The following is a 57,671-nucleotide window of genomic DNA, read 5'->3' as shown; positions in this document are numbered from 1 at the left end:
GTTCCAGGCGCCCCGGCCGATTCCCCGCCGGACGCCACCGGCCGAGCCCACCGCCGTGTCGGCCGGCGAGAACGCCGACATCGACTCTCCCTTCCTGGACCTCTTCGGCGGCGGGGGGCGACCCGGCTCGCCACGAGCCGTCACCGCCGGCCCGAGCACCCGCGAGCAGCCGACGATCCCGCATCAGCCGCCACCCAACGCCAGCCCGGCACCTGCCCGCGCGGTTCCCGAGCTGGAGCCACCGTGGACGCCCGCCGAGCCGCCCGGCAACGGCGGCCGACCCGTCGAGCATCGGCACGGCGGCGGCCACCCGGCCAGCGAGTCCCGAGTGCCGCACCAGGCCGGTGATCGACGACCGATGCTGCGTCCTCCGGACGATCCCGACCCGTCCACCGGCGACGGGTCGCCGTCGGCGACGACCGGCGCCGTCCGCCGACCCGTCAGCACCGCGCCGGGCGGCCGCCCCGCAGCGACGGCCCGACCGGCGGTTCAAGCGCCAGAGCCGACGGCCGCAGCCGGCCGGTCCACGGCTCCGCCGGAGCAGCCGGCCATGATCACATCTGCGGACCGGCCAGCTCTCGAACGCACGGCGCGCCGGGCCACCGACACGGATCGACCCCGGAGCACCGGCACTGCGGCCACCGGCAAGGAGGTCGCCGCACCCCGACAGCGCACGGCGAGCCGACCGGACCGACCGATCAAGCCGACCCGGGTTCGCGCCCCGAAAATCAAATTCGGGGATCGGGATCCGTCCGTCGAGCTGGCCATCACCGAGATCGCCGGCCACCTCACCTTCACGCCGAACACCGTCACCGCCTGGTACTGGCTGCCCGAGGTTCGCTGGGCGTTCCGGCCGGACGCCGAACGCGAGGCGCTGCTGTCGGCGATCTCCGAGCAGTACGCCGGCCTGGCCGGCTTCCGACTGCACCTGCGCCGCACCACCCGGCCGTTCCCCGCCGACGAGTGGGCGCGCACGATCGACACGCACACCTCGGCGCCGCTGCCCGACGTACCCGGCACCACCGGCTGGGCCGACCACCTGGTCGCCGCCCAACGCCACCTGATGGCGGTCAACCACGCCGAGGGCCAGACCTACCTGGGTGTCACCTTCGCCCGGCGGTCCCTCGGCGACTCACTCACCGAGCGGCTGCTGCGCACCTTCGGCCGGGGCACCGCCGACGGGGAACGCCGCAAGCTGGGCCGCACCGTGGAACAGTTCGACGAGGTGCTCGGCGCGTTCGGCATGCGCGGCCGGCGGGTCACCGCCCAGGAGCTGGAGTGGCTCCTCTACCGCTCGGTGGCGCTGTGCATGTCGCCGCCGAGCACCCTCTCCCCCGTCACCGACGGGCGCTGGGAGCGCGGCGACCTGCTCGCCATGACCGAGCAGGTGGAGCGCTACCGCACCCCGTACGGCTCGACGGTCAAGCTGGTCAACCGGATGACCGGCGAGGAGCGGCACGTGGCAGTGCTCGCGGTCGGCCGGATGGAGCCGCTGGAGATCCCGGAACGACACGAGCCCTGGCTGCACTTCCACGAGCGGCTGCCCTGGCCGATGGAAATCTCCACCCGCGTCGACATCCTCGGCTCCGGCGACTCCTTCCGCAATCTCGAACACCGGCTGCGGATGATCCGCTCGCAACAGCTCGACTACGCCGAACACGGCATCGACGCGCCCCCCGAGCTGGAACGACTGGCCAAGCGCGCCCTGGTGATCGGCGACGAGATGACCACCGGCCTGCCGGTCGACTCGGCCCGTGCGCACGGCTGGCACCGGATCGCGGTCGGCGGCCGGACCAGGGAGGAATGCCTGGAGCGAGCCCGCCGGCTCATCCAGCTCTACTCGCGGGAGCTACGCATCTCGCTGCAGCACCCGAAGAACCAGGACTGGCTGGCCCGCGAGTTCATCCCCGGCGAGCCGATCGCCAACACCGGCTACGTGCGTCGCATGCCGGTGCCGTTGCTCGCCGCCGCGCTCCCCCAGGCCGCCTCCAACGTGGGCGACCGGCGGGGAGACCTGATCGGCCGGACCGCCGGCACCTGCCGCCGCCCGGTCTTCCTCGACCTGCACTTCCCCATGGAGGTCCGGGAACGCTCAGGGCTCGCGGTCTTCGTCGCCGAACCGGGTGGTGGCAAGTCGACCCTGCTCGGCGCCCTGGGCTACCTGGCCGCCCGCCGAGGTGTCCAGGTGACCCTGCTCGACCCGTCCGGCCCGCTGGCCCGCCTCTGCGCGATGCCCGAGCTGCGGCCGTACTCCCGGGTGTTGAACCTGACCGGCTCGGAGCACGGCACGCTGGCGCCCTACTCGCTCATCCCGACGCCGCTGCGCTCCGAGTTCGGCACCGGGGCACCCGGTGACCGGGAGTTCGAGATCGCGGTCTCCAACGCCCGCGCCGAGCGGCGGATGCTCGTCCAGGACATCTGCATGATGCTCGTCCCGCCGCAGGTGGCCAGGGAGGCGTCGACCGCAACCCTCTTCCGGCACGCCGTCCGCCAGGTCCCCGCCGAGGAGACCTCCACCCTGGACGACGTGGTGAGCTGCCTCGGGCGGCTCGACGACGACGCCGGCAAGGAACTGGCCAACCTCCTACTGGACACCGCCGAGATGCCACTGGCCATGCTCTTCTTCGGCCGACCGCCGGAGGGGCTGCTCGGCGCCGACGCGGCACTCACCGTGATCACCATGGCCGGGCTACGGTTGCCCGACCTCAAGATCGAACGCGAGTACTGGTCAGCCGAGGAGGCACTGGCCCTCCCGATGCTGCACACCGCGCACCGGCTCGCCGTCCGACGCTGCTACGGCGGCTCGATGTCGTCCCGCAAACTCGTCGGCCTCGACGAGGCGCACTTCATGGAAGGCTGGCGGTCTGGGCGCTCCTTCCTGGTCCGACTCGCCCGCGACTCCCGCAAGTGGAACCTGGCAGCGCTGGTCGCCTCCCAGAACCCCCGCGACATCCTCGGCCTCGACGTGCAGAACCTCGTCTCCACCGTCTTCGTCGGCCGCATCGCCGAGGACGCCGAGATCGCCTCCGAAGCTCTGCGGCTGCTGCGGGTGCCGGTCAACGACGGGTACGAGGCCACCTTGGCCTCACTCTCCGCCGCCGACACCAGCTCGTCCAGCCGGCTCGGCTTCCGCGAGTTCGTGATGCGCGACGTCGACGGCCGGGTGCAGAAGGTCCGAGTCGACGTCTCGTACGTCGAAGGGCTGCTGGACCACCTCGACACGACGCCCGCAGCGATCGCCGCATCGGCCGGAGTCCTACCGAGCATCCCCCTGCCGGATCTGGAGGCGTGACATGGCTAGGGCCTGGGCAAGGACTGTGTCGTTCCTGCTCGCCCTTGGCGTACTGGCCGGGGCCACCCTCACCTGGCCGCTGATCGGCGCGGAGGCCGCAGCCGCGGCACCGCCCACCGCCCAGGCCCGCGCCGACCTCTGCACGACCGCCGAATGGCAGGCCGACTTCCGCGCCTGCGTAGCGAAGCTCAAGCAAGTCGGTGAGGGGGAGATCGAGTGTCGGAAGCCGCCCGTGCCGTCCGCGCCGGACTCGGGCCTCGCTGGCTGGTTCGCCTCCCGCCCGGACTCGTCCAAGCTGCCCGGACCCAAGGGCATCTACAGCGACTACGGCTACGGCGGTTACAGCTTCAACACTTATCGACCGGATGGTGGTTGTGCCTCCGCCGTCCTCCATCCCGACTACAAGTTCACCACCACCGTCGCCAACGGTGAGCTCATGATCGCCACCGCGGTCGTGGGCGCCTCGAACGCCCTGCGGGAACGGGCCTGGGACCCTCGCTCGATGTGGGATTGGGCCGACCCGCTGGTGGAGAAGGCCACCAAAGCCGTCTACCAGAAGGTATTCAGCGTCTTCGGGATTGTCACGCTCTGCGTGGTGGGCCTCTACCTGCTGTGGCGCTCCCGTCAGTCGGACATGAGCAATGCGATGACGACGGCCGGGTGGGCGTTACTGGTGATGGTGGCGGTCACCGCACTGGCGGCCTGGCCGGTCAAGTCGGCAAGCATTGCCGACGGCACCCTGATCACCTCACTCGGCGTCGTCCACGATGCGGTCGGTCCTTCGGCTCGGGATACCCCGGCGGATCGTTGCGCCGTCCCCAACCCAGACGCTTGTGTGGACAAGAGGCCGCCTGCCGTTCGGGCAAGCGACACTGCCACCGAGGCCATGCTCTACCGCAACTGGCTGCGTGGAGTGCTCGGCTCGGCGGATAGCGAGACTGCCCGCAAGTATGGCCCCGCCCTGTACGACGCTAAGGCGTTCTCCTGGGAGGAGGCCGAGAAACTGCGTGCCAACCCGGGAACCCGGGGAGCGACGATCAAGGCCAAGCAGCAGCAGTGGATGACGGTCGCGGAGCAGATTGAGACCGAAGACCCGGAGGCGTACGAGTTCCTGACGGGTTCCCGCGACATGGACCGAATCGGCTCTGGGTTCATCGCCGTGCTCGCGGCCGTGCTCTTCGCGATGTTCGACCTGACCGCGTCAGTGCTGGTACTGCTGGGCTTCCTGATCTTCCGGTGGGCGGTGATCGCGGCACCCATCCTAGGTACCATCGGCTTGCTCCGACCGGCCAGCGCCGGCCTGCGCCGGCTGGCTAACGCGGTCGTTGCCGCAGTGTTCAACATTGCCATCTTCGGCACCGGCGCCGCGATCTACCTCTTCGCTGTTGATTTGATCATGAGCACCCCCACCCTGCCGGGTTGGCTCCAAGTGGTGCTGGTCTGGCTCTGCGGGGTGGTCGGATGGCTGCTGCTGCGGCCGTACCGGCGGATCACTCAACTCGGCGGCAAGGACAGCAGCGAAGCGGTCAGCTCGGCTGGGTCCTGGCACCGCCGGTTCTTCCGTGACATGCGGACCGCAGCTCGGCTGGACGTGGCCGAGCCGGGCGGCACCGCCGAGCCGGTCGGCGGACGTCGACGGTCGCCCGACGCTACGCAGACCCGGCTACGTCCGGAGGCGCGGCGGGAGGACCCGGCCCCGGTGCCGGCAGCTGCGGCCGAGGGCAGGCGGGCAGACGCGGCGGCGGCGGAGGAGGGCAGGGGTCGGAACCGCCCGGTCGCCCCGCAGCCCCGACGCCGACAGCCAGCGACCTGGACCGAGCCGGATGTACCGGCCGAGAACCCGTCGTTCGTGGTCTACCGCCCGGGCTCCACCGAGCGAGCACCGGACCGCACCGGACCTCGGGTGCGCTCAGAGGCGAGGTGACGGTCATGCGACGGGCGTTGGAATTCCTCTTCACTCGGGCGCTGCGGTCCCGGCTGGGCGTTGCGCTGCTCATCGGGTTGGTGGTCGTCGGCGTACTCGGGGCGACCCGGCTGATCTCCACCCAGGGCGACTCAGCCGATGGATTGAGCAGCCGTCCGGATGGGCCGATCATCACAGTGGACCCGACGGCCGGCGAGGACGGTCTGCTCAACAGCGCGGCTCCGCCGTCACCCGTGACGTCGCCCGGCGCCCGCACGCCCGAACAGACCGCCGACCGCTTCGCCAGGGCCTGGCTGGGCCGTCCCGGGATGACCACCGAAGAGTGGCAGGCTGGTCTGCGGCCACTCTCCACGCCCGCGCTGAGGGAGAAGCTGACCGGCGCCGAGCCCGAGAGCGTGCCGGCCGAGAAGGTCACCGGTCCTCCAAGCATGCGAGAGCGGACCGAAACGTTCGTCGAGTTGCTGCTCCCCCTCGATGCCGGCGGGCTCCGCTTGGAACTGGTCACCTCCGATGATGGTTGGCTGGTCGACGTTCTGGACTGGGAGCGGCCGTGAGCGACGTTGGTAGCGCCAAAACCCGCCGCGGTCCCCTCCGGATCGGTGTGGTCGCCGCGGTGCTCACCGGGATGCTGCTTTTGCTCTGCTGCACCGGCGGCACTGCGGCGTTCTTCCTCACCGGGCTCGGAGGCGACGACGCCGAGAACGGCGACACAATGGCAGGCATGGAGTGCGGACCGGTCCGAGCGGTCAACATCGCGGGCAAGCTGCCGCGATTCGCCCAGTACGGCGACACCCAGGTCCGCAACGCCGCGATCATCATCAAGGTCGGCCAGGACATGGGGGTGCCCTCGCGAGGCTGGGTGGTGGCCCTCGCCACCGCGATGCAGGAGTCGGCCCTCCGCAACCTGGCGAACAGCGGGGTACCCGCGTCCCTGGCCCTGCCGCACGAGGGCGTCGGCGCGGACCACGACTCGCTGGGCCTGTTCCAGCAGCGGCCGGGGTGGGGCAGCGTCGCCGAGCGGTTGACCCCCGCGTACGCGGCCCGCAAGTTCTACGAGAAGCTCGTCAAGGTGGAGAGCTGGCAACGCCGACCACTGACCGCGGTCGCGCAGCGGGTGCAGGTCAGCGCATACCCGGACGCGTACGCCAAACACGAAGAGGTAGCCAGCCGGATCGTGGACGCGCTGGCCGGCGGCGCGGCGCGTACCGTCGAGATCAACGGCAAGGCGGTGTGCAACGCGGCCGAACGCGGTCAGATCGCCGCCTCCGGCTGGACCGCGCCGATCCCCGGCGGAGTCGGCTCCGGTTTCCGCACCGCCAGCCGACCCAGCCACAACGGAGTCGACATCGGCGCGGCCAAGGGCACCGAGATCCGCGCGGCAGCGACCGGTCGGGTTCTGGTCTCCATCTGCGACGAGGACAACCGCGACCGACAGGACTGCAACGTGGACGGATTCCCCGGCAAGGGGGGCTGCGGCTGGTTCGTCGACCTGCTGCACGCCGGTGGCTACATCACCCGGTACTGCCACATGGTGGTGCAGCCCTTCGTCAAGAAGGATCAGATCGTGACGGCCGGTCAGGTGATCGGCAAGGTCGGCAGCAGTGGCAACTCCTCCGGCCCGCACCTGCACTTCGAGGTGCACCTGCGTAACGACCGCAACGCGTCTGGCGCGGTGAACCCGGTCCCGTTCATGCGCGAGCGGGGTGCCCCGCTGCGCGCCGCTGAGTGAGGCCACCACGGGTATGACCGGACCGATGCCTGACCCGTTCGCCGACCAGCCCGACTGGGCACCGCAGCCGCCGAGACCGCTGACCATCGTCCCCGCGACGGAGCGGGTCGAGCTACGCGGTCGGCGGGTCCTGGTCGGGCTGCCCGGGATGGGTTGGCGCGGGGACCTGCGAGCGGACGACCGGGTGGTGCAGAGCGCCCGGACCTACGTGCCGGTGATCCCCGAGCACGAGTGGTACCGGGCCGAAGCCGACCAGGTCGAGGTGTTTGCGCCGCTGGTGCCGGTGGAGCGGGTCTGGGTGGAGACCGCCGGCGGCCGACCAGGGGTGGACGAAGCCCGGGACACGGGCGTCCGGTTGGTCTCGCTGGACGGCCCGGCACACCGGACTCCCACGCCGGTCTTCGAGGCGGACGCGGTCACCGGTCGACGGGTGGTGCATGTCGAGGGCGGTCTGGAGCACCGCGACCTTCGTGCGGTCACCGAGACCTACTCGGGCGCCGAGGGAGACATCTGCGTGCGCATCACGCCCGAGGTGGAGTGGTACCGCTGGGCCTGGCGCGGTCAATCGCCCACCACCTTGGAGGTTCCGGTACACCTGCTGTGGATTGAGTGAAGTCAATCAGCTCGCGCGCCGCCACACACTTGCCAGCCGTCGGCTAACCGAGTGTCGAACTGCCAGGGCTGACGGTCACTCTGGTTCATCCCGTCAATTCGAGCTGAGATAATCAATGTGACCTCAACCGCAGCGACCTCGCCCTGCTTCTGCACGGCCAAGGGCCCCCAACTAACAGTTATCGTGGTATCGAAACGCTGCTGCCGCTCGAGCAGATCAGTCCGCAGAGCGCGTATCGCCTCCAACTGAGACCCACTCTCGCAGGTGAAGAGGTCTGCTTTCACGTCATTGCGATCCACGAGGAACGCGCGCAGATAGTTGTCCACCACCACGTCGGGTGCGCTGCGGTCGGGCGTCGAGGCGCGGTTGTACCAAACCAAGGCGGTGGCGACTCCGCCGAGGCAGAGCAGGGCGAGCACGCCGGCGACGACCGTGAGCACTGTCCGCATCCGACGGCGTGGCGGCTGCGGTGCCGGCGTTGCCGGGGCGGGCGGCAGCTGCTCCGACGGTGTCCGCTGGGCCGGTACGCGGGAGACCTGGGAACCGGCGGGGGGCTGCACTGATTCCACCTCCTGAAGTTATCGGCTGGACGCTCCGGAGCCAATGCCTCAGATCCAGCGGATCGTGACGGACCCCTCCCCACCGGTGAGATCCACGACAACACCGGCGCAGCGCCGAGGCACCTCCCGGAGGAGGGCCGTCGGCTGGGATACCGTCTCTACTTGGGGAGGGGTTGCCAACCTCGGGTAGAGGGGGTGGACGCGGTGGCCGGTCCGAAGGCTCGCACGAACCGCGCCGCAGCCCTGCACCGTCGGGCGGCGGCCGTCGCGACCGCAGCTGCTGGGATTCTGGACGAGACGCGGCCGGCTCCGGCCGATCAGCGCCGTCAGTACGAGGTGGCCGACCGGCTACGTACGGCTGCGGCCTTGCTGGCTCCGGGCTGGTCGGGTGCGGCACTGGACTCGCTCACCGTGGATTCGCCGGCGGGTGATGGTCCGCCGCCGTTCGTTCGGGTCGGTACTGCGGCGCCGTTTGACGATGCTCGTTTCCCCGCGTTGGTGCCGCTTGTCGGCACGGGTCACCTCAGCGTGGACGCTGACGCGCGGGAGCCGCGGGTGGCGGGGTTGCTGCGGGCCGTACTTCTGCGGTTGTTGGGTGCGGCACCGGCGGGTGCGCTGCTGATTCGCGCGGTGGATGCCACCGGGGCCGTTCTGACGCCGTTCGGGGCGCTCGCGGATGCTGGCCTGTTGCCGCCGCCTGCGGTGGACGTGGCGGGGTTGCGCGTGGTGCTGACCGAGGCGGAGCAGTGGGTGACGCCGGGGGCGAGTGGGCGGCGTCGTCACGATCGGACGTTGTTGCTGGTGGTGGCCGCGCTGCCGGAGTCGACCGGCCCGACCGATCTGGCGCGCATCGAGACGTTGGCCGAGCAGGGGCCGGCTGCTGGGCTGCATCTGGTGGTGGCGGGTTGGCCGCCCGCCGGCCCGTACTCGGCCCGGGCACCGCTGCCGCACACCACTTCGCTGGCGCTCCGCAATGCGTACGCGCTGCTGGGCGATCCGCCGGGGGCGTCGTTCGCCGGGCCGGGCGCCGATCCGCCGGGTGGTTTGAACTCGCCGGTCTTCGTCGAGGCGGACCCGCCGGCCGAGCTGGTCGACGCGGTCTGTCGGCGGCTCGCCGAGCAGGTGGAGGCGGGTTCCCGGTTGGCGTTGGGTGCTCTGCTGCCACCGACGGGTGAGCGACTGTGGGAGTCGGACTCGGCCGACGGGCTGACCACTACCGTCGGCGATGCCGGGGGCCGGTCGGTGCCGCTGGGCTTCACCGAGCTGACCCCACACTGGCTGGTGAGTGGCCGGTCCGCTGCGGGCCGGGCGGCGTTCCTGACCACCGCGCTACTCGGCCTGGCCGCCCGGTACAGCCCAGACGACCTGGCGTTCTACCTGGCCGATCTCGGCGACGGCGAGTCCTTCGTGGAGTTTCTGCAGACCGAGCGGGATCGGTCGTGGGTGCCGCAGGTGCGCGCGGCCGCGATGGCCGCCGACCGGGAGTACGTCCGGGATCTGTTGGACGAGTTGACGGCCGAGGTCCAGCGCCGCACGGAGGCGGGTGCCCGGGCCGGGGGGCAACGCTTCGCGGAGCTGCGTCAACACCAGCCGCTGCCGCGGATCGTCTGTGTGGTGGACAATGTGCCGCTGCTCTTCGCCGAGCGGGACCGGCTGGCCGCCGAGGTGGCCGCCCAGTTGGACGGGTTGGCCCGGGCGGGTCGGGCGTACGGCGTACACCTGGTCTTGGCGGGTGCGGGCGAGTTGGGGTTGAGTGCGCGCGCGGATGCTGGTCATCGGGATTCGGTGCTCGGGCAGTTCCCGGTGCGGGTGGCGCTGCCGGGTGGCAGCCCGGTGTTGGAGCCGACGAACGACTCGGCGGCCGGTCTGCCGGTGGGCAGCGCTGTGGTGAACACGGCCGGCGGGCTCGGTGGCCCACGGGGTGCGATCCGGGGTCACGAACGGTTGATCCGCCACCCGGACCCGCAGGATCATCCGGAGGTCGTGGAGAAGCTGCGACACGAGTTGTGGGCGGCCCGTCCGGCCGGGTCGGTGCCGCCGGTGGTCTTCGCCGGTTACGCCCGGCCGCTGCTGGGCAACGATCCGCGTCACCGGGCGGCCCTGGCGGGGCAGGCGCACGGCCCGGCCGCCCTGCTGGGTCGGGCGGTCGACGTGGCCCGCTCGACCGTCGCTGTGCCGCTGGGGCCGGCGGCCGGGCGCAACCTCGCGGTGCTGGGCTCGGGCACCGCGGCGGGTGGGCTGTTGGCGACGGCGGCGCGGAGCACGTCGGCTCACCACGCACCGGGCGGCGCCCGTTTCCTGGTGGCGGCACCGGATCCGGGTGCCCGGGCACTGGCCGAGGCGTTGACGGCCGATTTGGCGACCCGGCATTCGGCTGAGTTGGTGGATCTGCCGACGCTGCTCGCTGACGCGGCCGACGACCTGCCGACGTATCTGGTGGTCTTTGGTCTGGACCGGCCGGGTCCCCGGGACCTGCCGGTGGACCGGCTGCGCTCTCTCCTGCGGGATGGGCCGCCGGCGGGGCGGCATCTGCTGGGCTGGTGGCGTGCGGTGCCGCCGTTCGCCGCGTTGTTCGAGCCGGCGGGCGAGGTCGACAAGTTCGCGGCGGTGGCCGTGCTGGACGTGCCGGTCGCGCAGCTCACAGCGGTCTTCGGTCGGCCGGTCGAGTGGCAGGTGCGCCCCGACCGCGCGGTGCTCTGGGACGGCCCGGACGAGCGGGGCACCGTCCTGGTGCCGTTCGCCGACGAGGCCGGCTGATCGGTGGCGCGCATGGAGGGTGTCGAGGTGGATCCGAACGCGACGGTGACCGGGCCGGGGCGGCAGCGGGCCGCCGCGGCGACCGGGGACGCCACATCGCGGGCTGTCGAGCCCGGCACGGCCTGGACGGAGTATCTTGCGGCCGCCCGCCAGCTGGACGGGGTACGCCGGAGCGCGGCTGCCGCAGCCGGTGAGCAGGCCCGGTCGGCGGAGGCCGCCCGGGAGGAGTTGACGGTGGTCCGTACCGGGCTGGCGACTCAGCAGGAACGGCTGCGCGAGTTGGGCGTACCGGCGATCTCCCTGGTGCCGTCGCCGCCGGAGCTGACCGAGGCGGCCCGGTCGATGGCGGGTGGTCCGGCGGCCGTGTTGGCGGCGCTGCGGACCGCGCGTGGTTGGGCCGAGGCGGCGGACGCGGCGCTGACCGCACGCCGCCGGATCCGGCCGGGGTCCTGGCCCGCGCGGGCGCGCAACCTCCTGGTGTACGGGCCGTTTGCGCTGCTGGTGCCGCTGATCCAGGTTGTGGTTCTGGCGGCGACGGGGGTGGGACCGGCCACCGTGGCGGCGTTGATCTGCGGGCTGCCGATGCCGGCGGTCGCGTTCGTCGCGGGCTGGATCGGCATCGGGCGGTTGTTCCGGGTCAGCCCCACCGAGCGGCTGGACCGCACTGTGCGTTTCGGCGCGTTGGTGTGCCTGGTGCCGGCGGTGCTGGCCACGGCCGGCCTGCTGTTGGCCCTGCTCGCCGGCTGACCCGCCGAGCCGAGAAGCCGCCCGGCCGGAACGACCCCGGGCGGGGTGCGGAACCGCAACGGCCGGCCGTCCCGGGTGGGTGTCGGCCGGCCGCGTTGCGTCGGGGGGGTCAGCGGGGGATGATCAACGCCATCGCCTCGGCCCGCGACTTGGAGTCCGTCTGCAGGACGCCGCGTACGGCCGACGTGATGGTCTTGGCACCGGATTTCTGGATGCCGCGCATCGCCATGCACATGTGCTCGCATTCGAGCACGACGACGACGCCGCGTGGTGCGAGCTTGCTCATCAGCAGGTCGGCGACCTGCGAGGTGAGCCGTTCCTGCACCTGCGGCCGACGGGCGAAGACCTCGACGAGTCGGGCCAGCTTGGACAGGCCGGTGATCCGCCCATCGGGGCCCGGGATGTAGCCGATGTGCGCGCTGCCCCGGAAGGGCAGCAGGTGGTGCTCGCAGAGGCTCATCACGTCGATGTCCCGGACGATGACCAGCTCTTCGTGGTTGGCCTCGAAGGTGGTGCTGAGCACCTGGGCCGGGTCGACCCGCAGGCCGGCGAAGAGTTCGGCGTACGCGCGGGCGACCCGGGCCGGGGTCTGCTGGAGTCCGTCGCGGTCCGGGTCCTCGCCGACCGCGATCAGGATCTCGCGCACGGCCTTCTCGATCCGGCCGAGGTCGACAGCGTCCTCGACGGGGCGGCCGGTCAGCTTGCCGCTGATCAACCGCGCGGCCACGTAGTCCAGCTCGTCGTCGTCGGGTTCGGTCGCGGAGACGGCCAGCTCCCGGTGTGGGGAGCTGGCCGTCGGGTCGTTGCTCAGTGCGTGCCGTCCGAGTTGTTGGACGGCGCGACGCCGCCGACCGACGCCTGCGCGCCGTCAGCCTGGGCCTGCGCCTTGAGCTTGTCCTTCTCCGCAGGGGTGAGCACTGGCGGCTCGGTGGAGGGCTGACGCTTGCCGAAGCCGTTGTACGGTGCCAGCGGCGGGCGCTTGACCACCCGGGAGCAGATCCGCGCCATGTCGGCCGTGGAGAGGGTCTCCTTCTCCATCAGCTCGAGCACGATGTTGTCCAGGACGTCCCGGTATTCCACCAGGATCTCCCAGGCCTCGTCGTGCGCCAGCTCGACAAGTGCCCGCATCTCGCCGTCGATCTCGGCGGCCACCGAGTCCGAGTAGTCCCGCTCGTGGCCCATGTTGCGGCCGAGGAACGGCTCGTCCCCGCTGGTGCCGTACTTGATCGCGCCGAGCTTGGAGCTCATGCCGTACTGGGTGATCATCGCGCGGGCCAGTTGGGTGGCCTTCTCGATGTCGTTGCCCGCACCGGTGGTGGGCTCGTGGAAGACCAGCTCCTCCGCCGCGCGACCGCCCAGGGCGTACGCCAGGGTGTCGATCATCTCGGCACGGGTCTGGGTGTACTTGTCCTCGGTCGGGAGCACCAGGGTGTGGCCCAGCGAGCGACCACGGGACAGGATCGTCACCTTGTGCACCGGCGCGGCGTGCGGCAGCGCCCAGGCGACCAACGCGTGGCCACCCTCGTGGTACGCGGTGATCTTCTTCTCGTTGTCGCTCATGACGCGGGTCCGTCGCTGCGGACCCGCGACCACCCGGTCGATCGACTCTTCCAGCGAGTCGTTGCTGATCGCCCGCTGCTCCTTACGAGCGGTGAGCAGCGCCGACTCGTTGATGACGTTGGCCAGGTCGGCACCACTGAAGCCCGGGGTGCGTCGCGCCACCGCGTCGAGGTCGACGTCGGGGGTGAACGGCTTGCCCTTGGCGTGCACCCGCAGGATGGCCTTGCGGCCCTCCATGTCGGGGGCGTCCACCGGGATCTGCCGGTCGAACCGGCCCGGGCGCAGCAGCGCCGGGTCGAGGATGTCCGGCCGGTTGGTGGCGGCGATCAGGATCACGCCGCCCTTGGTGTCGAAGCCGTCCATCTCGACGAGCAGCTGGTTGAGCGTCTGCTCGCGCTCGTCGTGACCGCCACCCATGCCAGCGCCACGGTGCCGGCCGACGGCGTCGATCTCGTCGACGAAGACGATCGCCGGGGCGTTCGTCTTGGCCTGCTCGAACAGGTCACGGACCCGGCTGGCGCCGACACCGACGAACATCTCCACGAAGTCGGAGCCGGAGATGGAGTAGAAGGGCACCCCGGCCTCGCCGGCGACCGCGCGGGCCAGCAGCGTCTTGCCGGTGCCGGGCGGGCCGAACAGCAGCACGCCCTTCGGGATCTTGGCGCCCAGGGCCTGGTACTTGGCCGGGTTCTGCAGGAAGTCCTTGATCTCGTACAGCTCCTCGACGGCCTCCTCGGCACCCGCGACGTCCGCGAAGGTCGTCTTCGGAGTGTCCTTGGTGATCATCTTCGCTTTGGACTTGCCGAAGTTGAGCACCCGGGAGCCGCCGCCCTGCATCTGCGACATGAAGAACAGCAGCAGGAGGACGAGCAGCGCGATCGGCAGCAGGTTGACCAGCAGGCTCACCCAGATGCTGTCCGACGAGACCTTGGCGTCGGCCGGGCCGGTGACCCGGTTGTTCGCCTTGGCGTCCAGCACCTCGTTCCAGATCTCGTCACCGACCTGGTACGGGAACTGGGCCTCGATCTTGTTGGTCTCGGTCTTACCGAACTTGGTCTTCTGGGCCAGGTCCAGCTGGAGCGTCTGCTCCTTGTCCTGGAAGACCACCTTGTTGATCTTGGCGGTGTGCAGTTGATCGAGCGCAACGGAAGTGTCCACGCGGTGGTAGCTGGGACCACTGGTGAACAGCTGACTGAGCACAACGGCGCCGAGGATGACCAGGATGATCCAGACCACCGGTCGGCGGAAGAAACGCGTACGTTCCATACTGTTGTCGAGCGCCGGGGCGCCCGCATCCTCCTGATCGACATCCTGACCGTCTGATGGTGTCGCCGCGTTGAGCGGCGGCCGGAGCCGCCGTGCGGGCCGGCCTCGACCCCGAGGCGCGAAAACTACCGCGCCGCGGTCATTCGACGGTACACCGTGTACGCGAGGCGTGAGCTTGCGAGCCCCGCAGTCGTGCACCATCAAAAGCCGGCGTGGCGGGGAGTCCGGCTCGGCCACCCGAGCGCCCGGTCACGCGATCGAGAGGGTCGAGCGCGGAGAAACCTCCGGGCCACCGTGCTACACGGTAACCGCATCAGCTGAGAGCGCGCTGAACGTCGGCTTGATGGATGCCGATGCAAGTCAGGCTCATGTCGACCGGCGGGCCGGTCCGACGGGTCGGGCCGGCGTCAGGAGCGGGCGTAGACCTCGGGCTTGAGCACCCCGACGTACGGCAGCTCCCGGTAGCGCTCAGCGAAGTCGAGGCCGTAACCGACCACGAACTCGGTGGGGATGTCGAAGCCGACGTACTTCACTCCGACCGGCACCTTCACCGCGTCCGGCTTGCGGAACAGGGCGACCACCTCGACGCTCGCCGCCGAGCGCGACTCGAGGTAGCGCAGCAGCCAGGAGAGCGTGAGCCCGGAGTCGACGATGTCCTCGACGACGACCACGTGCCGACCGGCGATGTCCCGATCCAGGTCCTTGAGGATGCGGACCACCCCGGAGGAGGTGGTGCCCTGGCCGTAGGACGAGATGGCCATGAAGTCGAGCTCCGCCGGCGGGCCGTTGCGGCCCAGCGCCCGGGCGAAGTCCGCCATGAACATCACCGCGCCCTTGAGTACGCACACCAGCAGCAGCCCGTCGCCCACGTGGGAGTAGTCGGCGGAGACCTGCTTGGCCAGCTCCGCCGTCTTCTCGCGGATCTGCGCCTCGGAGATGATCACGTGGTCGATGTCGGCGTCGTACCAGGAGCCATCAGCCATGACTCCTAGCCTGCCGTACGTCGGATGGCCTCCGTCGGCGGGGCCGCACCTTTTGGCGCGGTCCCGCCAAGGATTTTCTGCGCAAACAACGCTAATCACATCAGTTGGTACGTGACCGCCAGCGGCGGCCATCGTCGCTCGGCTTCCAGTCGGCCGAATCGTGGCTGTCGACGGTGAGGCCGGCCGCCGAGGCGGCGACGAGCAGGACAAGGAACAGGAGGAAAAGCAGGAACTCCATGGCGGCGCTCGCTTTCGCATGATTGCTGTCGGTTTCGCCGCCGGTGCGCACCGGACTGAGACCAGTCTGCGACCTGATGAAGCGACCGGACAGTGGCAGGAATGCCATTGGTCATCGATTTACTGCCACCTGTCGGGTTACCCTCGTCACATGCTGCGGTCCGTTGCCGTCCTCGCCCTCGACCAGGTCGCTCCCTTCGAGCTCGGCGTACTCGCCGAGGTGTTCGGCACCGACCGCACAGCCGACGGTTTTCCCGCCTACCGCTTCCAGGTGTGCAGTCCGGACGGCGAGCCAGTGCGTACCTCGTCCGGTTTCCACCTCACCCCACACGCCGACCTCGGCCCGGTCGACGAGGCCGACCTGGTGGCCATCCCCGCGCACAGCCAGGGCACCTCCGTCCCCGGCCCGGTGCTCGACGCGCTACGCCGGGCCGACGCCCGCGGCGCGCACCTGTTCAGCGTCTGCTCCGGAGCCTTCCTGCTTGGTGAGGCCGGGCTGCTCGACGACCGCGAGTGCACGACCCACTGGCGGTACGTGGACGAGCTGCAACGCCAGCACCCGCGCGCCCGGGTTCGCTGCAACTCGCTCTACGTCCAGGACGGTCGGCTGCTCACCAGCGCCGGCACGGCGGCCGGCATCGACGCCTGCCTGCACCTGATCCGCCAGGAGCACGGCTCGGCCACCGCGACCCGGCTGGCCCGGCGGATGGTGGTCCCGCCGCACCGCGACGGCGGTCAGTCCCAGTACGTCGAGGCGCCCATCCCGAAGGCCCCCGAAACCCCCACCCTGGAACCGGTGCTGGAGTGGCTGATGGGTCACCTGGACCGGACGATCACAGTGGAGGAGTTGGCCGCCCGCGCCGGCATGGCGCCCCGCACGTTCGCCCGTCGGTTCCGCGCCGAGACCGGCACCACCCCGCACGACTGGCTCACCAACCAGCGGGTGCTGCTCGCCCGGCGACTGCTGGAGGAGACTCCGTTGAGCGTGGAGGCGGTCGCCGACCAGTCCGGCTTCAGCGACGCGGCCGCGTTGCGCCACCACTTCAGCCGTCGGGTCGGCGCCACCCCGCACAGCTACCGGACCACCTTCCGGGACCGGGCGCACAGCAACTGAGACCGGCCGGTCAGGTCAGGCGGGGCCGCACCGAGGCCAGCCGGTCGTCGCGGCGGAGCACCCGGACACCGCCGGGCAGGTCGGCCGGGCCCTGACCGTGCCAATCGGTGACCAGGGCGTCCAGGGCGGCGACATGCCGATGCGACAGGGCACCGGGCAGCGCGCCCAGCTCGCGGGCCCAGGAGTGCAGCACCCGGCCGCGGACGGCGGGGACCAGGCCGCGCAGCGCCGGCACGGACAGCCCGCCGTCGGGGCACCGGGCCGCCGCCAGCGCCGTCCCCGCCAACTCGTCGAGCGCGGCGTTGTCGGCGGCCACCAGCCGGGCGGTACGCGCCAGGTTGTCCACCACGCCCGGCCCGAGCGCCCGCACCAGCGCCGGCAGCAGGTCGGCCCGCACCCGCGACCGGGCGTACGACGGGTCGGTGTTGTGCGGGTCCTGCCAGGGGCTCAGCCCGAGCACGGCGCAGGCGGCGCGCGTCTGCTCCCGACCGATCTCCAACAGCGGGCGCAGCAGCGGCACCCCGCCCAGATCGCGCCGGGCGGGCATCCCGGCCAGTCCTCGTGGGCCGGCGCCCCGGGCGAGCGCGAGCAGCACCGTCTCCGCCTGGTCGTCACGGGTGTGCCCGGTGAGCACCGCGACGGCGTTCTGCTGCCGGGCCGCCTCGGTCAGCGCCTGGTAGCGGGCCTCGCGGGCGGCCGCTTCCGGCCCGCCGGGACGCCCGGCCACCTCCACCCGGATCACCGTCGCCGACCCGAAACCGACCCCCCGCCCCCAGGTGGCCACCGCCTCGGCGCGCTCCGCGGAGCCGTCCTGCAAGCCGTGGTCGACGGTGACGAGCGCCGCGGCGCGGCCCAGCCGAGGCGCCACGAAGACGGTGGCCGCCGCGAGCGCGAGCGAGTCGGCGCCACCGGAGCAGGCCACCAGCACCGGACCGCCGGACGGCAGACCGGTCAGGGCGCGGCGGACCGCCACCCGGATCGCGGCCACCGGCGGAGCGAGCGCGGCCACCGGTGGGTGGTCAGCCAGCGGCCGGGATGGTGCCGGCCGGGCCGTGCACCCGGGCGACCCAGGCGTCCGGGTCACCCAGCTCCGACAGTCGCGGCAGGGTCAGCGGCGAGTTGAAGATCGAGTTGAACCCGTCCATGCCGACGCGTTCCACCACCCCGTGCACGAACTTGCGTCCCTCGGCGTACTGGCGCATCTTGACGTCCACCCCGAGCAGCCGGCGGATCGCCTTCTCCAGCGGGTTGCCCGCCTCGCGGCGTCGGTTGAACGACGCCCGGATCCGCTCCACGCTCGGGATCACCTGCGGGCCGACGCCGTCCATCACGAACTCGGCGTGCCCCTCCAGCAGGGTCATCAACGCGGTGAGCCGGTCCAGTACGGCCCGCTGTGCCGGGGTCTGCACGATGTCCAGCACGCTGGTGCGGCTCTCCGGGTCACGGACCGCCTCGGACAACGTGGCCACCCCGCGCCGCAACCGCTCGACCAGGTGTTCACTGCCGCTGGACGAGGCGTCGACGAACGCCTGCACCTCGCTGAGGAAATAGGCCCGCATCCACGGCACGGCCGTGAACTGGGTGCGGTGGGTGACCTCGTGCAGACACACCCAGAGCCGGAAGTCCCGAGGGTCGGCGCCGAGCTTGCGCTCCACCTCGACGATGTTCGGTGCGACGAGCAGCAGCTGGCCCGGGTCAGCCGAGAAGACCTCGTACTGGCCGAGCACCCGGCCGGAGAGGTAGGCCAGCACCGTCCCGGCCTGCACCCCGGTCAGCCGGGACCCGATCGCCTCGGTCAACGCGCCCGGTTGCTTGTCGCCGGAGAGCCGACTCACCAGAGGAGTGATCACCTCGCGGAGACCGGCGATGTTGGTCGCGGCCCAGTCGCGGCGATCGACCACCCGCACCGGCGGATGCGACACCTGCGCCCGCAACCCCGTGTAGTCGGCCACGTGCCCGGCCGCCTCGTCGGTCAGCCGACGCAGGTCGCCGACCACGTCGGTGGCTTCGGCGTACGACACGCGAGGGCCAGACTTGCTCAACGCCCCCGCCGTGGCGGCGGCCAGATCCCAGTCCACGAACTGCGCCATGGACCCACCGTACCCGCGCCGCGACACCCCGGCCCGGGCTCACGCCCTCGATCGACACCGATGGCGACGGCGTCACCCCGGACCGGCGACGGTCAGCCGCAGCCGCAACCGGCCAACGCGGCGGCGATCCGGTCCAGTGCCGGCTGGGCGGTGTCCCGGTCACCCGGCACCTTGTCGGTGAGCACCGCGAAGGTCAACAGCCGACCATCGGCGGTGGTGACCAGGCCCGCGATGGAGTGCACGCCGGTCAGGGTGCCGGTCTTGGCCCGGACGCTGCCCGCGCCCGCTGCGGTACCGGCGGCGGTGCGGTAGCGCTCGTTCAGGGTCCCGGACCAACCGCCCACCGGCAGGCCACCGAAGACGCCGGCCAACTCCGGGTGGTCCGGGCTGGCGGCCAACCGGACCAGATCGGTCAGCAGCGACGGGCTGATCCGGTTGAGACGGGACAGGCCGCTGCCGTCGGAGACGCTGATCTCCTCGGCGGGCAGGCCCAGCTCCGCCACCTCGGCGTCCATCGCGGCGGCGCCGCCGTCGAACGAGGCGGGCTGGCCACGGGCCAACGCGACCTGCCGGGCGAGCGCCTCGGCCACCAGGTTGTCGCTCTCGCTGATCATGACGTCGACCAGCCGGATCAGCGGCGGAGACTGCACCACGCCCAGCTCGGTACCCGGCGCCGGGCTGGCACCGGCCGCCGCCTGTGGCGGGGCGGTACCACGCTTCACGGCTTCGGTCGGCACCCCGAGCAACCGGGCGAACGCCTTGCCGGCGGCCAGGTCCGGCTCGGCGAACCGCGGGGCGGAGCCGTGCTCGACGCCCGGGTCGGTACGCGCGCCGTCGGTCATCAACGCGGTCACCGCGCCGCCCGAACCACCGGTGGGGATGTCGTCGTCCCAGCCAGGGCCGTAGACCGGGCCGGAGTAGACCGAGCCGTCGACGACGATGCTGGTCGGGGGTGTGCCGCCGAGGGCGGTACGCACCTGGGCGGCCAGGTCGTCGAGGCGCGCCGCACCCGGGTAGTAGCCCTTCTTGTTGATCGCGAGGGTCGGGTCGCCGCCCCCGACGATCACCACCTCGCCGGCCTTCGCGCCGGCCACCACACGAGTGGGAATCCGGTAGCCGGGCCCCCGGGCCGCCAGCACGGTCACCGCGGTCGCCAGCTTCGTCACCGAGGCGGGCACGGTGCCGTCGTCCGCCCCCTTGGCGAACAGCGTCTGACCGGTGATCACGTCGGCGACCGAGACGTTCACCCGGTCGCCCAGGGCGGCGACGCCGACCAGTGGATCGAGCACGGCACGGACCCCGTCCGGGGTGGGCACCGGTGCGTTCGAATCCGGACCACCCAGCACGTCCGACGGGGCGGGTTCCGGAGTCACGCCGACCGCGTTCGGCCCGGACCCGGCGTCGTCGCCCAGCAACCCGGCGACCGGGCCGGGACGGGTGATCACGACGCCGACGACGGCCAGCACCAGCAGGAGAACGACGGCCAGCACCACCGGCAACCGCCTCCGACGGCGGGGCGCGGCGGGCGCGGGCGCGGGCGCGGCATCGGCGGGTGCCGGCAACGCGGAGATCGGCGGGCCTACCGGGGGGATCCCGCCGGGGCCGGTCGGCCCGGAACCGAACGACGGGCTGAGCGGCGCAGGGCTCACCGGGACGGTGGCACTGCCGCGCGGCGGGCCGCTCACCGGTTGCTCACCGCCGGCCACCGGGAAGTGACCGGTGTTCGGAGCGGACGAAGCCGACCCGGTCGGCGGGCGCCAGGGCAGCGGCGGGGGCCGCTCGGGCACCGTCTCCGGTGCCGGGATCGGTGGTTCGGGAGCCCGTGGGAGGTGCGCCTCCGGCACCGGGACCCGCCCCTTGGCACTGCCGGAGCCGGATCGTCCGGTACCGTGCGCGGAGCCCTCGTCCGGGCGGTAGTGTGAATCTTCCCTCCCCACGACCCCCTCCTCCCCCAGCGAAAATCGGCTTGGGTGACACTACTTCGGTCCGAAGACTATGCGGCGGCCGGAGTCGGCGGGTGGGCATTCACCTGTCCGGAGGGCCGCCAGTGGTTCCGTTAGCCAGCGTGGGCAGACGAGGGAGTGTGCAGATGGATTTCGACGTGACGGTTGAGATCCCGAAAGGTCACCGGAACAAGTACGAGGTGGACCACAAGACCGGCCGGATCCGGCTGGACCGCACCCTTTTCACCTCGACTCAGTACCCGGCCGACTACGGGTTCATTGAGGGCACCCTGGGCTTGGATGGCGATCCGCTGGACGCTCTCGTGCTGGTGCCCGAGCCGACCTTCCCGGGCTGCCTGATCCGCTGCCGCACCATCGGCATGTTCCGGATGACGGACGAGAAGGGCGGGGACGACAAGGTGCTCTGCGTGCCCTACGAGGATCCTCGCCAGGAGCACCTGCGCGACATCCACCACCTCGGCGAGTTCGACCGGCTGGAGATCCAGCACTTCTTCGAGGTGTACAAGGACCTGGAGCCCGGCAAGTCGGTGGAGGGCGCGACCTGGGTCGGCCGCACCGAGGCCGAGGCCGAGGTCCACGCCTCCTACCAGCGGGCCAGGGACGCCGAGGCGCGCGGCGAATCCGCCCACTGACAACCGCTGACGCACCGGGCCCGGGGGCCGCTCAACCGAGCAGCCCCCGGGCTCTGTCGTACAGGTCGAGCACCGCGCAGGCGATCGGCACCACGGCGACCACCAGGGCCGTGTCGGTGAGATCCGCGATCCTCCCGAGGTACGGCGACACCGGCCGGCGGGCGTACCCGGTGCCGCCGGTGACCGCGACCAGGGCCAGTGCCGCCCCGCCCAGGACCAGCACCAACCGCCCGGTCTCGTCGGCCCGGCCGACCAGCACCGCGCCCAGCGCCGCGTAGCCGGACAGCCCGGCGAGCACCGTCGGCACCCGGTGTCGCAGCGCCACGAACAGCCGCGACCGCAGCAGCAGCACGGCCGAGGTGACCGCCACCAGCACCCGACCGGCAGTGCCACCGGCGACCACCAGTACGACCGCTGTGGCCACCACCAGCAGCGCGTGGCCGATCAGCATTCCGGTGAGCATCTCCTCGGTGCGGATCACCGCGGCGAGCACCCGGCCCCGGTCCGGCAGATCCCGGACCCGCTCCGGCTCCTCCGCGGAGGTGGCGGCCGGCAGGGTGATCGGCGGCAGCGGCAGCTTGCCCAGCCGGATGGCCAGCAGCGGGATCACGCCGACGGCGAAGACCAGTGCGCTGAGCAGCACCGCCGCCGTGCCGGCCGTGGTCATCAGCAGCCCACCGAGCGCGGCCCCCGCGCCGATCAGGCCGACCGTGACACCGGCCACGAAGACCCGCAGTCGACTGGCCACCCCGAGGAGACCGATCAACGCCACCAGCAGCAGCGCTACCGAGCCGGCCAACAGTTCGGGAGCGCCGACCCAGCGGGCCGGCCCGATCGGCCCGACCGGATCGCCGGAGCCGACGGCCAGGGCACCGGCCGTGAACGCGTAGGGCAGCGCGTAGCCGCCGAGCGTCGCCCCGGCGGCGCCGTCGCCGTTGGCGCGGGAGGCCACCGTGCCGGCCACTGTGAGCACCAGCGCCACAGCGACGGCCGCCAGCCAACCGGCCCGGTGCGTCGGGCCGCCGGCGAGCAGCGCGAGCAGTCCGACCGCGAGCGGTACGGCGGCCCCGGCCAGACCGGCCGCCCGGGTGGCGGTGGGCGACCAGGCGCCGCCGCGGCGCCGAGCACCGTCGGCGATCGCCTCGATGACGTCGTCGTACTCCAACTCGGGCCAGTGTGCGCGGGCCGGCACGAGGTGCAGCACCTCACCGTCGCGGACACCCTGCGGCAGCAGCGCCTGTGCGGTCACCAGCAGCGCCCCGTCGGTGCGGCGGAGCACCCAACCGCCGTGCTGCTCGCCGTCGTCGGCCAGCCCGACACCGGCGTGCCGGAGCACGTCGGGCAGCAGCTCGGCCAGGGGCACCTGCTCCGGCAGGGCCACGTCCACCCGTCGTTGCGGCGCGCTGATGGTGACGCGTGCCAGCCCGGTAGTCATCGACTGGTCTCCATATCGAGGGGGATCGGAGGCTGCGCGGACGACAGGACTTTACCTACCATGAGCCAGGCTCGGGTTACCCAGCGCTGTCAGGAGGCCGAGTGTCCACCGTCGTCATCAAGCGCCCACCGCGCCGACCAGCGCCGGAGATTCCCGCCGGTGAGCTGTCGGTAGACGCACCGCCGGAGATCCCCGTGGTGACCGGCGGGCGGTGGCAGCAGTTGCTCATGCTGCTGCCCATGCTCGGCGGCACCGTGGCGATGGCGATGATGTTCGGCCGGGGCGGCGGCGCCTACTCGTACGTGGTGGGCGGCATGTTCGGGCTCTCCTCGTTGGCGATGCTGGTGACGACCTGGGGCAGCGCCTCCGGCACACCGAAGAAGTCCGAGATGATGGCCGCCCGCAGGGAGTACCTGCGCCACCTGGCCACGCTGCGGCGGCGGGTCCGGCGGACCGCGGGCCAGCAACGGGCCGGGCTCTACTACCGGCACCCGGATCCGGGCCGGCTCTGGTCGACGGTGGACAGCCACCGGGTCTGGGAGCGGCGCCCCGCCGACCCCGATTTCGCCGTGGTGCGGGTCGCCGTCGGGCCGCAGACACTGGCCACCCCACTCGTCCCACCGGTCACCCGGCCGCTGGAGGAGCTCGAGCCGATGACCGCCGGCGCGCTGCGCCGCTTCCTGGACGCGTACTCCGTGGTGCCGGACCTGCCGGTGGCGCTGTCGCTGCGCAGCTTCGCCCGGGTGCACGTACGCCCCGCCGGCCGCAGCCGGGCGACCACCCCGACCACGGGCGGGCCACCCACCGGCGACCCGGCGGCGCAGGCGCTGGTCCGGGCCGTGCTGACCCAGCTGGCGGTCTTCCACGCCCCCGACGAGCTGCTCGTCGCGGTCTGCGCCGGGCCGGAGCGCCGCGCCCGCTGGGAGTGGGTCAAGTGGCTCCCGCACGCCCACCACCCCGGCCGCACCGACGCGCTCGGCCCGGTACGCCTGGTCACCAGCTCCGCCGCCGAGTTGGAGTCGCTGCTTGCCGACGTGCTGGCCACCCGGTCCCGGTTCAGCCCGGCCGGCCCGGCCACCGACGGTCCGCACGTGGTGGTGGTCCTCGACGGCGGCGACCTGACCGGCGCCAGTGACCTGACCGGCGACGGCGGCATCGACGCGGTCACAGTGCTGGACCTGGACACCCCGCCGCCCCGACTGCTGGACCGGTACGCGCTGCTGCTGGAGTTGCACGGCCGGCGGCTGCACTCGCGGTCGTCCGACGGGCACGCCGAGGTGGGCACCGCCGACCAGTTGGACCTGGCCGACGCCGAGGCGGTCGCCCGACGGTTGGCGCCGCTGCGGCTCGCCGGCGCGGCCCGCGGACCGGACGCCCCCCTCCAGGCCGACCTGGGCCTCCCCGAGCTGCTCGGTCTCGGTGACCCGGAGAGCTTCACTGTGGAGCAGGCCTGGTTGCCGCGCTCGGCACGGGATCGACTGCGGGTGCCGATCGGGGTGGGCGCGGACGGCGGCGCCATCGAGCTGGACCTCAAGGAGTCCGCCCAGGACGGCATGGGTCCGCACGGCCTGCTCATCGGGGCGACCGGCTCCGGCAAGTCCGAGCTGCTCCGCACGCTGGTGCTGGGGCTCGCCGCCACGCACAGCTCCGAGCAGCTCAACTTCGTGCTCGTCGACTTCAAGGGTGGCGCGACCTTCACCTCCTTCGACCGGCTGCCGCACACCGCGGCCGTGATCACCAACCTGGCCGACGCGTTGCCCCTGGTCGATCGCATGGTGGACGCGATCAACGGGGAGTTGGTCCGCCGCCAGGAGTTGCTGCGGCGCGCCGGAAACTTCGCCAGCGTGCGCGACTACGAGCGGGCCCGGGCGGCCGGCAGTCCCCTCGCACCGCTGCCGTCGTTGCTGCTGATCTGCGACGAATTCTCGGAGCTGCTCTCCGCCAAGCCCGACTTCATCGACCTGTTCGTGCAGATCGGCCGGCTGGGCCGCTCGCTCGGCGTGCACCTGCTGCTCGCCAGCCAACGCCTGGAGGAGGGCCGCCTCCGCGGCTTGGACACCCACCTCTCGTACCGGATCGGGTTGCGCACCTTCTCGGCACTGGAGTCCCGGACGGTGCTCGGCGTGGCGGACGCGCACGAGCTGCCCCGCTCACCGGGCCACGGCTACCTGCGTGCCGGCACCGACCCGCTGGCCCGGTTCAAGGCCGCGTACGTCTCCGGTGCCGTCCGCCGTCGGGCCGCGCCGGGCGGCGTCGCCGCCGAGGGAGGCGCGCGGCTGCTCACCTTCACCACCCACGTCGTACCGGTGCCCGAGCCGACAGCCCCGGTAGTGCCCGTCGTGGCGGAGGAGGAGGGCGGTAGGACGCTGCTCGACCTGCTGGTGGACCGGCTCGTCGGGCAGGGCCCGCCGGCGCACCAGGTCTGGCTCCCGCCGCTCGGCCAGCCGCCGGCCCTGGACGAGCTGCTCGGTCCGGTCGAGGTGCACCCGAGACGCGGGCTGACAGTGGGCAACCCGGAGTTGCACGGGGCACTCGGCGTGCCGATGGCGGTGGTGGACAAGCCGTTGGAGCAACGCCGGGACCTGCTCTGGCTGGCGCTGGACGGCGCTGCCGGGCACGTCGCGGTGGTCGGTGCGCCGCAGAGCGGCAAGTCCACCGCTCTACGCACGCTGATCTGCGCGTTGGCGCTCACCCACACACCTGCCGAGGTGCAGGTCTACTGTCTCGACTTCGGCGGCGGTGGGCTGGCCGCGCTGCGCGACCTTCCACACGTCGGCGGGGTGACCGGCCGCGCCGACCCGACCGCCGTACGACGCACCGTCGGCGAGATGACCACACTGCTGGTCGATCGGGAACGCCGCTTCGCGGAGCTGGGCGTGGAGTCGATGGCCGCGTACCGGCAGCGCCGAGCGGCAGCGGGTACGGCCGGCCAGCCGGGCGCCGACCCGTACGGCGACGTGTTCCTGGTGATCGACGGGTGGAGCACCATCCGCGGGGAGTACGACGACCTGGAGCCACTCGTCACCGACCTCGCCACCCGGGGTCTGTCGTACGGGGTGCACGTGGTCGCCACCGGGCTGCGCTGGCTGGATTTCCGCCCGGCGATCCGGGACCTGTTCGGCTCCCGGCTGGAGCTGCGCCTCGGGGACCCGACCGACTCGCTGGTGGCCCGGCGCGCGGCCGCCAACGTGCCCGAGCGCTCCGGCCGAGGGGTGACCGCTGAGGGCCTGCACTTCCTCACCGCGCTGCCCCAGCTCGGTACCTCCGGCGGCGACACCGCCGACCTGGTCAAGAAGGCCGCCGACGGGTGGGCGGGCACTCCGGCGCCCCGGGTGCGGCTGCTTCCGCCGGTGCTGCCGTACGCCGAACTGGACCTCACCTCGACGACCGGGCTGCGGCTGCCGATCGGGATCGCGGAGGCGGACCTGCGCCCGGTGCTGCTCGACTTCGCCACCGAGCCACACTTCGTGGTCTTCGGGGACTCGGAGTGCGGCAAGTCGTCGTTCCTGCGCGCGCTGGCCACGTCGATCATCACCCGGTTCACTCCCGAGCAGGCCCGGGTGATCCTCGTCGACTACCGGCGCAGCCTGCTCGGCGCCATCGAGACGCCACACCTGATCGGGTACGGCACCGCGGCGGCACACACCGCCGACCTGGTCGAGTCGGCCGCCGGTTACCTGGAGCGGCGGGCTCCCGGGCCGGAGGTCACCCCGCAGCAGCTGCGGGACCGGTCCTGGTGGTCCGGGCCGGAGCTGTTCGTGCTGGTGGACGACTACGACCTGGTGGCGGCGGGGCCGGCGAACCCGTTGCGCGCGCTGGAGGAGCACCTGCCACACGCCCGGGACATCGGGCTGCACCTGGTGCTGGCCCGCCGATCCGGTGGGGCGAGCCGAGCCCAGTACGAGCCGATCGTGCAGCGCCTGCGGGAACTGTCCACCGCCGGCCTGGTGATGGCGGGCAGCCCTGAGGAGGGGGCACTCGTCGGGCCGGTGCGACCCGGACCGCTGCCGCCGGGGCGTGGTCGGCTGGTCACCCGGCGGGAGGGCGTACGCCTCGTTCAGCTGGCGCAACTGCCGCCGCAATGACCTGACTCGCCGGTTCTTCCCGTGACGGGTGGGGAAACCGGTAATCTCCGATCGTCATGGTTCCGTCGGGATGAATGGCTGGGGATGTGACTGGGGTGCGGTACAGCGGTCCGTCAGCGGCCCGACGAGCGACCAGCCGGGCGCTGCTCGGCGTGGCCGCGGCGCTTGCCGTCGTGGCCCCGACCGCTGCGGCCGTGCCCGTCGCCACGCCCACCAACGGTGGACAGCTCGCCGGCGCGCCGATGGCGTTCGCCCCCGGTGACGCCGTGGCCCGCACCGATCAGGTCCGCGACGAGCAGTGGCAGCTCGACGAGTTGCAGGCCGAGACGGCGTGGCGCAGCTCGACCGGCCGGGGCGTGACAGTGGCGGTGGTCGACTCCGGAGTGGACGGCAACCACCCCGACCTGGTCGGCCAGGTGCTGCCCGGCAAGGACCTGGTCGGCCCCGGTGGTGCGCCGGGCCCGGATCCGGTGGGTCACGGCACCACGGTCGCGGGCCTGATCGCCGGGCGCAACGACGACAAGCGGGGTGTGGTCGGCCTGGCACCGGACGCCCGGATCCTGCCGGTCCGTGTGCTGGACGAGGAGAACCGTTACGACGACGCGCTGATCGTCGCCCAGGGGGTCCGCTGGGCGGTCGACAACGGCGCCCGCGTGATCAACCTGTCGCTGGGCGGCAGCGGCGACAGCCCGGCCCTGGCCGCCGCCCTGGACTACGCGTTCGTCCGGGACGTGGTCGTGGTCGCCTGCACCGGCAACCTGGCCACCTCCACCAGCACCAAGGTCTGGTACCCGGCTCGGGAGCCGGGTGTGATCGCGGTGTCCGGTCTCGAACGCAGCAGCGACAACATGTGGTCCGGCTCGATCACCGGCCGGGCGACGGTGCTCACCGCTCCCGCCAGCGGGCTGGTCGGCGCCAAGCCTCCCGGCGGGTACTGGCGGGTGCAGGGCACCAGCTTCGCCGCGCCACTGGTCGCGGCGACCGCCGCGCTGGTCCGGTCCCGCTATCCGCAGATGCCCGCGGGTGAGGTGGTCAACCGGTTGTTGGTCACCGCCCGGGACCTGGGCCCCACCGGGCGGGACGACCGCTTCGGGTACGGGGCGGTCGACCCGGTGGCCGCGTTGACCGCTCAGGTGCCGCCGGTGACCGCCAACCCGCTGGACGACCAGACGTCGCCGGGCGTGACCGGTTTCGGTCCGGCGCCCGGCTCGGTCGACGACGATCCGGTGGCCGGTGCCGGTGCCGATCCACTCGGTCTCGCCGCATCCGGTCAGCAGAGCCGCTGGACGGCTCGGGCGGCAGGCGGTCAGGACACCTCCGCTCCGAAGCAACTGTGGACCACTGTCGTGTTCCTCGTCGCTCTGGTCGGCGGTGCGGGCCTGATGGTGCGCCGGCTGCGTCAGCGGACCCGTTGATCGGGGCCGACCGGCTCGGCCTGACCGGCTGCCCGGCCGGGTAGAACGGACCCATGAGTACGCACCGACCGCCCACCCTCGCCCCCACCGGCCAGCCGTCCTGGCGGCACCGCCGATTCGACAGGGACCACGCGCTGGGTCTGCGGCTCACTCTCGCCGCGACAGCGGCGTTTCTGGTGCTGGTGCCGTTCGCGCTGCTCACACTGCTGGTGCTCGGCGCCTGGGCACCACTGCGCCGGCTGGACACGGCGGTCACCGACGCGCTGCACGGCCACGCCCAGGATCACCCGGCCTGGGTCGTGCTGATGCGGGTCTGGACCGAGGTGTTCGCACCGATGCCACTGCGCGCCGTCGCCCTGCTCCTGGTGGTCTGGCTGCTGCGCAGGGGAGCCCGCCGGCTGGCCCTCTGGGCGTCCACCACCATGGTCGTCGGTGGGTTGGTCGGTCCGCTGCTCAAGTTGCTGGTCGGCCGGGACCGGCCGGAGTTGCTGGACCCGGTGGCCCGGGCCGCCGGTTACTCGTTCCCCTCCGGGCACGCGTTGAACGCCACACTGGCCGCCGGGGTGCTGCTGCTGGTGCTCCTGCCGTACGCCGGGCGGGGGGCGGCGCGGGTCGCGCTCTGGTTGGTGGCGGTCCTGCTCACAGTGGTGACCGGGCTGAGCAGGGTGACGCTCGGCGTGCACTTCACCAGCGACGTGGTGGGTGGATGGCTGCTCGGTGTGGCGGTGGTCGCGGCCACCACCGCCGCGTTCACCAGTTGGCGGGCACACACCGGTCTCCGGCCGGTCCGGCCGACCCGCGACGGCGTCGCTCCCGAAGTCGAGCGGCATCCGGAAGCGGCCTGAGGAATGACGACGAGGCCGGCCGGGTACTGGCCGACCCATGTCCGAGACCGTGGTCCAGATCGTCCGGCGGGTGCTGCTGCCGGTGTCCCTCCTGCTCGGGCTCATGGTGCTGCTCGGGATGCTGGTCACCCGGGTGTTCGCCCGGACCTGGCCGTTCACCGTGGAGGACGCGGTGAACCGGGAACTGGCCGCCGACCGCACTGGCGAGTGGAACAACGTCTCGCTGGTGTTCAGCACGCTGGCCAGCACGCAGATGATCGTCGTGGTCACCGTGCTGGTGGCGTTGGCGCTGCGGCTCTGGCTGAAGCGCTGGCGCGAGCCGCTGTTCCTGTGCGCGGCGGTGACCGCCCAGGCGCTGGTGTTCCTGCTGACCACGCTGGCGATCGACCGACGGCGGCCGGCGGTGGAGCACATGGACGTCTCGCCACCCACGTCGAGCTTTCCGTCCGGGCACACCTCGGCGGCAGTGGCGCTCTACGTCGGCATCGCCGTGCTGATGGCACTGCGGGCACGGAGCACCGGAGCGAGGGTCGCCTGGTGGACGCTGCTGTTGATGGTGCCGCTGGGCGTGGCGCTGACCCGGATGTACCGGGGAATGCACCACCCGAGCGACGTGGTGGCGTCTTTCCTCAACGGCGGCGCGTGCGTCGCGATCATGGCCCGTGCCGTGCTGGACCGAGGGCTGCGGTGGGGCCGGGCGAAGCTACCTACCGTCGGGCGTCGCGCCCTGCCGGCCCAGAACTGACCTGACCTCGCGGCGACGCTCAGGTGCACTCGCCGGTGGCGACCTGCCTGTTGCGTTCGGCCCCGGCCAACGCCACCGGGCGGGCCTCGGCCGCCGTCACCGCGAAGCCGGTGTTCGGGTCGTCGGACGCCGCCGCGAAGATCACACCGAGCACCAGGCCGTTGGCGGAGAGCAGCGGACCGCCCGAGTTGCCGCTGCGCACCAGCGCCCGGATCGTGTAGATCTCCCGGGTCACCTCGTTGGACGAGTAGATGTCCGGACCCTTGATCCGGTCGACGTCCCGGACCCGCGCCGACTGCGCGTTGTACGGGCCGTCGAGCGGGAAGCCGAGCACTATGGCGTCGGAGCCGCTGCCCGCGTTGCCGGCGGCGAACCGCAGGGACGGCCCGGGCAGCCCGGGCACGAGCAGCACCGCCAGATCCCGGTTCGGGTCGTAGACCACCACCTTGCCGTCGTACCGCTCGCCGCCCAACTCCACGGCGACCGAGCGGGTGCCGGCCACCACGTGCGCGTTGGTCATCACCCGGTCGTCCGCGTACACGAAGCCGGAACCCTCGATCCGGCGTGAGCAGCTGGGCGCGGAGCCGAGCACCTTGACGACCGACTGCTGACCGCCGACCACCACCTGCGAGCCGGCCAGTGCCGGGTCCGGCGGGTCGACCTGCCGGGCCCGGGTGGGCGCGAGGTCACCGAAGACGTCCGGGAACCCGTCGGTGTCGACGGTGTCCTCCAGCGCCGTGGACAGCTGGTGGGCCTGCTCCGGCAGGACCTGATTGACCACTGTGATCAACGCGCTGTTGCGGACCGAGGCGGCGAGCCAGGGCACCGAGGACGAGCCGAGCGGCACGGCGACGAGCCAGGCGAGCAGGAGCACCGCGAACAGCGAGACGAACGCCCCACCGACGTCGTCGGCCCGTCTGCCCACGTCGCTGGTGATCGTCTTGCGCAGGTGCGAGCCGAGCCAACCGGCGAGCGCCTGCCCGACCACGGCCAGCCCGAAGATGGCCACCAGCGAGATCAGCACGCGGGTGCCGGCGTCCACGAACTGTCTGGCGAACAGCGGCCCGAGCTGGAGACCCAGCAGTAGACCCAGGAAGAAGCCGGACAACGACGTGACGCCGATGACGAAGCCCTGGCGGTATCCGCTGATCGCGAACACGAGCATGAGCAGCAGCAGGACCAGATCCACGACGGACACGGGTCAAGCGTACGGGCAGTGTGCCCGCCGGATGACCATCGCTTGCGGATGGTGACCGTGCGGTCAGCGCAGGGCGTTCTCGTCGGCGTCGTCGGTGCCGGCGGACGGGGCCGGTGTCGCCCCGGTCGGCGGAAGCTCCACGACCCGGCCGCGCGACCACGGACGGGCCCAGCCGCCCATCTCGAGCAGGGTGGCGAGCACCCCGGCGGTGAAGCCCCAGACGAGCATCCCCCGCGCCGAGAACGCCGGCCCGATCCAGCCGCTCGGGTGGCGGACCCGCAGGCGGTTGGCCGGATCGACCAGCTCGCTGACCGGCAGGCGGGCGACGTGCGCCACCTCGGCCGGCTCCCGTGGGTGCACCGGGTGCGGGTCGTGCCACCAGGCCAGCACCGGCGTGACCACGAAGTCGCTGACCGGGATCCACAGCTTCGGCAGCTCGGCCAGCACTGTCACGCTGGAAGGGTCGAGGCCGACCTCCTCGTTCGCCTCGCGCAGGGCGGTGGCGCGGACGTCGGCGTCCTCCGGGTCGGCCGCACCTCCGGGAAAGGCGGGCTGGCCGGCGTGGTTGCGCAGGGTGGCGGCGCGTTGCAGGACCAGCACGTCGGGACCCGCGCCGGGCTGCTCGCCGAGCAGCACCAGCACGGCGCTCTCCCGACCGCCCTCGGCCGGGGTGGTCAGCCGGGTGAAGTCCTCGGCGCGGGCAGTGCCCAGCCGGGTCAGCAGCGGCTCGATCCACTCGGGGGGCCGACGGGTCACGCCGGCACCGCCAGACCGAGGTGCTGGCGGACCAGCTTGGCGAGCGTGGTGTCGTCGAGAGCGCCGCTCGCGTCGATGTGCCGGACCTGACCGTCGGCGTCGACGAAGAGGGTCAGCGGAATGGCGTTGCGCTTCAGCTCGCGCTGTAGCGCCTCGCCCTGGTCGACCAGCATCGGGAACCGGACGCCGAAGTCCTCCCCGATGGACTGGGCGCCGCTGCGGCTGTCCCGGCTGTTGACCCCGACCACCTGGAGCTGACCGGCGGCCCGCTCGCTGAGGCGCTGGAAGGCGGGCAGCTCCTTGCGGCACGGCGGGCACCAGGAGGCCCACACGTTGATCACCGCCGGCCCGGCCACCTCCCGCAGCACGACGGGGGCGCCGCCGGTGAAGCAGGAGAGCGTCAGCTCCGGCAGCGCCGACCGGCCAGCGGCGCGGGCCGTCGGGCCGGGCGTCCCGGAGGCCGTCGGGCCCGAGCCGGGCGACGCCGGAATCGCCGTTGCCGGGGTCGCCGTGCCGGAGCCGGGCGACGTGGCCGTGGGCGCCGTGCTCAGCCTGGCGCAGTCACGGAACGGGGATGGACGCTCGGCTGCGGCCGGCCGGGGAGCTGGCTCGTCGTCGGCCGTGCCGCTGGTGCAGCCGGCGACCGCCAGCAGCAGCGGCAGGACGGCGAGGGCGAGGCGGCGGTTCACGGCACCTCCGCCGTGATCGCCTGCGCCGGCACCAGCTCCGGGTCGACCCCGGCGGCCACCGCGAGGTCGCGCGCCCGAGGGCCCTTGAGCAGCTTGGCGGCGGCCGCCGGCTCGGTGGGGCCGGTGCCGTACGAAGGGCACAGCTTCGCGAGGGTGCAGGCGCCGCAGGCCGGCTTGCGGGCGTGGCAGACCCGTCGCCCGTGGAAGATGATCCGGTGCGAGAGCATGGTCCAGTCGCGCTTGTCGTACAGCGCGCCGATCGCGTGCTCGATCTTGACCGGGTCGGTCTCGGTGGTCAGCCGCCACCGGTGGACCAGCCGCTGGAAGTGCGTGTCGACGGTGATGCCCGGGACGTCGAAGGCGTTGCCCAGGATCACGTTGGCGGTCTTGCGGCCTATGCCGGGGAGCGTCACCAGGTCGACGAGCCGGCCCGGGACCGCGCCGTTGTACCGGTCGAGGAGGGCCTGACCGAGCTTGAGCAGTGAGTCGGTCTTGTTGCGGTAGAAACCGGTGGGCCGGATCAGCTCCTCCATCTCGCCCCGGTCGGCGCCGGCGTACGCGGCAGCGCTCGGGTAGCGGGCGAAGAGCTTCGGGGTGACCTCGTTGACCTTCTTGTCAGTGCATTGCGCGGACAGGATCGTGGCGACGGCCAGCTCCAGAGCGTTGGAGTGGTCCAGCTCACAATGCGCGTCGGGATGCGTCTCGGTCAGCACCCGGCCGATCTTGCGGGCACGGCGTTTGCGCCCGAGGTCGGTCTCGCTGGCACCGGGAGGGCTACTGGTCACGACGGTCAGCCTACGTCGCACCCCGGACGCTCCTCGTCGGGTCAGCCGCCGGTCGGCGGCGAGATCTTCCCCTGCCCGTCGAGGCGAGCGCCGCCCTTCGGGAAGTCGGCGCGGCTCAACTCGGTGACCAGGCCCAGGCCCCGGTCGTCCGGGTCCATCGTCGGCTTGCCGGCGGAGTTCATGTACGTGGAGGCGAACGAGCCGCCGGCCCAACTGCCGTCCGGCTTGAGCGACACCTTCAGCACCCCGCCCCAGCCGAGGCGGCCGGCGTTGCTCAGCGAGTTGCCGCCGCCGGCAAAGTTGCCAAGGCTGTACGCGATGAGGCGCCCCTGGTAGAACTCCATCCCTCGCAGCACGTGCGGGCCGTGCCCGACGATCAGGTCGGCGCCAGCGTCGATCATGGCGTGCGAGAACTTCACCGGGTCGCCCCGGTTCTCGCCGAGGAACATCTCGGTGCCCGGCTTCACCCGGGTCTTGTCGGCGCCCTCGCCACCCATGTGCACCTGCACCACGACCAGGTCGGCCATGGTGGCGGCCTTGGCGACAACCGCCTTCGCCTTGTCGATGTCGACGAGGCTGTTGGACCAGACGTACGACGAGAAGCCGGCGACGGCGACCTTGACGCCCTTGACGTCGACCACGGTGATCTCGTTCGGTGCGCCGGTGTGCTCCAGGTCGTACTTCTTCAGCGCCTTCTGGGTGTTCTCGTAGCCCTTGGGGCCGTAGTCGTACCCGTGGTTGTTGGCCTGGTTGAGCACGTCGAAGCCGGCTTCACGCAGGTGCGCGGCGTACTCCGGTGGGGCGCGGAACTGGAAGCAGCGGGTGGAGTTCGCCCCGCACTTACCGGTGCCGGTGTCGACAGTCAGCGGCTCCTCCAGGTTGCCCATCACCAGATCGGCCTTGAGCGCCTCGGTGACCGAGGTGAAGAAGCCCTTACCGCCGGCGGCGGGCAGCCGACTGGGCGCGTTGCCCATGATGATGTCGCCGGTGGCGGAGAGCGAGATCGCGCCACCCTGACCGGACGACGCCTGCCCGGTGGCCTTCGGGCCGGCCGTGGAGACCGGCGCGCCGGTGCCACCACCTCCCGCGCCGGGTTGCCAGACGGGCGCCTCACCACCGGGGTCGGCACAGCCGGCCACGAGGAGGGCGGCCAGCAGCGCGGCGAGGCCGAGGGCGACGCGGCGGCGCGGGCGGGACGCGAGGGGGGCGGGAGCATACATCGCCCGCGACCCTACCGGTCGTTAAACGCGCCGACGACAGCCGATCGGGTGGACTTTGCGCCAGTGAGCTGGTCGGACCACGGCACGACCGGCCGGGAACCACCGGCGAGCACCGCCGCGTGCACCGCTCGGGCGAGCGGCGCGCCCCAGGTGGAGCGCGGCCCGCCGTACGCGGCTTCCGGCCCGTCCAGCGGGCAGAGCACGGTGACCGCGTCGGTGGGCGTGCCGGTCCCCGGGACCCCCAGCTCGGTGATCGCCTGGGTCTTCGCCTCGGTCGCGGTGGCCACCGCGTTGACCAGCGCCGAGTCGGCGAGCCGGGCCGGCACGTACACCACGATGTTGACAGTGCCGACGCGTTGGGTGAGCGCGGCCGGCGTCGGAGCTGCCGCGGGCACCGGCGTACCGAGCCCGACCGTCGCCCAGGCCCGCACCCCGGCGTCGGTTCGCGCCACCACCTCGGCCACGTCGACACCGGTCAACAGGCCAATCCCAGGCCCGTCGAGGGCCAGCTCGGCGGCGAGCGAGGACAGGTGCGCCGCGGGGTCGTCCCGGTCGTACGACATCGCTACTGTCGCGTTCAAGACCCACCTCCGGACCCCGATGCCACCGCCCAGCGGGGCACTGCTGACCGCCCGAAGGGGCACGTCCGCGCGCCAGACGAGCAGCGGGACGCGCCGCCCGTCCTCGGCGCGGCTGGTCAGAGTCGGCTCGCTCAGCACGTCGGGCAGGTTACGCCCACCGACCAAGATTCCAGGGGCGACCTCTGATTCATGCTCACGTGCGCCTAGACTTGGCGGCGCGCGAGGGGATCAGCGGACGGCGGCCCCGGCCGACGGACGGCACGCGCAACCGGAGGTGCGCAATGGACGAGGTACTGGCCCGCAGCGGGATCTTCCAGGGTGTTGACCCGGAAGCTGCCGAGGCGCTTGCCAAGGAGATGGAGACGATCGAAGTCCGCAAGGGCGAGATCGTCTTCAATGAGGGCGAGCCCGGTGACAGCCTCTACATCCTGCTGTCCGGGAAGATCAAGGTTGGTCGCCGCGCAGCGGACGGCCGACAGAACCTGATCGCGGTGATGGGGCCGTCGGACATGGTCGGTGAGCTGTCGCTCTTCGACCCGGGTCCGCGTACGGCGACCGCCACCGCGGTGACCGACACCCGGCTGGTGCGGCTGCGTAAGCAGGCGCTGCGGCCGTGGCTCAACAACCGCCCGGAGATCGCCGAGCAGTTGCTCCGGGTGCTCGCCCGGCGGCTGCGCCGGACCAACGACTCGCTCGCCGACCTGATCTTCACGGACGTGCCGGGCCGGGTCGCCAAGAACCTGCTCCAGATGGCGGGCCGCTTCGGCACCCGCGACGGCGGCGTTCTGCGGGTGACCCACGACCTCACCCAGGAGGAGATCGCTCAGCTCGTCGGCGCCTCCCGGGAGACCGTCAACAAGGCGCTGGCGGACTTCGCCTCGCGCGGGTGGCTGCGGTTGGACGGCAAGAGCATCATCATCCTGGACCCGGAGCGCCTGGCCCGTCGCGCCCGCGTCTGAGCAGCACTTCGAACGTCCCCGCCTGCCGTCGTCGACGGTAGGCGGGGACGTTTGCCATCTGCCTGGCGCAGAATCGCTGGCCTCGGGGCGGTGCCGGCGGTGAGGGTGGGGCCATGGTGAACCGAGTTGCGGTGCTCTCCGACATCCATGGTGTCCTGCCGGCGCTGGAGGCCGTACTGGCCGAGCCGGACGTCACCGCTGCCGATTTGATCGTGCTCACCGGTGACATCGCCGCCGGTCCGCAACCGGTCGAGGTGCTGGACGTGCTCGCCGACCTGGGTGACCGGGTGTGCTGGGTCGGCGGCAATTGCGAACGCGAGCTGGTCGAGGCCCGGGCCGGTCGCCCGGCGTCGATCGAGGTGTCGAACTGGGCCGCCCTGCAGCTGCGCGACGACCAGGTGGCCCGGCTCGCCGCGCTGCCGGCGACGGTGACGCTGGAGATCGACGGCCTCGGGCCGACGCTGTTCTGCCACGCCACGCCCCGCGACGACGAGGAGGTCGTGCTCGTCGACTCCCGGATGGCCCGCTGGGCGGAGGTGTTCGACGGTCTGCCCGCCGAGGTCTCCACTGTGGTCTGCGGCCACACGCACATGCCCTTCACCCGGCTGGTCGACAGGCGTCTGGTGGTCAACCCGGGCAGCATCGGCATGCCGTACGGGGGCGCTGGCGCGTGGTGGGCGCTGCTCGGGCCGGGCGTCCAACTGCGCCGCACCGCCTTCGACGTGGACGCGGCCTGCGCCCGGGTGGCGACCGAGTCGACCTTCCCCGACGCAGCCGCCTGGGCCGACGAGTACCTGCGCTCCCAGCACAGCGACGCCGACGCCCTGACCGTCTTCGGCCCTCGCGACGGCCGCTGAGCGAGCAGTCGGAAGCCCGACCAGTGTCCATCCGAGCGTCGCGGGCTCAGAAAAAGTCAGTCTTGACTGTTTGTTTCTTAGGCCGCAGGCTGTCCCCGTGCCCACCGCATCGACACGTGTACCTCAGCAGGAACGCAGCCGCGCCACCCAGGCCCGGCTGCTGGAGGCGACGGTCGACTGCCTGATCGAGCACGGCTGGTCCGGCACCACGACCACAGTCGTCGCCGCGCGGGCCGGTGTGTCGCGTGGGGCGCAGCTGCACCACTACCCGACCAAGGCGGCGCTGGTGACGGCCGCCGTGGCCCATCTGGCCGAGCGCCGGGCCGACGAGTTGCGCACCGAGGCCGAGGCGCTACCGGCTGGCCCGCAACGGTTGGACCGGGTCGTCGACCTGCTCGCCGTGGCGTTCACCGGGCCGCTGTTCGTGGCCGCGCTGGAGCTATGGGTCGCCGCCCGCACCGATCGGGAGCTGCGGGACGCACTGGTGCCGCTGGAGGCGACGGTCGGGAGGGAGATGCACCGGCTCACCGTCGCCCTGCTCGGTGTCGACGAACGTCGACCCGGTGTCCGCGAAGCAGTGCAGGCCACGCTCGATCTGCTCCGTGGGCTCGGGGTGGCCAACCTGCTCAGCGACGACTCCGCCCGCCGCAACGCCCTGTTGACCACCTGGAAGCGCCAGCTCGCCACCCTGCTCACGCCCTGACCGCCGGCCGCACCGGCCACCACCGACCGGAGGCACCATGGTCGACCTCAGCGACCTGCTCACGGACCTGGCCGACGAGTCCGCCCAGCTGGACGCCCTGGTGGCGCCACTGCCCGTGGCCGACTGGGCGAGGCCGACCCCCGCGCCGGGCTGGAGCGTCGGGCACCAGATCGCCCACCTCGCCTGGACCGACGACGTCGCGCTGTTGGCCGCGACCGATCCCGAGGCGTTCTACGCCACCGTCACCGCCGCACCGGACGTGACCCGACTCGTCGACGTCGGCGCCGAGGAATTCCTCGCCCCGCCGGCCGAACTGCTCGCCCGCTGGCGGGCCGGGCGAACCGCGCTCGTCGACGCACTGGCCGCCGTTCCCGCCGGCGGCAAGCTGCCCTGGTACGGCACCCGGATGTCGGCCACCTCGATGGCCACCGCCCGGATCATGGAGACCTGGGCGCACGGCGCGGACGTGGCCGACGCCCTCGACGTGGTCCGCCCCGACAGCGACCGACTCCGGCACGTGGCGCACCTGGGCGTCCGTACCCTCGGGCACGGCTTCACCGCGCACGGCCGGGAGGCACCGACGGCGCCGGTCCGGGTCGAGCTGGTCGGCCCCGGCGGCGACACGTGGAGCTGGGGCCCGGCGGACGCCGCCGACCGGGTCACGGGTCCGGCTCGGGACTTCTGCCAGCTGGTCACCCAGCGCCGGCACCGCGCGGACCTCGCTCTGGTCGCCGCCGGACCGGTCGCCGACGAGTGGCTCGACGTGGCACAGGCCTTCGCCGGGCCGCCGGGTGACGGCCGGCAGCCGGCCGGCCGGAGCGGGGTACGGGCATGATCCGCATCGGCAACGCCTCCGGCTTCTACGGCGACCGGTTCACCGCCTGGCGGGAGATGCTCGACGGCGGTGAGTTGGACGTGCTGACCGGCGACTACCTGGCCGAGTTGACCATGCTGATCCTCGCCCGGGACCGCCTGCGCGACAGCGACCTGGGCTATGCGAAGACGTTCCTGCGGCAACTGGAGACCTGCCTCGGCACCGCCCTCGATCGCGGGGTGCGGATCGTGACCAACGCCGGCGGGCTGAACCCGGCCGGTCTGGCCGCCGCCATCGAGAAGCTCGCCCACCGGCTCGGCCTGCTTGCCCAGGTCGGGTACGTCGAGGGCGACACGATCCAGCGACCGGACGCGTTGAGCGCCAACGCCTACCTCGGCGCGTTCGGGATCGCCGCCTGCCTCGACGCCGGTGCGGACGTGGTGGTCACCGGCCGGGTCACCGACGCGTCGCTGGTGGTCGGCCCGGCCATCGCCCGGTACGGGTGGGGCCGAGACGACCTCGACGAACTGGCCGGGGCCACCGTCGCGGGGCACCTCGTCGAGTGCGGCGCGCAGGTCACCGGCGGCAACTTCAGCTTCTTCACCGAACTGCCCGACGGCGGTCATCGGCCCGGGTTCCCGATCGTCGAGGTGCACCCCGACGGCTCGTCGGTGGTCACCAAGCATCCGGGCACCGGGGGCGCTGTCACAGTGGAGACGGTCACCGCCCAACTGCTCTACGAGATCGGCGGGCCGTCGTACCTCGGGCCGGACGTGGTCACCCGACTGGACACTGTGACGCTGCACCCCGACGGGCCGGACCGGGTCCGGGTCTCCGGCGTACGGGGCACCCCGCCACCGCCCACGCTGAAGGTGGGCGTCAACAACCTCGGCGGCTTCCGCAACTCGATGACGTTCGTCCTCTGTGGTCTGCAGATCGAGGCCAAGGCGGCCCTGGTCCGTGGGCAGGTCGAGGAGGCGGTGGGCAAGGACGGGCTGGAGTTCACGCTGGCCCGGACCGACCATCCGGACGCCGCCGACACCGAGGCCGCCAGCGCCCTGCTGCACGTACACCTGCGCGACGGCGACAAGGCACGGGCCGGGCGCGCCTTCTCGGCCGCCGCGGTGGAGCTGGCTCTGGCCTCGTACCCGGGCTGCACGCTGACCACGCTGCCCGGTGACGCGACACCGTACGGCGTCTTCACCGCCGACGCGGTGCCGCAGGACGCGGTGGCGCACGTCGCGGTGCTGCCCAGCGGCGAGCGGGTGCCGGTCGCCCCGCCGATCCGCACCGCCCCCGCCACGCGGGACGAGTCGACAGCGGGTGGCGACGCGGCGGTCGACGGCCCGACCCGGCGCGGGGCACTCGGCGAGGTGGTCGGCGCACGCTCCGGGGACAAGGGCGGGGACGCGAACCTCGGTGTCTGGGCGCGTTCCGACGCCGGGTACGCGTGGCTGCGGACCTGGTTGACAGTCGAACGGCTGGCCGAGCTGGTGCCGGAGACCGCGCCGCTGTCGGTGCGGCGCTACGAGTTGTCGAACCTGCGCGCTGTCAACTTCGTGATCGAGGGCCTGCTCGGCGCGGGGGTGGCCGCGTCCACCCGGTTCGACCCGCAGGCCAAGGCGCTCGGCGAGCTGCTGCGTGCCCGCATCGTCGACCTACCGACGGAGATCGCCCCGTGAGCGCGAGGAGTGAGCCGATCTTGCGAGCCCCGCAGTCGCGAACAAGGGTGGCGCCGTGAGCATTGTCGACACCCCCGAGCGCCGGCAACTGCGCGAGCTGACCCGGGCGTTCGTGACCCGTGAGGTGTTGCCGCACCTGGACGACTGGGAGCGGGCCGGCGAGGTGCCCCGGGCGCTGCACGCGACAGCCGCACAGCTCGGCCTGCTCGGCATCGGCTTCCCGGAGTCGGTCGGTGGCAGCGGCGGTGACCTGCTCGACTCGATCATCGTGACCGAGGAGCTGATCCGATCCGGCGGCTCGTCCGGGCTGGTGGCGGCCCTGTTCACACACGGGATCGCGTTGCCGCACATGGTCGCTGCGGCCGGTGCCCGCACCGGTGGCTCGCTGGGCGGTCGGCTCGGCGGCGTCTCGTCACCGGGCGACGACAGCCTGATCGAGCGGTACGTGCGGCCCACGCTGTCCGGGACGATGATCGGCGCGCTCGCCATCACCGAGCCGGACGGCGGTTCGGACGTGGCCGGCATCCGCACGACCGCCCGCCGCGACGGCGACCACTACGTGGTGAGCGGGTCGAAGACGTACATCACCAGCGGGCACCGGGCCGACTTCGTGACCACCGCGGTGTGTACCGACTTCCCCGGCAGCGGCGAACTCACCCTGCTGGTCATCGACAAGGGGTCGCCCGGGTTCACAGCGGGACGCCGGTTGGAGAAGCTGGGCTGGCACTGCTCGGACACCGCCGAGCTGTCCTTCGCGGACGTGCGGGTGCCGGTCGCCAACCGGGTCGGCGCGGAGAACACCGGCTTCCTGGCGATCATGCAGCACTTCGCGGCGGAACGCCTGTCGCTGGCGACCCAGGCGTACGCGACAGCGCAGCGCTGCGTCGAGTTGGCGGTGCGCTGGTGCCGGGACCGGGAGACCTTCGGGCGTCCGCTGGCCAGCCGGCAGTTGATCCGGCACCGGTTGGCCGAGATGCACACCCGGGCCGAGGCGGCCCGGTCGTACGTGCACGACGTCGCGGGTCGGGTAGTCGCCGGCGAGCCGGTGGTGACCGAGGTGGCGATGGCGAAGAACGTGGCGGTGGCCGCCTGCGGCCACGTCGTCGACCAGGCGTTGCAGTTGCACGGCGGCTTCGGCTACCTGCGCGACGCCGAGGTGGAACGGCACTACCGCGACGCGCGGATCCTCGGCATCGGCGGCGGCACCACCGAGATCATGAACGAGATCATCGCGAAAGGCATGGGCCTGTGACCATCCTGGACAGCGCGGTCGACCCGTCCGCGCCCTCGTACGAGGCGAATCGGGCGGCGTTGTTGGAACGGCTGTCCGAGGTGGACGCCGCGCTGGACCAGGCACGGGCGGGTGGTGGCGAAAAATACGTGACCCGGCACCACGCCCGCGGCAAGCTGCTCCCCCGGGAGCGGATCGAGCTGCTGGTGGACGCCGACAGCCCCTTCCTGGAGCTGTCGCCGGTCGCCGCGTACGGCTCGGACTTCCCGGTCGGGGCCAGCGTGGTCACCGGCATCGGAGTGGTCGAGGGCGTGGAGTGCCTGATCGTCGCCAACGACCCGACGGTACGCGGCGGCGCGGTCAACCCGTGGTCTCTCGCCAAGACCCGGCGGGCCGGCGAGATCGCCCTGGCCAACCGTTTGCCGATGGTCAACCTGGTGGAGTCGGCCGGGGCGGACCTGCCCACCCAGGCGGAGATCTTCATCCCCGGTGGTCGGGTGTTCCGTGACCTCACCCGGCTCTCGGCGGCCGGCATCCCCACTGTCAGCGTGGTCTTCGGAAACGCCACTGCCGGTGGCGCGTACGTGCCGGGGATGTCCGACCACGTGATCATGATTCGGGACCGGTCACAGGTCTACCTGGCCGGTCCGCCGCTGGTGAAGATGGCGACCGGCGAGGTCACCGACGACGAGTCGCTGGGTGGCGCGGCGATGCACGCCGGCACGTCCGGGCTCGCCGACTACCTGGCTGCCGACGAGCGGGACGGCATACGGCTGGCCCGGCAGTGCGTCCGCCGGCTGAACTGGCGCAAGCAGGGCCCGTCGCCGCGGACGGCGGTGCCACAGCCGCCGAAGTACGACCCGGAGGAGTTGCTCGGCATCGCCAGCGCCGACCTGAAGGTGCCGTTCGACCCCCGGGAGGTGCTGGCCCGGATACTCGACGGCAGCGACTTCGACGAGTTCAAGCCGGCGTACGGGGACGCGCTGGTCACCGGTTGGGGCGAGCTGCACGGGTACCCGGTGGGTGTGCTGGCGAACGCCCGGGGGGTGCTGTTCAGCGCGGAGGCACAGAAGGCGGCCCAGTTCATCCAGCTCGCGAACGCCTCGGACACCCCGTTGATCTTCTTGCAGAACACCACCGGCTACATGGTCGGCACCGAGTACGAGCAGCGCGGCATCATCAAGCACGGCGCCCTGATGATCAACGCGGTGTCGAACTCGACAGTGCCGCACCTGACGGTGAACCTGGGCGCCTCCTACGGCGCGGGCAACTACGGCATGTGCGGCCGGGCGTACGAGCCCAGGTTCCTGTTCACCTGGCCGAACGCGAAGTCGGCGGTGATGGGCCCGGCGCAGCTCGCGGGGGTGCTCTCGATCGTGGCCCGGCAGGCGGCTGCCGCACGGGGGCGCGACTACGACGAGGATTCCGACGCGGCGATGCGTTTGATGGTCGAGCAGCAGATCGAGTCGCAGTCCGGAGCGCTCTTCCTCTCCGGCCGGCTCTACGACGACGGGGTGATCGACCCTCGGGACACCCGGACCGTCCTCGGGCTCTGCCTCTCGGCGATTCACAACGGACCGGTGAAGGGCGCCGACGGTTTCGGCGTCTTCCGGATGTAGACCGTGAGCGCGAGGAACGCAGCGAAGCGGAGTCCCGCAGTCGCGAACGAAAGGCAGGCTCAGGGGACCATGATCAACAGACTGCTCGTGGCCAACCGCGGCGAGATCGCCCGTCGGGTCTTCGCCACCTGTCGAGCGCTCGGCGTGCAGACCGTCGCCGTGCACTCGGACGCGGACGCCGACGCGCCGTTCGTGGCCGAGGCCGACCAGGCCGTACGCCTGCCGGGGAGTTCGCCGACCGAGACGTACCTGCGGGTCGATCTGATCCTCGACGCGGCCCGTCGCAGCGGCGCGGACGCCGTCCACCCCGGCTACGGGTTCCTCGCCGAGAACGCCGAGTTCGCGGCGGCGGTGACCGACGCCGGTCTGACCTGGGTCGGGCCGCCGGCCAATGTGATCGCCGCGATGGGCGACAAGCTGGCGGCGAAGGCGTTGCTCGCCGAGGCGGGCGTGCCGATGCTGCCGAGCTGGACCGACACCGACGAGATCGCGGACTTCCCGGTGCTGGTGAAGGCGTCCGCCGGCGGTGGCGGCCGGGGTATGCGGATCGTCCGGGCCGCCGAGGAACTGGCCGAGGCCGTGGCCTCCGCGCGCCGCGAGGCGGCTGCCGCGTTCGGCGACGGCACGGTCTTCATCGAGCGGTACGTCGAGCGCGGCCGGCACGTCGAGGTGCAGATCTTCGGTGACACCCACGGCACCGTGCAGGTGCTCGGCGTCCGGGAGTGCTCGATCCAGCGCCGACACCAGAAGATCATCGAGGAGGCTCCGGGTGATCTCCCGCCGGGGCTGCATGATCGGCTGCACGAGACGGCAATGGCTGCTGGGCGGGCGGTCGACTACGTGGGGGCCGGCACTGTCGAGTTCCTGCTGGCACCGACCGGCGAGTTCTTCTTTCTGGAGATGAACACCCGACTCCAGGTGGAGCACCCCGTCACCGAGTTGGTCACGCCGGCCGGGCTGGACCTGGTCCGGATGCAGCTGCTGGTGGCCGAGGGCGCACCGCTGCCCGCACATCACCACTACCCGGCCACACGCGGCTACGCGATCGAGGTACGGCTGTGCGCCGAGGAGCCGGCGCAGGGCTGGCGGCCCGCAACGGGCACCCTGCACCGCTTCGACGTGCCGGGGGTGGACCGCGAGTTCGGCTGGATCCAACGGGCGGGCCTGCGGCTCGACTCCGGCGTGGTGGCGGGCTCGGTGGTGGGAGTGCACTACGACTCGCTGCTCGCGAAGCTGATCGCCGTGGCACCGACCCGGGCCGAGGCGGCTCGGGCCCTGGCAGGTGCCCTGGCTCGGGCCGAGGTGCACGGGGTGGCCACCAACCGTGATCTGCTGGTCCGGGTGCTGCGCAGCCCGGAGTTCGCGGCGGCGGAGATCGACACCGGTTTCCTGGACCGGCACCCGGAGGTCTTCGCCCCGCTGCTCCCCGCCGACCAACTGCCGATCACCGCCCTCGCCGCCGCGCTGGCGGGCGCCGCCCAGCGCCGAGCGACCGCACCGGTGCTGGGTGGGCTTCCCTCGGGTTGGCGCAACGTGCCAGCAATCCCGCAGGTCACCCGGTTCACCGGGCCGGACGGCGACGAGATCGAGATCCGCTACCGCCTGGACCGGACCGGCGGGCTCGCCGACTGGTCCAGCGCGTCACCGGCCGAGGACTCCGCCGAGCGGCCGACGGCACCTGCCGTGGCGCTTGTCGAGGCCACCCCGGATCGGGTGGTGCTCGACGTCGACGGGGTTCGGCGCGGGTACCGCGTACACCGGGTGGGGTCGGCTGTCTTCGTGGACGGCCCGGACGGGGCGGCGAGCCTGGCCGAGCTGCCGCGTCTCCCGCTGCCCACAGCGGCGGTGGCGGCCGGGTCGCTGCTTGCGCCGCTGCCCGGCGTGGTGACCCGGGTGCACGTCGAGGTCGGCCAGCGGGTCGCGGCCGGCGAACCGCTGCTCACGCTGGAAGCGATGAAGCTGGAACATCCCGTGCTCGCCCCGATCGACGGCGTGGTCGCCGAGCTGCCGGTGCCGACCGGCGGTCAGGTGCAGACGGGCGCCGTGTTGGCAGTTGTCGACGAAAAGGATCCCCGATGACCTTCGACCTCACCCCCGAGCAGGACCAGCTGCGCGACGCCGTGCGGGCGCTCGGCCGCCGCTACGGTCACTCCTACTTCGTAGCGAAAGCCAAATCGGAGGAGCACACCACCGAACTCTGGGCGGAGGCCGGACGGCTCGGCTACCTGGGGGTCAACATCCCCACCGAGTACGGCGGCGGGGGCGGCGGCATCACCGAGCTGGCCATCGTCTGCGAGGAGTTGGCGGCGGCGGGTTGCCCGTTGCTGCTGCTGGTGGTCTCCCCCGCCATCGCGGCGACAGTGCTGAGTCGGCACGGCACCGAGGAGCAGCGCAAGCGGCACCTGCCGGGCCTCGCCGACGGCTCCCAGAAGATCGTCTTCGCGATCACCGAGCCGGAGGCCGGTTCCAACTTCCACCGGCTCGGCACCGTGGCTCGCCGCGACGGCGACGGCTGGCTGCTCAACGGCCGCAAGTGCTACATCTCCGGCGTCGACGAGGCCGGTCACGTGCTGGTGGTGGCCCGTGTCGCCGTCGATGACGGCCCAGCCGGTTCAGCGGATGCGTCTCCGCAGAAGCTCAAGCCGGCACTGTTCCTGGTGCCGACCGACGCGGCCGGGTTGACCAGGTCCAAGCTGGACCTGGAGATCGTGTCCCCGGAGAACCAGTTCCTGCTCTACCTGGACGACGTGCGGGTGCCAGCCGACGCGCTGCTCGGTGAGTCGCTGGACGCCGGGCTGCCGGCCCTCTTCGCCGGGCTCAACCCGGAGCGGATCACGGTGGCCGCGATGGGTGCTGGCACCGGCCGGTACGCCATCGAGCGGGCGAGTGAGTACACCGCCACCCGCAAGGTCTGGGGTGGTCGGAGCATCGGCTCACATCAGGGGGTGTCGCACCCGCTGGCGCACGCGGCGGTGCAGGTGGAGCTGGCCCGCCTCATGATCCAGAAGGCGGCCACCCTGTACGACGCCGGCCGCGACCTGGAGGCCGGGGTGGCGGGCAACATGGCCAAGTACGCGGCCGGGGAGGCCGCCGCGCTCGCCGTGGACACCGCCGTGCAGGCGCTCGGTGGCGCCGGCATGACCACCGAGTACGGGGTGGCGACCCTGCTCGGCGCGGTCCGGGCCGGCCGGATCGCCCCGGTCAGCCGCGAGATGATCCTCAACTTCGTGGCCCAGCACGTCCTCGGCCAGGACAAGTCGTACTGACGCGCTCGCCCCGTCTGCCGGCCGCCCGCCTGGGGCAAGATCGACGGTTCTCGCCGCGATTCGTATCGTGTTTACCGGCTCGCCCCGCCGGACATGGAGAGCGGCATGGATCTGCTGCGAACCCGTCGCCCGCCGGCACTGTTCGCCGGGCTCGGCCTCGTCGTCGTCATCGGCTTAGCCATCGCCGCCTGGACGGTGTGGAGTAACGACCAGGCACTACAGGATCGGGGGGTGGAGGCCACCGCCCAGGTCGTCAAGGTCAACAAGGGCCGCATCCACGTCGAGTTCGAGACCCCGGACGGGCAGCGGGCGCAGACGCTTGTCGGTCAGGGCGACGAGCCACCGGGTGCTGCTCCGGCGGTGGGCGACGAGATCCCGATCGTCTACGACCCGCAGGACCCGGAGGCGGAGGTGGCCGACCGCCGCGCTCCGCAGAACCACCGCGTGGCCTACCTGCTCGCCGGGGTCGCGGCCTTCGGCGCGGTCAGCGTGCCGGTGGCCACCGTCGCGCTCGTGCGGGCCAACCGCCGGGCACGGTAGCCGCTGCTCTCTTCAGACAGGCGTCAGGCTGGGGTACGGCAGGCGGCGTCGACGCGGTGGACCGGGCGGACCCGACGACCCATGCCCTCCAACAGCGAATCCTCGACGTGGAAGTCGTGAATGCGCAGTTGGTGGCGGGGCAACTCCTCCTCGCCCGGGCAGAGCACCTGGGCGCGGACCAGACCGACCGGAACGTACCGGACGCCGCCCCGCTCCTGAAGGATCACCATGTTGACGTCGTCGGTGGTGACCACGTGCCCGCGTACGTCCTCGGTGGGCCCACTCTCCGGGCCCACTGTGGTGACTGTCAGCGGCAACACCGGTGTGGTGATCACCGGCACCGCGGCCCAGATCAGGGTGGCCAGCACAGCCACCTCGGTCACGGACGCCAGCGGTCGGATCACCATGCCCGGCAGCGGCCCCGCGATGAACAGGGCCAGCAGCGGAGGCACCACGATGAGCGCCAGCACCAGCCACTCGTCGCCCTGCCGCATGGCGTCGCGCATCGTGGGCAGCATCAGCCAGCCGTACCCGGCGAGCAGCGCGCCGATCAGCAGCAGCCGAGGCACCACCCGCTCGTGCAGCCGCCCCGGGCGCAGTTGGAACGCGGCCACGAACGCCGGCAACAGCAGCGGAAGGTAGAGCAACGGCCAGGTGATCAAGGCGAGCAGGAAGCTGGCCAGCACCACCCAGGCCGGGGTGATGTCGGCCCAGCGGGCGAAGAGCGGGCGGCGACGGGTGCCCGGCGGAAGTCGATCCGCGCTCACGGCCAGCACCGCGCCGAGCGCGAAGACCGCGACCAGCCCGGTGGAGAGCAGCCGGGCCGCCGTGGTCAGGAAACCGGCGAGCAGGTTGACCGGCCCGACGTTGGCCACCAGCAGCAGAGTGGTCTGGAGCTCCCCGCCGGCCTCCACACCGAGGCGGAGCACCGAGAAGATCGCCGGTACGCCCACCACTGCCGTCCAGAACGACTGGCTGGCGCGGGCGCGCCGCTCCGCCGGATCCCAACGGACCCGCCCGGGCTCGACCGCGGCGACGACCGGCTCGGCCGGTTCGGCGACCGGCACGGCGGCCGGCCAGACACCCTCACCCTCCGCGCCGCCCGATGGACGATCGACGGCCGGCGACGCTGCGGCCGTACCGTCGATTGTCGACGCGGCGCCGCCGGGCACCGACGTGCGGGGCGGCGGGACCGGCCCGTCGCCGCCGGTGGCGGTCGGCGCCGCGCTCACTTCGCGGGCGCCTTGTCGTCGAAGTCGACAAGCTTCGGCACCTCCAGCGGCTGCGGCTGGCGCTTCTCGGCCTTCAGCCAGGGGCCCAGGGTCCGGTTGTACGCGGTCTGCCAGGGGGTCGCCTGATCGTCGCGCCCCTGCTGGTAGCTCTTCTGCAGGAAGAACGCGACCAGGTCGCGCAGGGCGGGATCACCGATCGGCACGCCGATGCCCAGCAACTCGCTGGTGCCGAAGGGCATGTCGACGATCTCGAACTCCTTCGGGTGGCGCGCCAGGAAACCGGCGAGGATCGTCTCGTCGGAGCTGACCGCGTCGTAGCGGCCCGTTCGGATGCCGGCGACGCAGTCCCCGACGGTCTTCACGACCAGCGCCTTGACCTGGTGGCTCCCCAGCTCCGCCTCGGAGGTGGAGCCGCCGCTCGTGCAGATCTTGAAGTCCGGGTTACGGAGGTCCTCAATCGTGCTGATCCTGCCTTTCAACCGGGCCGGCACCATCACCTCCTGGGTGGTGACGAAGTACGGCCCCGCGAAGCTCACCACCTTCTTGCGCTCCTCGGTGATGGAGAAGCTGGACACCACGAGGTCGACCGTCCCGCCCTGTAGCGCGGGGATCCGTTCCTCGGTGGCCACCGGTACGAACTCCAGCCGCTGATCCCCCTCGTAGCCAAGGGAGGCCGCGATGTACCGGGCGATCTCGACATCGAAGCCGACCGGCTTGCCGTTGCGCAGCTCGCTCATCAACGGCTCGTTGGTGGCGACGCCGACCCGCAGTTTCGACTGACCGTAGATGTGTGTCTCACGCATCTTCTCCTGCACGGAAGGCAGCTCCGGTTCCTTCCGGCTGTCGCAACCGGCCGCGGCGGCGAGCACGAGAGTGAGAGCGACCGCCAGCGTCGACGCGATCGAGCGGAGCCGGGACTGCGAACTGCCTGAGTTCATGGGCGACCTCGCTGCCGGAAGAGCCTGCGGAACACCGAGAGTAGCCGTTCCTGTCGAATCCGTGTGGGTGCGGTGAACCATGTCGAGTGGGCCGCTCGGATCGACGTCGATCGGCGCGGCGGTCGGCTCTGCGGTTGACAGCCGGTCTCGTCACGACATGCTGGACGGGTGAGTCGATTGTCCAGACCCGATGCGCGCACGGTCGCGGTGCTCGCGGCGCTGGGAGCCCTCGCGCCGCTGGTCATGCTGGTCGTGTGGCGCCGACAGGACCTCCTCGGCGTGGTTCTCGCGCTACTTTGCGTGCTCATGACAATGATCGCCGGGGTAGCGGTCTCCGCTGCCCGTCAGGTCGACGATCCAGAGCCGGCGGACCGGTCGGCTGCCGTCGGGCCGCCCGAGCTGTTGCCGTACGGGATCGACGCGGACACCCTCGACGCCCTGGACCCCCGGGACGCGTTGCGTGCGGTGCGTGACCGCCGACGCGGGCCGAACGGGCTCAGCGGCCGGTGAGCGTGGGTGCGGAGAGCGCGTCCACGCCGCGCCCCGCCAGACACCGGTAGGTCCGGTCGATGCTGCCGTCGACCGGCGGTAGCACCTCCAGGTGCCATCCGGTCGCCTCGGCGATCCCGGTGGTCAACCGGAACGTCGTGGCGCTGCACACCTGACGCACCGGCTCAGCGGCGGCCACCTCGTCGTAGTCGGCCCCGACCAGCGACACCGGCAGGATGCCCTCGGCGTACGTCTCCCAGGTGTGTCGGCCGGCGCAGGACAGCCGGGCCGCCTCGGCGCGGCTGCCACGGATCCGCATCGGGCCGAAACACTCCAGCTCGGGCAGACACCGGGCACCCTCGGGCAGGGCGGTGGGCGCACCGGTGCCGGTAGCGCAGCCGGGCAACGGCCCGGTCGCCGGTGCGGCGATCTGGGTGGCCGACGGGTACGGGGCGGGTGGTGGCGCCCGGTCGGCGACCCAGGCCCCCGCGGTCGCGGAGGCGGCGAGCGCGAGCACCCCGGCGCCGCCGAAGAGCCAGCGCCGCCAACGCCGACCGGCGGGGACTGCTCCCTGCGTGTCCTCGATGGCCGATCGGGGCACCGGCTGGCTGGCCGCGTACGGGCCGGAGAGCGTCCCTGCACCGCTGACCGGAGCGCCGCTGACCGGTGTCGCCGGCGAGCCGAGGGGCAGGTTGGTGAGCAGGTCGTGCAACTCCAGGGCGGAGGGGCGCTCGCCCGGATCGTTGGCCATGCCGACGCGCAGCACGTCGATCAGCTCGTCCGGCACCCCGGGTAGGGCGGGGAGCGGCTGGTTGAACATCTCCAGCACTGTGACCAGGCTCGGGTTGCGCTCGGACTGCCAGCGCGGCGGCCGGCCGTGCATCACCGCGTAGAGCGTGGCGCAGAGCGCGTACACGTCGACGGCCGGCGACGGCGGGCTGTGGCTGAACATCTCCGGCGGCGCGTACGCCGGGGTGAGCACCTCCAGGGTGACCGAGGCGTCCCGGTGCTCGGCGAGGACGGCGAGCCCGAAGTCGGCGAGCACCGCCGAGTTGAAGGGCGAGTAGAGGATGTTGGCCGGTTTCACGTCCCGGTGCAGCACCCCGGCGGCGTGCGAGTGGGCCAGCGCGTCCGCGATCTTGATGCCGAGGTCGCGGGCCTCCACCGGGCCGAGCGGCGAGGTGCGCATCCGTTCGGCGTACGAGCCGTCACAGAGCTCCATGATCAGGTAGGGGTGCTGATCGATGGTGACCCCCACGTCGAAGAGGTCCACCACGTGCGGGTGGGACGACATCCGGCCGGCCGCCCGCGCCTCGCGCAGGAACCGGGCCTGATCCCGCTCGCTGTCCAGCGTCCGGTTCTCCACCTTGACGGCGACCTCGCGACCCACGGAGATCTGGGTGGCCTGGTAGACGGTCGCGTATCCGCCCCGGGCAAAGACCCGCAAATCGGTCAGGCCGGGCACGATCGGCACTGGCAGGCCGCCGGTCGGGGTGTCGGTCACCGCTCGAAAATACCCAACCCGACCGATGGCTCAGCGCACCGCGTCCGCCGGAGCCGCACCGGCGGGACCGGTACCCTCCTCGGCGACCGCAGTCGTCCCGGCACCCTCGGACGATCCGACCCCGCCGGCCGGGATGCCCCGGCGGGCGTCCAGACGCAGACCGATGGCGGTGGCCACAGCGCCCAGCCCCTCCCACGCCGCCACCCCGAAGAACCGGTCGGGAGCGATGTCGGCCAGCACCGCGATGGTGAACACGGTGAACGTGACCAGTCGGAAGACCACTGTGAACCGGTAGAACGCCCGCCACTCGGTCACGGTGGCGAGCAGGTAGTAGACGCCCATGTTGAAGGCCGCCATCGACGACGCCAGCAGGAACGTCCCGGTGTGGTCGCCGACGGCTCGCGTCGCCGGCACCTCGAACCCGAGCATGCGTAGCTGCGCCTCCGGCCAGAGCAGCCCAACCGCGCCCATCACCAGCGCCAACACGCCGAAGACCGCGATGGTCCAGCCCGCGATGGATCGCGGCAGCTTCATGAAGGGCCTCCCCAGGCACGGCGACGGTCACCATTGTGGACCCGTACGCGGTGGTGACACGCTAGCCGCTCACCCCGACCACCACATCCCCAGAACCGGCAGAACCTGGAGGTTAGACCAGGGCGGTCAGGCGGGTGTGGAGGGCGTCGGCTGCGGCGCGTTCGCTGCGCTGCTCGGTGGCGTACGCCAGGCGGACCGCCTCCTGCGCACAGGACAGCGCCTCCGCCGGGCGACCGCAGGCGGCCAACGCCTCGGCCAGCACACTCGCCGCGATCACCTGACTGCGCACGTCCTCGGCCGGTGCGGTGACCGCCCGGCGGGCCCAGTCCAACGCCTGCTCCCGCTGACCGTGCGCGAGCAGCGCCGCAGCGTACTGGGCCATCGTCTGGCGGCGGGAGAAGAGCAGCGAGGGTGCGTTCGCGGCGGCCGTGGCCACCGGGGCGAGGAGCCCGACGGCTGTCGCCGAGTCGCCGGCGGCGAGACGGGCCGTCGCCAGCAACACCCGGGGCGCCACCTGCGCCGGAGCCTGTGGGTTGTGGGGCTCCACGGCGGTCAGCACCGCGCGGGCCACCCGCTCGGCCGTCTCGCAGTCGCCCATGTCCAACGCGACGAAGCCACGCAGTGTGCCGGCCATCCCGGTGAGCAGCGGATGCGAGGTGCGCTCCGCGTACGCCAGGGCGTCGGTGAGCAGGTCCGCCGCGTGCTCCGGCTCGCCCAACCCGCGCGCCACCACCGCCCTGACCACCAGGGCGAACCCACGCCCCCAGTCGTCGGACGCGGCGGCGAACTCCCGGTACGCCCGCCGGGCCTCCCGGTCCGCCTCGGCCAGGTCACCCAGCTCGGCCGTGGCGAACGCCGCCACCGCGCGCAACGTGCCCACCGCCCACGCCTCACCGACCCGCTCGCCGAACGGCAGGAACACCTGCGCCATCCGACACGCCTCGCGCAGCCGGCCGGCGAGCAGCCGGGCGAACGCCGTGGTGCCGCGCAGCCAGGCCCTCCCGTACGGGTCCTTCAGCTCGGCGAAGAGCCGGGCGGCCCGGCCGAGCACCGCGTCGGTCCCGGCGAAGTCACCCCGGGTGGTGGTCACCCAGGCTAGGTTCTGCAGGGACCACGCCTGCCCGCGTCGGTCCTGCGCACCGAGGCTGACCTGGTACGCGGCCGCCAACCGGCTGCTCGCCTGACTCAGCCGCCCCGCCACGAAGTCGGCCATGCCGAGCCGGCGCATCGCCGTGGCGCGCTGCGTGGGCAGCCGGCCCTCGGTGGCCACCTGCAACGCCTCCTGCCAGGCGGTCACCGCCCGGCCCTGGTCGCCGAGGGTCTCCTGGGCCTGCCCCGCCAACAGCAGGGCGCTGACCCGGGTGACCTCGTCCCCCGCGTTCGCGGCGATCTTCTCGGCGTACGCCAACGCGTCGGAGACCCGGCCGACCTGGAGCAACGCCCGCGCGTGCACCACCCGATCGGTTGCCGGCACCCCGTCGCGGGCCAGTTCGGTGGCGCGCTCGGCGTACTCGACGGCCATTGCCGGCTCACCGGCGGAGAGCGACCGGCGGGCGGCCCGGCCGAGCGCGGCGACGCCGAGCGGAACCACCGCCCGGGCCGGCGCGTCCGGGCGGAGCTTCACCGCGTCGGCGAGCGTGGCGGCCCGCTCGACGTGCGTCGCCACGAAGTCGTCCCGGGCCTCGTCGGTGAACCCGCCCACAGTGCTGGGCGTGGTCTCGTCCGTCGGCGCCGCCCAGCGGGCCAGCGCTGCGTGCCGCTCGGCCAACTCGGCCTTGCTCACCCCGGCGTACGCGGCCTCCCGCATGAGCGGTGTGGCGAACGAGTAGCCGACACGCGAGCGGTGCAGCATGCGGCGTTGCAGCAACTCCTCGACCGCCCGGTCGAGCTCGACCGCGACAACTGCCGACGGCCGGCCGTCGCGACCGCCGCGCTGCTCCCGCATCGCCTCCAACGCGCCGGTCGGCACCGTGTCACCGGTGACCGCGGCGTCGCGCAGCACCGACCGGGCGTCCGGCGGCAACGCGTCGATCCGGGCCGCCAGCACGGCGGCGAGGTCCCGGGAGAGCAGTCGGCTGCCCAACGAACCGGGCACCAACCGCCAGGAGGTCGACCCGCTCTGCTCCCGTTCGCCGGAGCCAGGCCGCTCCGCGGCGGCACCCCGCGCCGAGGCGGTGCCGCGCACCGATTCGGTGGTGAGCGCGCCCCGCTCGATCAGCAGGGTGACCAGCTCGGCCAGGTAGAACGGATTGCCCTGCGCGGTGGCGAGCAACCGGTCGGTGTCGGCCTGCGGCAACTTGCCGCCGCCGAGGTAGGTCGTGAGCAGCCGGGCCGCGTCGGCACCGCGCAGCGGCGGCAGCGAGTGCACCTCGGCGTCCGCGACACGGGTCAGCGCGCCAGCGGTACGCACCAACTCGGGGCGGCCGAGCAGCAGCACCAGCACCGGGCCGGTGAGCCTGGACAGGGTCAAACCGAGGGCACTGATCGTCTCGGCGGTGGCATCGTGCAGGTCGTCCACCACGATCACCAGCGGCGCCTCCGAGGCGAGACCGCTGAGCAGGTCGGCGACCGCGTTCGGAACCACCTCGGCGTCCGCGGCCGGAGTGCCCGATCCGCCCCACTCGCCGCTGTCGGTGCCGCCGTGCACCGGGAGTTCGGCGTAGCCGAGCAGGGCGAGCAGCTGCTCCGTGGCGATCGGCGGTGTCTCCGCACCGGAGCGCGCGAGCCGCTGCCCAAGCCGGCGCAGCCGCTCCTCGACCGCCGGGCGGGTCAGCGCTGTGGACGCGTCGCTGGGCAGGCCGACGGCGGCCCGTACCAGGTCGGCCAGGGGCGCGAGCCGTCGCCGCTCCCCGAACGCGGCACACCGCACCGAGAGCACCCGGGCACCGGTGTGTGCCGCATACCGGCCGGCACCGACGTCGTACCCGGCGGCGAGGCGCTCCACCTCGGCGGCGAACCGGGACTTGCCGATGCCCGCCTCGGCGGTCATCAGCAGCACCCGTGGGTCGCCCTGGTCGATCACCTCGGCGAGGCGCCCGGCGATCCGGCCGATCTCCGTCTCCCGGCCGACGTACGGCGCCTCGTCGCCGAGCCCCGAGCGGGTGCCCGGCGCGTCCAGCAGACCCAGCAGCTCGTACGCCTCGACCGGCTCACGCTTGCCCTTGAGCCGCAGCGGGCGCAGCGCCCGCCAGGAGGCGACGTGCCGGGTGGCCGCGGCGGTGCGTCCACCGGCGTAGACGGCCCCCACAGCTGCGGCGTCGGAGAACCGCGCGGCGGTGTTCACAGTGTCGCCGATGACCGTGTATTCAATCGCGGCCTGGATGCCCGCGATGACGTCGCCGGTGTTCAGCCCGACCCGCAGCCCGAGCGGCGCGCCGCCGCCCCGCTCGTCGTCGAGCACCCGGCGGACGGCCCGTTGCATGGACAGGGCGGCCCGGACGGCGCGTTCGGCGTCGTCCTCGTGCGCCACCGGGGCGCCGAAGACCGCCATGATGCCGTCACCGGTCAGCTTGTCGACGTGCCCGCCGAACGTCTTCACCGCGCCGGCGAGGGCGGCGAGCACCCGGTCGGTGACCGCGCCGACGCGTTCCGGGTCGAGGTCCTCCGACCAGGAGGTGAACTCGGAGAGGTCACCGAAGAGCACTGTGACCACCCGGCGCTCGGCCGCCGGCAACGTGGCGGCGGCCGGCAGCGCGGCGCCACAGTTGTGGCAGAACCGCGCGCCGGGAACGGCAACGGTTCCACACACGGGGCAGGTCACATGTGCTCCAACCCACTGACCCCGGGCGCGGATTCCCCGGTGTCGACGCCCAGATACTCCAACTGGGCCCGGACCGACCATTCGGCCGCCCACCAGAGCGAGCGGTCCACGTCCGCGTAGACCGCCGCCACCACGTCCGCGGGGGTGTGGGCGCCGGCGGCGACCGCCGCCCGGACCTGGTCGAGCCGGGCCCGGCGGTGGGCGAGGTAGAAGTCGGCAGCGGCGGCGCAGTCGGCCAGCGCCGGGCCGTGTCCGGGCAGCGCCGGGATCCCCCGGTACGCGGACAGCAACTCCAGGCTGCCCAGGTAGTCACCGAGGTGCCCGTCGGGGTGGGCGACCACTGTGGTGCCCCGGCCGAGGATGGTGTCACCGGTGAGCACCACCCGCTCGTCGTCGTGTTCGACCAGGAAGCAGACCGAATCGGCGGTGTGCCCCGGAGTCTCCAGCAGACTGACCGTCAGACCGAAGCCGCCGAAGTGCTCGCCCGGCTCGGTCAGCGGCTCGCCGCCGATGGTGTGCGCCGCGTCGACGGCGAGCACGTGCACGCCGCCGAGCAGCTCACTCAGCCGGGCCGCGCCCTCGGTGTGGTCGGGATGGCCGTGGGTGATCAGGATCAGTCCGACCGGGCCGTGCTCGGCGATCCGGGTCAGGTGCCCCTCGTCGGCCGGCCCCGGGTCGACGACGATGCCGGACTCTGCCGCTGGAGCGCGCAGCACCCAGGTGTTGGTGCCGTCGAGGGTCATCGGCCCCGGGTTCGGCGCACGCAGCAGTGAGACCCAGCGGGGCAGTTCGTCGGCAAGCGCCGCCACCGCCCCCGTCACGTGCCCGCTCATGGCTGCGATCGTACGACCCCGCCCGCCACACCCCGCGATCTTGCACTTGCGGCCCCTGATTCATCCCCTTTCAGGGCTTTCGTCCGAGCAGAAAGTGCAAGATCGCGGGGCGGAGGGGACGCGTCAGGCGACCTCGACGATCAGCTCGATCTCCACCGGGGCGTCCAGGGGCAACTCGGCCACGCCCACCGCGCTGCGCGCGTGGCGGCCGGCCTCCCCGAAGACGGTGCCGAAGAGGTCGGAGGCACCGTTGATCACGGCGGGCTGACCGGTGAAGCCGGGCGCGGAGGCCACGAACCCGGTCACCTTGACCACCTTGACCACGTTCTCCAGGCCGACCAGCGAGTCGACAGCGGCCAGCGCGTTCAGCGCGCACCGCTGGGCCAGATCCTTCGCCTGCTCGGCGGAGATCCCGGCGCCGACCTTGCCGGTCGCCAGCAACTTGCCCTCGGCCATCGGCAACTGGCCGGAAACGTACACATGCTGCCCGGACTGCACGGCCGGGACGTAGCTGGCCACCGGCGGTACGACCTCGGGCAGTTCGAGACCCAGCTCGGCGAGCTTCGCGTGCGGACCGTTGCTCACGCCTTGGGCCGCTTCAGGTAGGCGACCAGCTGGTCCGGGTTCGGGCCGGGGACCACGGCGACGAGCTCCCACCCGTCCTCGCCCCAGTTGTCGAGGATCTGCTTGGTCGCGTGGACCAGCAGCGGGACCGTGGAGTATTCCCACTTCTGCATCGCTGAAGGGCTCCCTCTCGGTGCGGAATTGTTCGAGGGACAGCCTACGGTCCGCTGGCCGGACGAGGTACGGGACGCTGCTCCGGCGCGGCCGGCAGCTCCCCGCAGCGCCCTTCGTGCTCGTACCCCTGCGGGCAGCGGGACCGGTCGGGCAGCAGCAGGTCACAGAAGACCCGGTGCCGGTTGTTCTGATCGTCGGCGTTGGAGACGGTGGTCTCGCCGGCGTCCAACTCGGGCAGGAAGCCCAGGGACACCGCGACCCGGCCGGCCAGCACTGTCGCCGCCGCCAGATTCGGCACCCGGATCGGCAGGTGGATGACGAAGCCCGGCTCGTCGTCCTCGCGCGTCCGCTCGGCGGGCTGGCTCGGCACCCGGGCTGACTCCGCCTGATCCGGCATCCGGCGGTACGACCGTTCGTTGATCGGCTGGTTGGTGACCTGCCCGCCGGCCTCGACCACGGACCCGGCCCGGCGAGCCCGGTCGTTCGTCGGGAACTGGGTGCGAGGGATGTTGTCCGCGTCGCGCATGCACTGCCTCCGGTCGTACCTCTCGGACCATGCTTCCGGCCCGGACCCATTCGTCCGTTCCGGCCCCCGCACCGGGACGAAAATAGGTCTGTGGCCACGGTCCCGCCAACAGGACGCGCACAAGAGGCTACCAACAGTCACATATGCGACACACCGCAGGTCGGGGGCCTGACACCGAAACCGACGTGGGTACCGCTCACCGGATTGCTGGGTCGCCCGACAGG

At 72.3% G+C, this 57,671-nt stretch carries 48 protein-coding genes (1 of these 48 only partly in view); 24 read left to right on the top strand and 24 right to left on the bottom strand.

The features are described from left to right. The 5 genes in view from ABZS40_RS00550 to ABZS40_RS00530 are tightly spaced (at most 13 nt apart) and all read left to right on the top strand, a layout consistent with a single transcriptional unit that may run on beyond the window. A protein-coding gene (locus ABZS40_RS00550) for an ATP-binding protein (protein ID WP_354940102.1) crosses the window boundary here: on the top strand, positions 1–3,292 show its 3' portion. 152 nt of this gene lie to the left of the window's left edge; the window shows 3,292 of its 3,444 coding nt (coding positions 153–3,444); its start codon lies off the left edge, out of view; the stop codon is at positions 3,290–3,292. 1 nt (position 3,293) lies between these two features. Further along, the gene (locus ABZS40_RS00545; protein WP_354940099.1) at positions 3,294–5,216 is read left to right on the top strand and encodes an MFS transporter; all 1,923 of its coding nucleotides are present in this window, start codon (positions 3,294–3,296) and stop codon (positions 5,214–5,216) included. Next, the gene (locus ABZS40_RS00540) at positions 5,213–5,770 is read left to right on the top strand and encodes a hypothetical protein (RefSeq protein WP_354940096.1); all 558 of its coding nucleotides are present in this window, start codon (positions 5,213–5,215) and stop codon (positions 5,768–5,770) included. Before ABZS40_RS00545 ends, ABZS40_RS00540 begins: the two co-directional genes overlap by 4 nt. Then, the gene (locus ABZS40_RS00535) at positions 5,767–6,945 is read left to right on the top strand and encodes a M23 family metallopeptidase (protein ID WP_354940094.1); all 1,179 of its coding nucleotides are present in this window, start codon (positions 5,767–5,769) and stop codon (positions 6,943–6,945) included. Before ABZS40_RS00540 ends, ABZS40_RS00535 begins: the two co-directional genes overlap by 4 nt. Positions 6,946–6,958: 13 nt before the next feature. Then, on the top strand, positions 6,959–7,558 hold the full coding sequence (locus tag ABZS40_RS00530; protein ID WP_354940091.1) for a hypothetical protein: 600 nt from the start codon (positions 6,959–6,961) through the stop codon (positions 7,556–7,558). A gap of 2 nt (positions 7,559–7,560) precedes the next feature. On the opposite strand, the gene ABZS40_RS00525 is transcribed toward ABZS40_RS00530, so the two are convergent. Next, positions 7,561–8,118, bottom strand: a complete 558-nt coding sequence (locus ABZS40_RS00525; RefSeq protein ID WP_354940836.1) for a hypothetical protein — start codon at positions 8,116–8,118, stop codon at positions 7,561–7,563. Positions 8,119–8,313: 195 nt separating this feature from the next. Between ABZS40_RS00525 and ABZS40_RS00520 the strand changes: the two genes are divergently transcribed. Then, positions 8,314–10,875 carry an FtsK/SpoIIIE domain-containing protein gene (locus ABZS40_RS00520; protein ID WP_354940088.1) on the top strand — a complete coding sequence of 854 codons (2,562 nt, stop codon included), beginning with the start codon at positions 8,314–8,316 and terminating at the stop codon, positions 10,873–10,875. A gap of 12 nt (positions 10,876–10,887) precedes the next feature. After that, positions 10,888–11,622, top strand: a complete 735-nt coding sequence (locus ABZS40_RS00515; RefSeq protein WP_354940085.1) for a hypothetical protein — start codon at positions 10,888–10,890, stop codon at positions 11,620–11,622. A 109-nt stretch (positions 11,623–11,731) separates the two neighbouring features. Here ABZS40_RS00515 and folE read toward each other — a convergent pair whose 3' ends face one another. The 4 genes from folE to ABZS40_RS00495 form a co-directional block, all read right to left on the bottom strand. Next, positions 11,732–12,394 carry a GTP cyclohydrolase I FolE gene (folE, locus tag ABZS40_RS00510; RefSeq protein WP_354940833.1) on the bottom strand — a complete coding sequence of 221 codons (663 nt, stop codon included), beginning with the start codon at positions 12,392–12,394 and terminating at the stop codon, positions 11,732–11,734. Positions 12,395–12,429: 35 nt separating this feature from the next. Beyond that, positions 12,430–14,448 carry an ATP-dependent zinc metalloprotease FtsH gene (gene ftsH / locus ABZS40_RS00505; protein WP_210780805.1) on the bottom strand — a complete coding sequence of 673 codons (2,019 nt, stop codon included), beginning with the start codon at positions 14,446–14,448 and terminating at the stop codon, positions 12,430–12,432. A gap of 407 nt (positions 14,449–14,855) precedes the next feature. Continuing rightward, complete coding sequence (gene hpt, locus ABZS40_RS00500; protein ID WP_354940082.1) at positions 14,856–15,431, bottom strand: hypoxanthine phosphoribosyltransferase; 576 nt, start codon at positions 15,429–15,431, stop codon at positions 14,856–14,858. A 100-nt stretch (positions 15,432–15,531) separates the two neighbouring features. Beyond that, entirely contained in the window at positions 15,532–15,777 is a 246-nt protein-coding gene (locus tag ABZS40_RS00495; RefSeq protein ID WP_354940886.1) for a hypothetical protein, read from the bottom strand. Positions 15,778–15,819: 42 nt separating this feature from the next. Here ABZS40_RS00495 and ABZS40_RS00490 point away from each other — a divergent pair, with 42 nt between their 5' ends. Next, positions 15,820–16,782 (top strand): helix-turn-helix domain-containing protein, encoded by a 963-nt coding sequence (locus ABZS40_RS00490; protein WP_354940079.1) that lies wholly within the window; start codon positions 15,820–15,822, stop codon positions 16,780–16,782. Between the two features lie 10 nt (positions 16,783–16,792). Here ABZS40_RS00490 and tilS read toward each other — a convergent pair whose 3' ends face one another. From tilS to dacB, 3 genes are all read right to left on the bottom strand, one after another. Further along, positions 16,793–17,791: a tRNA lysidine(34) synthetase TilS gene (gene tilS, locus ABZS40_RS00485; RefSeq protein ID WP_354940076.1), complete on the bottom strand. Its 999-nt coding sequence runs from the start codon at positions 17,789–17,791 to the stop codon at positions 16,793–16,795. Between the two features lie 10 nt (positions 17,792–17,801). Then, a complete protein-coding gene (locus ABZS40_RS00480; protein WP_238682311.1) occupies positions 17,802–18,872 on the bottom strand; it encodes a zinc-dependent metalloprotease in 1,071 nt (356 codons plus the stop codon). Positions 18,873–18,964: 92 nt separating this feature from the next. Further along, on the bottom strand, positions 18,965–20,434 hold the full coding sequence (dacB, locus tag ABZS40_RS00475; RefSeq protein ID WP_354940830.1) for a D-alanyl-D-alanine carboxypeptidase/D-alanyl-D-alanine-endopeptidase: 1,470 nt from the start codon (positions 20,432–20,434) through the stop codon (positions 18,965–18,967). Between the two features lie 527 nt (positions 20,435–20,961). Between dacB and ABZS40_RS00470 the strand changes: the two genes are divergently transcribed. Beyond that, a complete protein-coding gene (locus ABZS40_RS00470) occupies positions 20,962–21,468 on the top strand; it encodes an inorganic diphosphatase (RefSeq protein WP_354940073.1) in 507 nt (168 codons plus the stop codon). 31 nt (positions 21,469–21,499) lie between these two features. Here ABZS40_RS00470 and eccD read toward each other — a convergent pair whose 3' ends face one another. Further along, positions 21,500–22,903 carry a type VII secretion integral membrane protein EccD gene (gene eccD / locus ABZS40_RS00465; RefSeq protein ID WP_354940070.1) on the bottom strand — a complete coding sequence of 468 codons (1,404 nt, stop codon included), beginning with the start codon at positions 22,901–22,903 and terminating at the stop codon, positions 21,500–21,502. Positions 22,904–23,004: 101 nt separating this feature from the next. Between eccD and eccCa the strand changes: the two genes are divergently transcribed. The 4 genes from eccCa to ABZS40_RS00445 all read left to right on the top strand — a co-directional run bounded on the left by eccCa (position 23,005) and on the right by ABZS40_RS00445 (position 29,993). Further along, positions 23,005–26,988 carry a type VII secretion protein EccCa gene (gene eccCa, locus ABZS40_RS00460; RefSeq protein ID WP_354940067.1) on the top strand — a complete coding sequence of 1,328 codons (3,984 nt, stop codon included), beginning with the start codon at positions 23,005–23,007 and terminating at the stop codon, positions 26,986–26,988. 74 nt (positions 26,989–27,062) lie between these two features. Continuing rightward, positions 27,063–28,403: a type VII secretion-associated serine protease mycosin gene (mycP, locus tag ABZS40_RS00455; protein ID WP_354940065.1), complete on the top strand. Its 1,341-nt coding sequence runs from the start codon at positions 27,063–27,065 to the stop codon at positions 28,401–28,403. Between the two features lie 53 nt (positions 28,404–28,456). Continuing rightward, positions 28,457–29,248: a phosphatase PAP2 family protein gene (locus tag ABZS40_RS00450; RefSeq protein WP_354940062.1), complete on the top strand. Its 792-nt coding sequence runs from the start codon at positions 28,457–28,459 to the stop codon at positions 29,246–29,248. Positions 29,249–29,285: 37 nt separating this feature from the next. After that, positions 29,286–29,993, top strand: a complete 708-nt coding sequence (locus tag ABZS40_RS00445; RefSeq protein ID WP_354940060.1) for a phosphatase PAP2 family protein — start codon at positions 29,286–29,288, stop codon at positions 29,991–29,993. A 19-nt stretch (positions 29,994–30,012) separates the two neighbouring features. On the opposite strand, the gene ABZS40_RS00440 is transcribed toward ABZS40_RS00445, so the two are convergent. From ABZS40_RS00440 to ABZS40_RS00415, 6 genes are all read right to left on the bottom strand, one after another. Continuing rightward, on the bottom strand, positions 30,013–31,191 hold the full coding sequence (locus tag ABZS40_RS00440) for a MarP family serine protease (protein WP_354940057.1): 1,179 nt from the start codon (positions 31,189–31,191) through the stop codon (positions 30,013–30,015). Positions 31,192–31,254: 63 nt separating this feature from the next. Further along, positions 31,255–31,947, bottom strand: a complete 693-nt coding sequence (locus ABZS40_RS00435; protein ID WP_203122963.1) for a CoA pyrophosphatase — start codon at positions 31,945–31,947, stop codon at positions 31,255–31,257. Then, positions 31,944–32,636: a redoxin family protein gene (locus tag ABZS40_RS00430; RefSeq protein WP_354940054.1), complete on the bottom strand. Its 693-nt coding sequence runs from the start codon at positions 32,634–32,636 to the stop codon at positions 31,944–31,946. Before ABZS40_RS00430 ends, ABZS40_RS00435 begins: the two co-directional genes overlap by 4 nt. After that, complete coding sequence (gene nth, locus ABZS40_RS00425; RefSeq protein ID WP_354940051.1) at positions 32,633–33,421, bottom strand: endonuclease III; 789 nt, start codon at positions 33,419–33,421, stop codon at positions 32,633–32,635. Before nth ends, ABZS40_RS00430 begins: the two co-directional genes overlap by 4 nt. 41 nt (positions 33,422–33,462) lie before the next feature. After that, positions 33,463–34,641 (bottom strand): CapA family protein, encoded by a 1,179-nt coding sequence (locus ABZS40_RS00420; protein ID WP_354940048.1) that lies wholly within the window; start codon positions 34,639–34,641, stop codon positions 33,463–33,465. An 11-nt stretch (positions 34,642–34,652) separates the two neighbouring features. Beyond that, on the bottom strand, positions 34,653–35,360 hold the full coding sequence (locus ABZS40_RS00415) for an adenosylcobinamide amidohydrolase (RefSeq protein WP_354940045.1): 708 nt from the start codon (positions 35,358–35,360) through the stop codon (positions 34,653–34,655). A gap of 143 nt (positions 35,361–35,503) precedes the next feature. Between ABZS40_RS00415 and ABZS40_RS00410 the strand changes: the two genes are divergently transcribed. The 10 genes from ABZS40_RS00410 (at position 35,504) to ABZS40_RS00365 (ending at position 46,893) form a co-directional block, all read left to right on the top strand. Beyond that, positions 35,504–36,181 (top strand): Crp/Fnr family transcriptional regulator, encoded by a 678-nt coding sequence (locus ABZS40_RS00410; protein ID WP_007466162.1) that lies wholly within the window; start codon positions 35,504–35,506, stop codon positions 36,179–36,181. Positions 36,182–36,294: 113 nt separating this feature from the next. Beyond that, positions 36,295–37,038, top strand: coding sequence for a metallophosphoesterase family protein (locus tag ABZS40_RS00405; protein ID WP_354940042.1), 744 nt, complete (start codon positions 36,295–36,297; stop codon positions 37,036–37,038). A gap of 97 nt (positions 37,039–37,135) precedes the next feature. After that, positions 37,136–37,741 (top strand): TetR/AcrR family transcriptional regulator, encoded by a 606-nt coding sequence (locus ABZS40_RS00400; RefSeq protein WP_354940039.1) that lies wholly within the window; start codon positions 37,136–37,138, stop codon positions 37,739–37,741. A gap of 37 nt (positions 37,742–37,778) precedes the next feature. Continuing rightward, positions 37,779–38,576 carry a TIGR03084 family metal-binding protein gene (locus ABZS40_RS00395; RefSeq protein WP_354940036.1) on the top strand — a complete coding sequence of 266 codons (798 nt, stop codon included), beginning with the start codon at positions 37,779–37,781 and terminating at the stop codon, positions 38,574–38,576. Beyond that, entirely contained in the window at positions 38,573–40,237 is a 1,665-nt protein-coding gene (locus tag ABZS40_RS00390) for an acyclic terpene utilization AtuA family protein (RefSeq protein ID WP_354940033.1), read from the top strand. Before ABZS40_RS00395 ends, ABZS40_RS00390 begins: the two co-directional genes overlap by 4 nt. 55 nt (positions 40,238–40,292) lie before the next feature. Continuing rightward, positions 40,293–41,489 (top strand): acyl-CoA dehydrogenase family protein, encoded by a 1,197-nt coding sequence (locus ABZS40_RS00385; RefSeq protein ID WP_354940030.1) that lies wholly within the window; start codon positions 40,293–40,295, stop codon positions 41,487–41,489. Further along, positions 41,486–43,087 (top strand): carboxyl transferase domain-containing protein, encoded by a 1,602-nt coding sequence (locus ABZS40_RS00380; RefSeq protein WP_354940027.1) that lies wholly within the window; start codon positions 41,486–41,488, stop codon positions 43,085–43,087. Before ABZS40_RS00385 ends, ABZS40_RS00380 begins: the two co-directional genes overlap by 4 nt. Positions 43,088–43,156: 69 nt before the next feature. Continuing rightward, the gene (locus ABZS40_RS00375) at positions 43,157–45,166 is read left to right on the top strand and encodes a biotin carboxylase N-terminal domain-containing protein (protein ID WP_354940024.1); all 2,010 of its coding nucleotides are present in this window, start codon (positions 43,157–43,159) and stop codon (positions 45,164–45,166) included. Then, a complete protein-coding gene (locus ABZS40_RS00370; RefSeq protein WP_354940021.1) occupies positions 45,163–46,353 on the top strand; it encodes an acyl-CoA dehydrogenase in 1,191 nt (396 codons plus the stop codon). The genes ABZS40_RS00375 and ABZS40_RS00370 overlap by 4 nt, the downstream gene beginning before the upstream one ends. A 105-nt stretch (positions 46,354–46,458) precedes the next feature. Beyond that, positions 46,459–46,893 (top strand): DUF3592 domain-containing protein, encoded by a 435-nt coding sequence (locus ABZS40_RS00365; RefSeq protein ID WP_354940018.1) that lies wholly within the window; start codon positions 46,459–46,461, stop codon positions 46,891–46,893. A 23-nt stretch (positions 46,894–46,916) separates the two neighbouring features. On the opposite strand, the gene ABZS40_RS00360 is transcribed toward ABZS40_RS00365, so the two are convergent. Continuing rightward, positions 46,917–48,125, bottom strand: coding sequence for a hypothetical protein (locus ABZS40_RS00360; RefSeq protein WP_354940016.1), 1,209 nt, complete (start codon positions 48,123–48,125; stop codon positions 46,917–46,919). Then, positions 48,122–49,063 (bottom strand): transporter substrate-binding domain-containing protein, encoded by a 942-nt coding sequence (locus ABZS40_RS00355; RefSeq protein WP_354940013.1) that lies wholly within the window; start codon positions 49,061–49,063, stop codon positions 48,122–48,124. The genes ABZS40_RS00360 and ABZS40_RS00355 overlap by 4 nt, the downstream gene beginning before the upstream one ends. A gap of 177 nt (positions 49,064–49,240) precedes the next feature. Here ABZS40_RS00355 and ABZS40_RS00350 point away from each other — a divergent pair, with 177 nt between their 5' ends. Further along, positions 49,241–49,573 carry a hypothetical protein gene (locus ABZS40_RS00350; protein WP_354940010.1) on the top strand — a complete coding sequence of 111 codons (333 nt, stop codon included), beginning with the start codon at positions 49,241–49,243 and terminating at the stop codon, positions 49,571–49,573. Here ABZS40_RS00350 and ABZS40_RS00345 read toward each other — a convergent pair. The 7 genes from ABZS40_RS00345 to ABZS40_RS00315 form a co-directional block, all read right to left on the bottom strand. Then, positions 49,560–51,056, bottom strand: coding sequence for a serine/threonine-protein kinase (locus ABZS40_RS00345; RefSeq protein ID WP_354940009.1), 1,497 nt, complete (start codon positions 51,054–51,056; stop codon positions 49,560–49,562). The genes ABZS40_RS00350 and ABZS40_RS00345 overlap by 14 nt on opposite strands. Before the next feature lie 30 nt (positions 51,057–51,086). Then, positions 51,087–51,590 (bottom strand): hypothetical protein, encoded by a 504-nt coding sequence (locus ABZS40_RS00340; RefSeq protein WP_354940006.1) that lies wholly within the window; start codon positions 51,588–51,590, stop codon positions 51,087–51,089. A gap of 112 nt (positions 51,591–51,702) precedes the next feature. Further along, positions 51,703–55,350, bottom strand: coding sequence for an adenylate/guanylate cyclase domain-containing protein (locus tag ABZS40_RS00335; RefSeq protein ID WP_354940003.1), 3,648 nt, complete (start codon positions 55,348–55,350; stop codon positions 51,703–51,705). Further along, positions 55,347–56,183, bottom strand: coding sequence for an MBL fold metallo-hydrolase (locus ABZS40_RS00330; protein WP_354940000.1), 837 nt, complete (start codon positions 56,181–56,183; stop codon positions 55,347–55,349). Before ABZS40_RS00330 ends, ABZS40_RS00335 begins: the two co-directional genes overlap by 4 nt. Before the next feature lie 123 nt (positions 56,184–56,306). Next, a complete protein-coding gene (locus ABZS40_RS00325; protein ID WP_145789716.1) occupies positions 56,307–56,768 on the bottom strand; it encodes a RidA family protein in 462 nt (153 codons plus the stop codon). After that, the gene (locus ABZS40_RS00320; RefSeq protein ID WP_007466198.1) at positions 56,765–56,920 is read right to left on the bottom strand and encodes a DUF4177 domain-containing protein; all 156 of its coding nucleotides are present in this window, start codon (positions 56,918–56,920) and stop codon (positions 56,765–56,767) included. Before ABZS40_RS00320 ends, ABZS40_RS00325 begins: the two co-directional genes overlap by 4 nt. A gap of 44 nt (positions 56,921–56,964) precedes the next feature. Further along, complete coding sequence (locus tag ABZS40_RS00315) at positions 56,965–57,447, bottom strand: hypothetical protein (RefSeq protein WP_354939996.1); 483 nt, start codon at positions 57,445–57,447, stop codon at positions 56,965–56,967. Positions 57,448–57,671 lie beyond the last annotated feature (224 nt).

Origin of the sequence: Micromonospora sp. NPDC005324 (assembly GCF_040607155.1) — a bacterium.
Taxonomy (GTDB): domain Bacteria; phylum Actinomycetota; class Actinomycetes; order Mycobacteriales; family Micromonosporaceae; genus Micromonospora; species Micromonospora trifolii.
This window is presented reverse-complemented; position numbering and strand designations above follow the sequence as displayed.

Excerpts from the sequence above, each read along its gene's own strand:
- ABZS40_RS00370 (WP_354940021.1), top strand. The coding sequence starts at position 45,163 with ATGACCTTCGACCTCACCCCCGAGCAGGACCAGCTGCGCGACGCCGTG.
- ABZS40_RS00405 (WP_354940042.1), top strand. The coding sequence starts at position 36,295 with ATGGTGAACCGAGTTGCGGTGCTCTCCGACATCCATGGTGTCCTGCCG.
- ABZS40_RS00470 (WP_354940073.1), top strand. The coding sequence starts at position 20,962 with ATGGATTTCGACGTGACGGTTGAGATCCCGAAAGGTCACCGGAACAAG.
- ABZS40_RS00330 (WP_354940000.1), bottom strand. The coding sequence starts at position 56,183 with ATGAGCGGGCACGTGACGGGGGCGGTGGCGGCGCTTGCCGACGAACTG.
- mycP (WP_354940065.1), top strand. The coding sequence starts at position 27,063 with ATGGCTGGGGATGTGACTGGGGTGCGGTACAGCGGTCCGTCAGCGGCC.
- ABZS40_RS00375 (WP_354940024.1), top strand. The coding sequence starts at position 43,157 with ATGATCAACAGACTGCTCGTGGCCAACCGCGGCGAGATCGCCCGTCGG.
- ABZS40_RS00390 (WP_354940033.1), top strand. The coding sequence starts at position 38,573 with ATGATCCGCATCGGCAACGCCTCCGGCTTCTACGGCGACCGGTTCACC.
- ABZS40_RS00320 (WP_007466198.1), bottom strand. The coding sequence starts at position 56,920 with ATGCAGAAGTGGGAATACTCCACGGTCCCGCTGCTGGTCCACGCGACC.
- ABZS40_RS00545 (WP_354940099.1), top strand. The coding sequence starts at position 3,294 with ATGGCTAGGGCCTGGGCAAGGACTGTGTCGTTCCTGCTCGCCCTTGGC.
- eccD (WP_354940070.1), bottom strand. The coding sequence starts at position 22,903 with ATGACTACCGGGCTGGCACGCGTCACCATCAGCGCGCCGCAACGACGG.
- ABZS40_RS00445 (WP_354940060.1), top strand. The coding sequence starts at position 29,286 with ATGTCCGAGACCGTGGTCCAGATCGTCCGGCGGGTGCTGCTGCCGGTG.
- ftsH (WP_210780805.1), bottom strand. The coding sequence starts at position 14,448 with ATGGAACGTACGCGTTTCTTCCGCCGACCGGTGGTCTGGATCATCCTG.
- hpt (WP_354940082.1), bottom strand. The coding sequence starts at position 15,431 with ATGGCTGATGGCTCCTGGTACGACGCCGACATCGACCACGTGATCATC.
- ABZS40_RS00495 (WP_354940886.1), bottom strand. The coding sequence starts at position 15,777 with ATGGCATTCCTGCCACTGTCCGGTCGCTTCATCAGGTCGCAGACTGGT.
- ABZS40_RS00315 (WP_354939996.1), bottom strand. The coding sequence starts at position 57,447 with ATGCGCGACGCGGACAACATCCCTCGCACCCAGTTCCCGACGAACGAC.
- ABZS40_RS00490 (WP_354940079.1), top strand. The coding sequence starts at position 15,820 with ATGCTGCGGTCCGTTGCCGTCCTCGCCCTCGACCAGGTCGCTCCCTTC.
- ABZS40_RS00410 (WP_007466162.1), top strand. The coding sequence starts at position 35,504 with ATGGACGAGGTACTGGCCCGCAGCGGGATCTTCCAGGGTGTTGACCCG.
- ABZS40_RS00395 (WP_354940036.1), top strand. The coding sequence starts at position 37,779 with ATGGTCGACCTCAGCGACCTGCTCACGGACCTGGCCGACGAGTCCGCC.
- ABZS40_RS00340 (WP_354940006.1), bottom strand. The coding sequence starts at position 51,590 with ATGAAGCTGCCGCGATCCATCGCGGGCTGGACCATCGCGGTCTTCGGC.
- ABZS40_RS00355 (WP_354940013.1), bottom strand. The coding sequence starts at position 49,063 with ATGAACTCAGGCAGTTCGCAGTCCCGGCTCCGCTCGATCGCGTCGACG.
- ABZS40_RS00515 (WP_354940085.1), top strand. The coding sequence starts at position 10,888 with ATGGAGGGTGTCGAGGTGGATCCGAACGCGACGGTGACCGGGCCGGGG.
- ABZS40_RS00450 (WP_354940062.1), top strand. The coding sequence starts at position 28,457 with ATGAGTACGCACCGACCGCCCACCCTCGCCCCCACCGGCCAGCCGTCC.
- ABZS40_RS00530 (WP_354940091.1), top strand. The coding sequence starts at position 6,959 with ATGACCGGACCGATGCCTGACCCGTTCGCCGACCAGCCCGACTGGGCA.
- ABZS40_RS00420 (WP_354940048.1), bottom strand. The coding sequence starts at position 34,641 with ATGTATGCTCCCGCCCCCCTCGCGTCCCGCCCGCGCCGCCGCGTCGCC.
- ABZS40_RS00480 (WP_238682311.1), bottom strand. The coding sequence starts at position 18,872 with ATGGCGCAGTTCGTGGACTGGGATCTGGCCGCCGCCACGGCGGGGGCG.
- ABZS40_RS00365 (WP_354940018.1), top strand. The coding sequence starts at position 46,459 with ATGGATCTGCTGCGAACCCGTCGCCCGCCGGCACTGTTCGCCGGGCTC.